Source organism: Pseudoalteromonas sp. JC28 (genome assembly GCF_013319255.1).
GTDB lineage: Bacteria > Pseudomonadota > Gammaproteobacteria > Enterobacterales > Alteromonadaceae > Pseudoalteromonas.
Map to the genome: position 1 here is coordinate 57,672 of NZ_QOKX01000012.1, position 47,693 is coordinate 105,364.

Here is a 47,693-nt window from a genome sequence, read left to right on the forward strand (position 1 = left end):
TACGCAAGCAACAACAGCTCATTCGCCTGAGCTAATTTACGATGCAAGAGATACCCAACTTTGGCCTTGATAACGCTTGTCTTACCCGTGCCTGCGCCAGCAAGCAGTAATTGCCTGTCATCTTGGATCACACAAGCCTTACGCTGAGCTAGCGTAAGGGGATTTGATTCAATGCTGTCAAAATAGTTGGCGTCTTTTGCCAAGTAGTGTTCGACAAAAGCAGACTGAAATTCCGCAACCTCACGCTCATTCCAAAGTGCAATTTCTCGCACTGTTGCTACTTGAGGCTTTAACGAACTTGGCACGATATTGTCATCTAGGTGCTGCCAGCTGGACCATAAGGCACCGCAAACATGACGCACTGAACTTTGATTATGATGGCTAAGATATCGACGCGTTAATAATTGCTCAATTTTACGAACTTTGACTTGCAAGTGCTTGCCATGGTGTAAAATCCAAAGTCGTTGCAATTGTTGCACTAACTCATCTGCACCTTGATTTTTAACACTTAACACATAGGTCTCGTGACCCTGTTTGATCAGGACTTTTTGAGCAAGCCAACCACGCTGAGGTGCTGGTGGAACTGTCATAGCGCTAAAGGGGATGAAACTGTCAGCAGATTTCGACTTAAGGTGGAGGCCTTCTTTCGTACATTTGGCACCACGTACCCCATAAAACAGCCGACTAAAGAGATGTAATGCTATCAATTGGTCAATCAGACAAAGTAATTCCGTTGCAGCCATGCTAGCACGAAACCCAAAAACGCGCTTAATGAAATTTTGTCATCGCTATTTATTTTTTATTAATTTCAATGAACTAATCTAATACCTAGCTAACAGATTGTGCGACTCAATATTTGAGAAGGCAGGCGAATAAGGCCTGCACATCAACATATCAAGCAGCTGTTATTGTAGTTAGCTTTGTTTTAGCCGCTAACGTTGCTTTACCAACCAGTACGAGTACCACTGCACCAATAATCACAGGCGTAAATAAAAAGCTCCATCCCTCCAGTGCCAACATGATCAGTATTGGATTTGCGCCAGCCGGTGGGTGGGTGGTTTTTGTTACTAACATACTAAATACGCCAAGCCCCGTTGCTAATGCCAAAGTGAATTCGTTAACACCGATATACTGCGCAAAAATAATCCCGATTGTTGCGGTAATGATATGTCCAAAGATGACGTTTTTAGGCTGCGCTAGTGGACTTTCGGGCACACCAAATACCAGCACTGCCGTTGCGCCCAAAGGTGCCATTAAAAAAATATGCTCAGCACTTATCGTTTGACTAAACGCCAATATTGCAATTGCGATAAACGCCCCCGCTCCAGCAATTAAAGCAAGTTGTATTTCTCTCATTGTATTCTTTCCCTTTCCAAAAAGTAGACCAACTTGTCTACTCCGCAAATGGTAGACAAGTTGGTCTACTTCTGTCAACCTATAATCACGGTAATAAACATGACTGACTGATGAGTACAAAAAGACAACAACTGATCGATTGCGCAATGGACCTGTTCTATCAACATGGCATTCATGCCATTGGCATTAACGAAGTATTAAAGTCATCTGGCATTGCTAAAAAAACCCTGTACAACCATTTTGAGAGTAAAGAGGCACTGGTGCTTGCAACACTTGAGCAGCGGCATCACCTATTTATATCTTGGTTATCTCGTTGCCTCGAAAATGCTCGAACGAATGAACAGCTCACAGAGCAGCTATTTTCAGCGCTAGATCAGTGGATTAATAACAAAGTGGCAGTGCTGGGCGATTTTCGTGGTTGTTACTTTATCAACACGGCGGCAGAATTTGGTGAGCTTACCAATCCAATAAATCAACTATGCCAGCGGCACAAACTTGCGGTAAAAGCGTTACTTAAACAAGCGCTCAACGACGCTGATGATGCCGCTGTCGAGCGTCTGTTTCTATTGAGCGAAGGGATTATTTCAACGGCCTATACCTGTCACGATACGGATGTGGCCAAGCGGGCACTCAAGAATTAAGGTATTTCTCCACTTCTGTAAAGCAAGATGCAAACTTGCTTGGCACAAACTCGATAATGTCATACCGAGCCACTTCGGCGACATAAAAGGGATCTTGACGAACAATATCAAGTAGTTCAGCTTCACTACTCGCCTTTGCCAAAATAACCCCACCAGTTCGTGGGATTTTTCTGCCAGAGGCGATAAAAGTACCATTGGCATAGAAGCGATCTAAAAACGCAATATGAGGGGCGAGCAGCGGCTCTACCTGTTCAATTTCGGTAACATAAGTAAGGTTAACAATAAATATCGAAGCTGACATTAAGCTATTTTCCTGTGTAATTATGGTTCTGATTTGGGTGCTTTTTTACGTTGTTCTTGTTTGGCTTTCGCGACATTTTTAAAAACGGGTGGTGGAATAGGAAAAAGAGAGATGAGCGGCATTAAAGCCAAAAATAGATAGGCGCCTTTTGGCATTTTTTTGGCCCATAGCACGACCTTAAAAAGTAAAAAGGACGCGATAAAAATCGCCGTAAATAACAACAATACTTCTGTGATCCCTATATCCATTATTATCTTCTCATCTATTCAATAAGCTGGATATGGAGATAAAATGGGTAAAAAGCAAGCGACGTAAAACAAACTAAGATAAGAACGAAAAAAGGCCCTGTGGGCCTTTGGATTTTAGTTACTTTGGGATAATCTGCGATCAGTACAGCATCGCAGAAACTGTGCTGTGATTATCAATCGCCATCGCGATACTTAGGACTGTGATATTGACTATTGAGAATGCAAATACTTGCCTCGCCCAACCATGTAAATCTAAGTCTCTTTGGTATCCTTTTAGCGCCATCAATAACCACCAAAAACTGGTTGTACAGGCCACCGCCATAAATGCTATGCCGGTATAACCGCTAAGCGGCAGTAACATCACCACCAGTGCATAAATGGCGATATACAAAACAATGTGATGCTTAGCCTTTTCAATACCTTGCGCGACTGGCAACACCGGAATATTCGCGGCCCGGTAATCTTCAAAACGGAAAATCGCAATGGCATAAGAGTGCGGCATTTGCCAAAGACAAAACATCAATAATAAAATGGCAGCGCCAGAGTCAAACACCCCGCTTACTGCGCAGTAACCAACCACAGGAGGCACTGCCCCTGACAGGCTACCAACCACCGTGCCATACACTGAGTTTCGTTTCATGTATAAGCTGTAAACACCGACATAAATAAAAAAACCAAATGCGGCAAAACTCAGCGCAATCCAATTGGTGAAATAGGCTAAGAGCCCAAAGCCAGATAATCCGAGTACCAGACTATGTGACAGTGCAGCAACTGAGGAAATTTCCCCAGTTACTGTCACGCGAGTTTTAGTACGGGCCATTGCCGCATCGATATCCCTGTCGATGACATTATTAACTACACAACCTGACGCAACGACTAAAGATAGCCCTAGCAGAGTCAAGGCAAATAGCAGCCAATCAACTTCACCTCGAGAGGCCAATAAAAAGCCTCCTGCGACTGAAATCAAGTTTCCCATAATGATCCCAGGTTTTGTCACCTGAAAATAACGACGCAGCATGACTACTCTCCTGTTAATACATCATCATGGCGTTCGATTCGTAGATGATCCAGACCGACAGCCCCACTACCATCACAATAATCAACGCACTAAAGATAAAGGAAAGCGTGCTTGCCTTGCCTTCTTCCGTAACAAAATTCAGGTGTAAAAAGTACTTTAGGTGCACCCAAATTTGCACTAACGCCGTTGTCACTAACGTCCAAAATGTCGTGCTAGATGACAAGCTGCCACTCATCACGGCAGCAAAAGGAATGGCTGTCAAAATAACGGATAGCACAAAACCAATTAGATACGACTTCACACTTCCGTGGCTGTCGTGTTCATGCTCATGAACATCCATCTGTGCTAACGCTTGAGATTCACTATGGCTCATTACATTGCCCCCATTAAATAAACAACGGTAAATACACAGATCCACACGATATCTAAAAAGTGCCAGAACAAGCTTAAGCAGCTCAAACGCGTTACCGTTTGTGGCTTAAGACCACGACGTGTCACTTCAATCATCATCACAGTCATCCAAATCAAGCCTGCCGTCACGTGCATGCCGTGCAGACCCACCAATGAGAAGAAAGAAGTCAGAAAAGCACTATGCTGCGGCCCATGACCATGTACTATCAAGTGATGGAATTCATACACTTCCATGCCAATAAACACCGCACCAAAGGCAAATGTCACCGCAAGCCAAGATAAGGTTTGCGACTTTTTCTGTTTGTTTGCCGCTATCATGGCAAACCCAAAGGTAATACTACTTAACAGTAGGGCCGCGGTTTCAACCGCAACAAAACCCAGCTCGAATATGTCTTTGCCAGACACCCCGCCTGCCGTGTTCATGTACAACACGGCATAAGTGGCAAAGAACGAAGCAAACAACAAACAGTCCGTCATCAGATATAGCCAAAAACCGAATACGGTGTTTGAACCTGTGTCATGATCTGCATGCTCGTGAGCATCTTCTAACGCATGCAGCGTAGCGGGAGTAATCGCACTCATGAATTAACCCTCCTGTAATGCGCGAGAAAGGTGGGCAGACTCAATCTGCTCAATCTCGTCAACCTGAACATAATAATCAACGTCGCTGGTGTAACAACGCTTAATAAATACCGCGATAGCACTGACAAAACCCACCGCCGCTAACCACCAAATATGCCAAATCATGGCAAAGCAAAACACGGTCAATGACGCGCTGATAAGCACTCCAGTCGGGGTATTTTTTGGCATGTGAATAGGCTGATAATGTGCAGGCTTTTGATATGCCTGTCCCTGCTCTTTCATTTCTGTCCAAGCGTCAATATCGTCAACCACAGGGGTTTTCGCGAAGTTGTAGTACTGCGGGGGAGAGTCCGTTGACCATTCCAGCGTATGCCCATTCCACGGATCGCCTGTGGTGTCTTGCAATTGCTCGCGGTTTTTGTAACTCACCACTAACTGTACCACTTGGAAAATTATCCCAAACATAATGATAAAGGCACCAATACACGCGATGTATAGCCAAATGTTCCACTCTGGCGTGTTGGTATGATTAAGACGACGTGTCATGCCCAAGAAGCCGAGCACATAAAGCGGCATAAAGGCCACAAAAAAGCCAACCAGCCAGCACCAGAATGAGGCTTTCCCCCAACGCTCATCAAGCTTGTAACCCATTACTTTAGGGAACCAGTAAGCAAAACCCGCTAGATAACCAAACACCGCCCCACCGATAATGGTGTTATGAAAATGTGCGATCAGAAAAAGACTGTTGTGCAGCACATAGTCCGCGCCTGGAATTGCAAGCAGTACGCCAGTCATCCCACCTACGGTAAAGGTCACCATAAACCCTAACGTCCAAAGGACCGGCACCGTGATCCGCAAACGACCGCGATACATCGTAAATAACCAGTTAAAGAGTTTTACCCCCGTCGGGACCGCAATGACCATCGTCATGACCCCAAAGAAAGCATTAACATTGGCGCTTGAACCCATAGTAAAGAAGTGATGTAGCCAAACAATGAAGCCCAAAATAGAAATCGCACCGCTGGCATACACCATCGACTTATAGCCAAACAGGCGTTTACCTGTAAAGGTTGAAATAATTTCTGAGAAAATCCCAAACGCAGGCAAGATCAAAATATAAACTTCAGGGTGACCCCATGCCCAGAACAGATTGATATACATCATGGCATTACCACCGGCTTCATTGGTGAAGAAGTGGAAGTCCATATAACGGTCAAGCGTTAGCATCGCCAGCACCGCAGTAAGAATTGGGAAAGACGCCGCAACTAGGATATTTGCCCAAGTACAAGTCCAAGTAAAAATAGGCATTTTCATTAGCGTCATGCCAGGTGCACGCATCTTAAATACGGTAACCAAGAAATTCACGGCAGTGAGCAATGTCCCAAGTCCGGATATTTGCAATGCCCAAATATAATAATCAACCCCGACACCCGGACTAAACGACAACTCCGACAATGGCGGATACGCCACCCAACCGGTTTTTGCAAACTCACCAAATGCCAAGGACAAGTTGATCAGAATTGCCCCGCCCGCCGTCAACCAAAAACTGAGGTTATTCAAAAACGGAAAAGCAACATCTCTAGCACCAATTTGCAGTGGCAAGATGATATTCATCAAACCAATCATAAATGGCATCGCCATAAAGATGATCATGATCACCCCATGTGCGGTAAAGATCTGGTCATAGTGCTCAGGAGGTAAGTAACCGGCAGCGCCGCTTGTAGCCATCGCCAACTGTGTACGCATCATGATGGCGTCGGCAAAACCACGCATTAACATAATTAATGCCAAGATAATGTACATCACGCCTAGGCGTTTATGATCGATTGAAGTGATCCAATCGTGCCACAGCACGCCCCATTTTTTGTGTTTTGTGACCATTGCCGCCACAATTAGACCAACAATCGCCACTACAGCCAACGTCACCATAATGATGGGTTCGTGATAAGGGATTGCCTCAATGGATAATTTACCAAACAACGACATAATTACTCCTCAGCCTTGCCGTGATGTGGATGCGCAGCATGCTCTGGTTTGGCGTAATAATTCATTTCGCCATGGCCCTGCATGTACTTCATAACTATGGTGTGGAATAAACCCTGCTCTACCGAGCCAAAATATTCAACGGGGTGATATTCCGAAGGCTTAGCCAGCTTCGCATAACGACCAGCGGTTAACGCTTCACCGTTAGCTTTGACATCGGCAACCCAGTTATCAAAATCCGCTTTGTCTTTGGTCGCAATGGCATCGAACTTCATCCCTGTAAAACCCGCTCCACTGTAATTGGCAGAAAAGCCTTTGAACGTACCCGGTTCGTTGGCAATCAGGTGAAGCTGTGTTTCCATTCCTGCCATCGAGTAGATTTGGCTACCAAGCTGTGGAATAAAGAAAGAGTTCATGGTGCTTTCGGAAGTGATTTTGTACTCCACTGGTACATTCGCTGGAAACACCAACTCATTCACTGTAGCAATGCCTTGCTCAGGATAGATAAATAACCACTTCCAGTTTAGCGATACCACCTGAACAGTGAGGTGTTCACCCTTACCTTCCAACGGCTTGTACGGATCAAGTGATTGTGTAGAGCGCCAGGTGATCACCCCAAGCACGATAATAATCACAATCGGAATGGTCCAAACCACGGCTTCTATTTTGTTAGAGTGAGCCCATTTGGGTGCATAGATCTCGTGGTCACGACCGTCTCGGTACTTCCACGCAAAATATAAGGTAAGAATAATAACTGGTACTACAACGAGTAACATCAGTACAGTGGCAATGATGATCAAGGACTTCTCATCCATGCCAATTTGCCCCTTGGGATCTAAAATGCCACCACTACAGCCGGTGAGCATAAGCCCCAATGAAGCGAACGCATAATTCACAACACTACGTTTATTCAATTGATTACCCTTCAACGATAAGCTGCGGCTTATTTATCAAGCACGCTGAGTATCTATTTGTGCAAGCTATGCTGCACAAGTTCGAATTGCACTGTACCCATTAGGGAAAATGCATTAGTGAAGGGAAACGCTCCTTTGATACCAGTCACTAACCATTTACCAAATAATCGATACAGTAAACGGACAATCACATTTGCTAAGCTTACAATTCGCCCAAAAAGGACAGTAAATAGCCGATTAATGTAATTGAAACTGAATTGCTGACTGCTGATCCAAATCGCTTAAATCAAACACATTGGACTCAAATATTGCGATTACGCAAACAGGCAGCGGTATCAAAAAGGAGGAGCACGACAACCATGTGCACTAGGCACCGGTTGAGGATGAATAGCCTCAGTAGAGGCGAATGCCGTTTTACGCAGGACAACGCCAGCGCGTGTAGGCAAAATAGTATGGAAAACTAACCAATAAAGACCTATCAATAATTGTAATGACAAGATAGGCTGAGCCCAAAACTCTCCGAGCATCACCAAAACAGAGTCAGGTAGTGAATTATCTGCAAAAAGTGCTTCTAATTCAGCTACATCACCTAGCATGCCAGTGAATAATAATGCCGCGTTAAACATCATCAATGCGCTTAGCACACTGAAAATACGACCGAATAACTGCGCACGCGTCATCGCACAACTTTGATAGGTTGTGTCGTTAGTAGTAGCAGTTTGTCGAGCATAGCTTAACAGTGGCACAGATTATCCTGATGTTTTTATCTTGATAGAATTGATTAGTTCAGAACTTTCAGTCTAAACTGAAAATTCGCAGCGAGTATAACAAAGTCGCTATTCGATTCAAGCGATATCTGCAATGATCTATATCAAATTTCCTTAATCTACCTCTAACCTTCATCCTTCTCTAAGACAAAATACTTAAACACACTTATTAGAAATAGTTCTCATTCACAATCATTTACAAAACGTGAATATTAACATTTTTATTAACTATCAATTAGATAGCCGTCTGCACGGCTTAACACCTTATTCATCTTTTGTTCATGCTATTTATTTTTGGTTCGTTCTAAGTATGATCCACGCCAACTGACATCGCTGTCATTTTAACTAATTCTTTGTTACTAGAGGAACTCATGAAGCAGCTGAATAAACTCTTAGGTTTAATGAAAGTGCCCAATAAACTCAGACTCAGTCTGCTTTTGTCTGTCGTGATCATTACCCTTGTGCAACTCTCATCAGCACTCGTTTTACGAGACAGCTTAACGCAAGAAAGACACATTAATGCAAAAAACCTAATGGAAACCACAATTGCGCAACTTAATATGGTTGCCACCGAGGCCTCGCTCACCCCACAACAAAGACAAGAAAAAATAAAAAAGCTCATTGATGCCGCACGCTATGGTGATGCAGGTTACTTCTTCTTATTTGACCTAGATGGGAATATGGTAACACACCCCATTAAGCCACTGCTCAATGGCACCTCAATGACTCACCATCATGAACGCTTTATTCGCGAAGCATTCAGCCAGTTCGTCGTCATTGCGAATCAAAATCAACAAGGCTTTGCCCAATATCAATGGCCAAAACCGGGGACAAAGGAGCTTGAGGGCAAGCTCTCTTATATTGCTAACTTAGGGCACTATAACTGGGCAATTGGAACAGGCATTTACCTTCAAGACGTTGAAGAGCAATTTTATGACCGCCTCATGTTGATGACTGCTGAAACGCTCGGCTATGCGATATTACTTATTTTTCTCTCTAGCTTGATCAGCAAAAATATTACCAAGCCACTGGATAAGCTCACCCGTACAATGGGACTTATTTCAGCGCAAAAAGACCTCACCATCGCACTGAAAAGCCACGGAAAAGACGAGCTTGCCCAAATGGCTATCGCATTTAATAAAATGAACTCGCATTTTCGTGATGTACTGCATGATATCAACGAAAGCACCCATTCTTTGGCCTCCCAAGCAGAGGAATTATCCTGTATTACCGAGCAGATCCAAGCTGGTATTGGACAACAAAACAGTGAAACAGAATCGCTGCAAAACCGCATGCAATCGCTTAATCAAGTGGCACAAGCTGTCAATAATGAGTCAAAGCGTGCGCTTGATAAAGTGACAGAGACAACCACACTGACGACCCAAGGGCTGACGCATGTAGACGAAAATGTGGCTGTCATAGCGCATGCCTCTCGTAGCGTCGACTCAGCGCAACAAGCTGTGCTCGAACTACAACGGTCATCAACCGAGATTGGTGCAGTACTTGATGTCATTAAAAAAGTGGCAGATCAAACTAACTTATTAGCATTGAATGCGGCCATCGAGGCTGCGAGAGCAGGAGAACAAGGTCGTGGTTTTGCCGTGGTGGCCGATGAGGTAAGAACACTGGCCCAGCGTACGCAACAATCTACCGATGACATTCAAGCGATCATTGATAAACTGCACAATGGCGTCGCCACAACCGTTGAAGAAATGGAGAGCTGCCGTGCAGCATCCGAACAAAGCCTCAAAGTGAGCCAAGAATGTAAGCACGCACTAGAACAAATCAACCTCTCCATCGCAACCGTGCATGATATTAACGTTAATATCGCCACTTGGAGTGAAAAGCAATCCGAAGATCTTAATGACATGACTGACAACATCAGTGGTATCGCAACAGTGGCAAACCAAACCGCCCTTGGCGCTGAACACACTAAAGCGTCGAGCCAGCAATTAAGCGAAATGTCACAACGACTCTCGCAAATGGTCAATGAATTCAAGGTGTGACCTTGCACCTATTCGCATAGGCGGAAGTGCGTACTTCCGCTGAGAAATGTTGGGTAGCAAGGGGGGGGTTAGCGCGCCAGTCACAAAGTGCTCGGCGGGTAAACCATCTCCTACCAGACTGATGTTACTTCGGAGTAGGAGCTGCTTTACGCAACGATCTTTAAAAGCCTTCACCCTCCTCTAAATAAACACCAGTCACAAACCGCCTTATACCAGACTGGATTTACTTCAGAGTAGGAGCTGCTTCACGCAGCGATCTTTAAAAGCCATCGCTACACAACCCCACCTAACAAAATCCACAGCGATTAATCAGCATAAGGGTAATGAACATGACGCTGCTCTTGTAATTTCATACCCAAATATTCAAAGGTCCCCACCAGCATCTCAGTAAATGGTGCCGGTGCTTTTTCTTGGCATGAGGTCGACAAGATAGAAAACTGCTTTTCACGTAGCGTTCTAAGCTCAGGCTTTAACGCTTCTATGTCCATAAAGTCAGTTATTCTGTCGATAAATGCCTTCATTCTTGGTGTCACTGCATACCAATAAACGGGGGAAGCAAAAATGATGTGCTCAAAACCAAGTATCCATCTAAAAAGGTTAACAAAGTCATCATCACTGTGAGAGTGTTTATAGCAATACTCACCAATTTTGTAGCGGTCTAAATAGATGAGTTCAGCTCTTTTTTCTGCTGCTAGTGCCTTTGCAGATTGGTAGGTATTTCCATTGGGGTTTGAGCTTGAGTAAATAACGACTGTTTTCATAATGTTCAATTCCAGTTGCACTAATAATAAATTGGGTGCTACCTTAAAACCTCACCTTAAGTTAAGGTAAAGTACTAATTTATGAAAACTGAAAAATTATTAAGAGACGAGCCCAACCTCAGTGTCGGTAAGGTTGCTCAAAGAGCTGACGTTGCGGTGTCTGCTCTGCATTTCTATGAGAACAAAGGGCTTATTCGTAGTTGGCGTAATAACGGTAATCAACGCCGTTACAAAAAGGATGTGTTGCGCCGTATTGCCATTATTAAAGCTGGCCAAAAGATGGGGATAACCCTAGGAGAGATAAAAGAAACCCTTGATACTCTGCCCGACTCAAGAACACCAACTAAAGCGGACTGGGCCAAACTTTCTACAGCCTGGCAAGCAAAGCTGGACGAAAAAATCGCTTACATGCAACGTTTAAGAGACTATGTCGATGGTTGCATTGGCTGTGGCTGTTTGTCGATGAAATCATGCCCTATCTACAACCCCGATGACATCGTTGCCAAAGAGGCTAACGGTGCGGTGTGGTTGGATGAGCCAGACAAAGCAAATAAAGCAAAATCTTGTTATGATAGCGAAAACCATTAAATAGGACACAATAATGAAAAAGACTGCCTTGTGCATGGCGCTAGCCATGGCAATGGGCCTGACTGGCTGCTCACTTTCTCCTTCGTCTGTCGAGACGACGCCTTCAGCTTCACAGCAAACAGTAGCAACAAATGCACAATTCGCTGACTTTTCTCAGCAATTTATCAATGACTTATGGAAACAGTACCCAGAAGCGTCGCTCTGGGCAGGCTTTGGCAAGTACGACGATATTATCACTGTACCAACCCAAGCGACTCGTGATGCAAGTGTTGCCTTCTCTCAGGCGCAACTGGCTAAGTTACAACAGTTCGACCTTGCTAACTTAAGCAATAGTCAAAAAATCGATTATCACTTGATTGAAAATCGCCTAAAACGCGATATCTGGCATATTGAAACCTTCAAAAGCTGGCAGTGGAATCCGTCAAACTACAATGTTTCTTATGGCTTTGCGACGATACTCAATAGCCGCTTTAAAACGGATGACGAAAAGCTCAAGCTCGTTTTAGCACGTCTTCAATATGTGCCAGCGTATTATGAAGCCGCGCAAAACAATATTAACAATCCAACGCTTGAATATACTCAGCTTGCGATTGCACAAAACCAAGGCGCATTTAGTGTATTAAACGATGAGTTGCTTGATAAACTCGCGACTTCATTATTAACAGCCGAGGAAAAAGCCCTATTCAAACAGCGCTTCGCTGCCGCGAAATCTGCCATCAATGGATATGTATCTTACCTTAGCAACCTTGAAATTGAGTTAAGCGAAAGCGGTAACGCGCGCTCATTTAGAATTGGTGAGAAGCTGTACGAAGAAAAATTTGCCTTTGATATTCAGTCTGGCTACACCGCCAAGCAAATGTATGAAAAGGCAATGGCCGACAAAGCCCGTGTTACTAATGAAATGGTTAAGATTGTTGATCAACTCTGGCCAACGTATTTTGCTGACAAGCCACGCCCAAAATCTGACATTGATGCGATTGCCACCCTTATCAAGCACCTTTCGGTCAAACACGTAAAGCGTGAAAACTTTGTGAGCGAAATCAAAGCGCAAATTCCAGAGCTTGAAAAGTTTGTGATGGAAAAGGATCTCATCACGCTAGACCCTGAAAAGCCGCTAGTTGTTCGCGAAACGCCTGAATATATGCGCGGCTTTGCTGGCGCTTCAATCAGTGCTCCGGGCCCATACGACAAAAAGGAGAACACCTATTATAACGTGTCTCCGCTGGACTCAATGAGCGACGAGCAAGCTGAATCGTATCTACGTGAATACAACCATTGGATCCTGCAGATCCTAAATATTCATGAAGCCGTGCCAGGCCATTACACTCAGTTGGTTTACTCTAACGAATCTCCGTCTTTGGTGAAGAGTATCTTAAGCAATGGCGCGATGATTGAAGGATGGGCAGTATACACTGAGCGCATGATGCTAGAAGAAGGCTATGGTAACTTTGAGCCTGAAATGTGGTTAATGTACTACAAGTGGAATCTACGTGTGATCTGTAACACTATCCTAGATTACGGTATCCAAGTAAAAGGAATAAGCAAAGAAGAAGGCTTAGATCTGCTGATGAATGGGGCTTTCCAAGAGCGTGCAGAAGCCGAAGGTAAATGGCGCCGTGCAACCTTGAGCCAAGTACAATTAACCAGCTATTACTCTGGTTATCGCGAAATTTACGACTTCCGTGAAACGCAAAAACAAAAGCTTGGAAAGGAATTTGACTTAAAGACATTCCACGAAGAGTTCTTAAGCTTTGGTAGTGCTCCGGTGAAGTATATCCGCCAGTTAATGGCAAAGTAACATAATAATGCCGGCCTCATGGCCGGCATTATTTTTCGAAAAATTGATATCACCCGTTAGTCGGCCTTTAGGCCGACTAACGTTTAAACCTAAAGGGTACCCTTTAAACCCAAAGACTACCCTTTAAACGTTGGGGGGATTGTCGACCTAAAGGTCGACCTACTTTACTATCTTCATTTCATCTAACAGGTTTTGTGCATTATCAACCTTGTCCATTACCCATAACATGTAACGCGAATCAACATGAATTGAGCGGTTTAGGTTTTTATCGTAATCCCAGTCACCAATAATGCTTTCATATACACCGTCAAACAGTAAACCTACTAACTCCGCTTTCCCGTTTAAGGTCGGCGAACCTGAGTTACCACCTGTGGTATCCACGTTAGAAAGGAAATTCACCGGTACGGTATTCATGCCACCTGTATATTGACCATATACTTTTTCGCGGATCAACTGCTGTTGCTTTTTCGGCGCGTTAAATGGTTCAACATCGGTATTTTTAGCCAGTAACCCTTCAAGCGAAGTAAATGGCATTGCCACTAAGCCATCTTGCGGTGAGTAGCCACCTACCGTACCGTAAGTGACACGGAGTGTGCTGTTAGCATCTGCGTAAACTGGCTTATTTTGCGACTTGTTGTAAGCAATAATGGCTTCCATCAAAGCTGGACGTGCAGATTGCTGCTTACCAGCCAATTCTTTTTCTTCATCTTCGATTTGCTTCATCACTGCAAAAATCGCTTTTGCATATTGAATGAATGGATCAGAGCTTTGATTTAACTGCTCAAGCTCTAAATCTAACATCCAAAGACGGGCTTTTTCATCAGCAAGCTTAGAGTTAGCATACATCTCATCTAGCAGCGCTTGGTGTTTTGCTTTATTGAAGCCGCTTTCGAGTTGAAGCTGCTTATCGACTTCAGTTAAACGCGCTTCTTTTGGCAAGGCTGCATAAAGCTCCATGAAGTAAAGCATAATCGCTTTATCAACTGTTTCATCATAGCGGCGCGTCATACGCTGAAGCCCCGCTTTGATTTTTGGCATATCACGTTCTTGATAACCACTCTCACGCTCAGCATCAGGCTTTTGTTTTTCAACCGCCAAGCGATAAAGCTTACGCGCAGTAGACATCATTTGCGAACGGTGGATATAGCCAACCATCATATCACGCTCATAATGAGCTTGAGATTGAGCAACCAACTCGCTCAATTCGTTTAGCACGGCGCCATACTTTGCTTTACGGTCTGCATCGGCATTGATCCAAGTGCTAAGATCGCGCTCAAATTGCTGCTTGCGGCTATACATACTGCCTTTTTTGAAGCTCTCAATCATTGAACCAAAGTTTTTGATGTAGTTGTTGTAACCTGCAATGGTGCTTTCATAGGCGATACGAGCTTGCGACCCTTCTGGTGCATTTTCTTCAATTAGTGCCACATACTTTGAGTTATGTTTACGTACCATGGGGTAAACCGTGTTAAACACATAATCTACTTCAGAAGCAATGCGATAACGGTTGGTACGACCCGGATAACCCGTCACCATTACAAAGTCGCCCTCTTGCACGCCTTTTGCACTCACACTCAAGAATGACTCTGGGTTGTAGGGTACGTTATCTTTAGAAAACTCAGCGGGTTTACCATCTTTACCCACATATGCACGGTAAAAAGCAAAGTCGCCAGTGTGACGAGGCCACATCCAGTTATCTATATCGCCGCCATATTTGCCCACGCCCATCGCTGGCGTGTATGCCAGACGGACGTCTTTTATCTCTAGCGATTTAATGAGGTAATATTCCAATCCACCATGAAAGGTATAAACATTACAGCGATAGCTTTCATCTTGCTCACACTCGGCAACAAGCTGTTTGCGCTTACTGTCAATGGCGTCAAAACGTGCTTTACCGGTCAGTGAGTCCGTCCCAGCATTAACTTTATCCGTTACGTTCGACACTTCTTTTGTCACATAAACGCGTGAGCCCGGTGCCGCCGGCAAGTCTTCACTTGGCTGTTTTGCTAAAAAGCCATTCTCAAGAATATTGTTATCTGTTGTTGAATTGTATTGAATAGAGCCGTATGCACAGTGATGGTTTGTCACAACCAGACCTTTAGGAGAGACAAATGACGCCGTACAGCCACCTAAGCTAATCACCGCATTCATCGGGAACTCAGTGAGTTTTGAAATTGACTTAGCATCTATCTCTAGTCCTTTAGACTTTAAAATAGATTCAAGTTCAGGTAGTTGATGTGGTTGCCACATGCCTTCATCGGCAGCAACGTACTGAGAAAAGGCCAACACCATGGCCGCGGAGATAGCTTTAACACGCATATTCCAATCCTAAATGTTATATTATTTTAATTGCGGTCAGTAATGTGACCCAAGATAGCGCCAAATAGCAATTTATTTCGGTGGAATTCGATAAACCGATGTAAACAACCATGCAGAAAGTACCAAGATAAAACGCCTAGTTTTCACTTTTTTAGCGAAACATTTCATCGGTTAATTCAAAGGGTTCCCAAGCCGCTTGCGCCGAGCCAATTTCTTCTAAAATGCGTCCATCCACGCCATCAAACGGTGCATTAGAAATCCACATTTTTACTTCACCCTTTTCACCAAACCCAAAGATAATATAGGGATCAAGATCGGTTTCTGTTTCGCCTGTGTAATGGGTAATGCTCGGTAAATTACCCGCGATTTTGTACGCCTTGTCTCGCTGTACTATAAACACAGCACGATAATGCCTGCCTTGCTTATAATCCCACCATTCTGCTTGAACTTTATGTGGGATCTCAGCTCCCCAAAACACACCTTTCTTTTGAGCGTTCCCCCAGCAACAGCCTATAGCACCAGCGGGAGGGGAAAATCTATCATCAAATATCAATTTCACCATCAAATCGCTTTTTTCGTACGAAGAAATACCTATATGTAATTTTTCTAGCTCGGTATGTGAAGAGCAACTGCAAAGCAACATTACTGCCAGTAAAACGGTATAGAACTTATTGAACATCCTTTTCTCCAAGTCGAACATCCCTAGTCTCATTTGTTTTTTATCTTAACTTTGGATTGTGGGCGCTTATCTAATTAAACATCTCATCGGTTAATTCAAAGGGTTCCCAAGCCGCTTGCGCCGAGCCAATTTCCTCTAAAATGCGCCCTTTAACTCCTGCAAATGCTGAATTAGAAATCCACATTTTTACCTCACCTCCTTCACCAAACCCAAAAATGATGAATGGATTCACATCATCATCAACACGTCCTGATGCAAATGTAACAGGAGTCAATTCGTCAATTATATGGTAGGCTTTCTTCCGCTGAACTTTGAATGAAGCTCTGTAAAGTTTTGCTTGCTTGTAGTCTCGCCATTCAACATCCACTTTATGTGGGATCTCAGCTCCCCAAAACACACCTTTCTTTTGAGCGTTCCCCCAGCAACAGCCTATAGCACCAGCGGGAGGGGAAAATCTATCGTCAAATATCAGCTTTACCATCAGGTCACTTTTTTCATAAGCGGAAATGCCTATATGTAATTTTTCGAGCTCGGAATGTGAAGAGCAACTGCAAAGCAGTATTACTGCCAGTAAAACGGTATAGAGCTTATTGAACATCCTTTTCTCCAAGTCGAACATCCCTAGTCTCATTTGTTTTTTATCTTAACTTTGGATTGTGGGCGCTTATCTAATTAAACATCTCATCGGTTAATTCAAAATGTTCCCAAGTCGCTTGTGCCGATCCGATTTCCTCTAAAATTCGTCCTTCGACGCCATCAAACGGTGCATTAGAAATCCACATTTTTACTTCACCCTTTTCACCAAAGCCGAAGATAATATAGGGCTCAACATCGGTTTCTGTTTCGCCTGTGTAATGGGTAATGCTAGGTAAATTACCCGCGATTTTGTACGCCTTGTCACGCTGTACAGTTAACGCTGCACGATAGTGTTTTCCCTGCTTATAATCCCACCACTGCGCTTTTACTTTATGTGGTATTTCGGCTCCCCAAAACGATCCATTTTTTTGCGCATTCCCCCAACAGCAACCTATTGCGCCCGCTGGGGGGGAAAATCTATCGTCAAATATCAGCTTTACCATCAGGTCACTTTTTTCATAAGCGGAAATACCTATATTTAATTTTTCGAGCTCGGTATGTGAAGAGCAACTGCAAAGCAGTATTACTGCCAGTAAAATGGTATAGAGCTTATTAATCATCCTTTTCTCCAAATTGATTTATTTCCATTTTTATACGCTTTCCAAACTTGTACCTGCGGTAGCGCTTTTGCATTATTGTAAAACATTTCCCTTTGTCCATTTTCAGTGGCGTATTTTGCCTTTCTTTCAGCTCCATGAGCCATTTTATCCACAGCTCCCGTAAACCGAGAACTAATATGAATATAATGCTCGTATAACTTCTGCCAAGCTTGGCTTGCTGGCCCAGCTTTAAGAGCTTTAGGTACCAAAGTTGCGACCTCGTTGCTAAGTTCATAAGGGTAGATACTTTGAAGACGCGCCATATCTTTTAGCGGAACGCCATGTTGAATTGCCTCGTTATACATGTGGTGCAGTCCATAATGGGCAAGGGTATTATCTATTTTACGTCTCCAAACGGGCCGGTATGTGGTGTAAAAATCCTTATCTCTTCCCGAGCGACTAGCACCATATCTTAGCCTTTTAAAGCGATAGACCATATCCACGTTAATACCAGGCCACTGATATTTATGTTCAATTGCCAATTTCGCCTGTTGTACTTTTGCTTCATGCTCTGGATTTCCGGGAATGCCACGAATGCGCTTTAAAGGATACTCAATATCAAAACTGATAGGGGCATACCCGCCCCCAATATCAGAATGAACGCCTGGCAAGTGGACTTCCTTGTGATTAGCAAACAAACTGCCATCTTTATTTTTTAATGAGCTTAGTGGGAATTTATCACGCCGCTCATCCCAAGCCGTTAAGTGATATACAGCCCCAGCACTGGCTTGATTAAGATCGAGTCTAGCCGCCTTCTCTAACTCATCTCTAGCATACAGCTCACCATGATCATTATCTCCATCCCCTCCAATAGACGCGACGGTATCGAAAATACCAACAAAGCGAAATACCACCTCTTTACCAACCAATCTAATATCTTGCGCTTCTCTCATTTCATTAACCAGATTAACAAATGCCCTTGCTGCCGCTGCACCACGACTAAAACCGAAACAATCTACCAATACATTTTGACAAAGCCGTATATTGTTACCCTTAAGAAATAGACGTAACTTAGATATCGCGCTCGTTAACCTTTCATCGAAACTATAGGCTATAGCTAAATCTACGATCGAGTCTTTCTTTCCTGCCGCTGTGCCGACTCCTTCTATGTATTCTGAAAAAACAAACTTTTTTCCAGTGTCATACAACTCATGGAGCTTAGCGATATTCGTCGGCTCTTTATCATCAAATGGGTCCAAAATATCGTTGTACTTGTTGTTGCCTGTACCATCAAAGAAGATCCCGATACTCGGAGGCTCGCTAATAAAATATAGGTGTATATTACCCTCACCTGACACTCTGTGTTTAATCAGCTGCACTCCGCCCTCAGCGCCAATCTTAAGTGCTTTTACTTTTTCTATATCAAGTAGGTCTGCATATGGCACATTGTTAAAAAGCACCTGCTCCGGCACACCTAAGATTTTTGCTTTTAGGCTATAGCGACCATCTTCACTCAACTTGCCGAATATCAGAGGCGTTTGTGTTGCCCCTTCAGAGGCTCTGGACAATGTGGGAGTATTAGCACCTTTGATCACAAAACTCCCCGCCAACTCCCCTTCCAGCGACACCAATATGCGCTTTTCAGCCACCTCAGGTGATTTATCGACGTTAATCGAGGCCAATACCTGTTCAACCGGTGTTAACGGGTCTAATTGGCTTGCGCCAATGGGCTGATTAGGATCAACCCCACCACTCCTTGTAAAGGCATTGTTTCTAATCTCTGCTTTGAAATAAGACTTGCGTTTAACGATGATTAGCTGCTCTCTAAAACCGGCAGCACTGCCAGACCTTACACTTTGTAAGCCCTTTTTGGTCTTTATAAAAACACGAGTAAATTCGTCACGCTTAACATGGCGCCAATTATGTCTTTGTTGCAATACTATCCAATCACTGGCATGAGGCTTTAGTTGCGTTCTAATTTCTGACGGTAAATGAGCGGTTGTGGTATGGGGTGGTAAGACTTCAAGCTCATCGATTTGTTGGTCAATCAACCAATTATGTTTTTCTTCAACTATTTTCATCCTTGTTCACCAGAGTTAGTTTTTATATCATCCTTTCGCATTAAAACAGGCTAACATTTAACCGCCCAATTGGTAAATAAAATTTAATAAAATCGTAAATAAAACGTCTTATGACGATAAGTTTTCAACGTCTAGGTCTTTGCTATATCAGCCGCAAAAGTAATGTGTGAGTTAGCCAAACTTTTTACATCATTTGTCACCCATAAATGATAGGATCGCCGCAATTGTCAGTAATGAGTCAAATTTATGCTTTCGTGTAACAACATCACTATGCAGTTTGGTGCAAAACCACTGTTTGAGAATATTTCCGTTAAGTTTGGTGACGGTAACCGCTACGGCCTAATAGGCGCTAACGGCTGCGGTAAATCCACCTTTATGAAAATCCTAAGCAAAGAGCTAGAGCCAAGTGCAGGTAACGTAAACTACGATCCAAACGAGCGCATCGCTAAGCTAAATCAGGATCAATTTGCCTACGAGCAATATACGGTTGTAGACACAGTGATCATGGGTCATAAAGAGCTGTGGGAAATCAAGCAAGAGCGCGATCGCATTTACTCATTACCTGAAATGAGCGAAGAAGACGGCATGCGTGTTGCCGACCTTGAAACGCAATTTGCTGAAATGGATGGCTATTCCGCAGAAGCAAAAGCGGGTGAATTACTCCTCGGTGTGGGTATTCCAACCGAGCAACATTATGGCTTAATGTCAGAAGTTGCTCCTGGCTGGAAACTGCGTGTACTACTTGCACAGGTATTATTTGCAGAGCCAGATATCATGCTCTTAGACGAACCAACCAACAACTTGGATATCTATACTATCAAGTGGTTGGAAGACGTATTGAATCAGCGTGATTGTACTATGATCATCATCTCGCACGACCGCCACTTCTTAAACTCAGTGTGTACACACATGGCGGATATCGACTATGGCGATCTGCGTATTTACTCAGGTAATTATGATGAATACATGTTTGCTGCGACGCAAGCTCGCGAGCGCCTGTTGTCAGACAATGCTAAGAAAAAGGCGCAAATCGCTGAGCTACAGCAGTTCGTTTCGCGCTTCTCTGCAAACGCCTCAAAAGCGAAGCAAGCGACATCTCGTGCTAAGCAAATTGACAAGATCCAACTGGAAGAAGTTAAAGCATCAAGTCGTCAAAATCCATTTATTCGCTTTGAGCAGGAAAAGCCGCTATTCCGTAACGCACTTGAGCTTATCTCGCTATCACAAGGTTATGACGACACCCTATTCTCTGACCTAAATGGCCTTGTTGAAGTTGGCGAGAAAGTTGCCATCATCGGTGAAAATGGTGCCGGTAAAACGACACTACTCAACACCTTAGCAGGCCGTAAAGCGCCGCAAGCAGGTGAGTATAAATGGTCAGAAAACGCCAATATTGGTTACTATGCGCAAGACCATGCTGACGAATTTGAAAAAGATCTGGATCTTTTCCAATGGATGGAACAGTGGCAACAGCCAGGCGATGACGAGCAAGTCGTACGCGGCTTCCTTGGCCGTATGCTGTTCTCTCAAAACGACATCAAAAAGTCAGTTAAGGTGATCTCAGGTGGTGAACAAGGCCGTATGCTATTTGGTAAAATCATGATGCATAAGCCAAATATCCTACTAATGGACGAACCAACGAACCACATGGATATGGAATCAATCGAGTCTCTCAACTTGGCACTTGAACAATACGAAGGTACGTTATTCTTCGTATCGCACGACCGCCAATTTGTCTCATCACTTGCAACGCGCATTTGGGAAATAAAAGACGGTAAGATCATCGACTTCCATGGTACGTACGACGAATACCTCGCGAAGAAAGCGGCTGAAGCCGTATAAGATTAGACAGTAAAGGGCCAAATTGGCCCTTTTTATTTTCTCAAGCACAGCGGATCTTTGCCCCCTCACAAACCAGCACAAAAAATAGACAAACACACAATTTTGCTGTTAGGATTGTTCTCGCAAAAATTGGAATAATAAAAGGGTCGGCTATGGAACGTTTACAGAATATGTATTCGATAATGTTGCTGTCTAAGCTGAAAGCAAGCTTTCCAGAATCGTGCGATATCAATCACCATACTTTTTCACTCCCATACGTAGATCAACAACTACTCGAAGATGTTGTAACCACTCACCTCAATGAAGGGCTTATCCAAGTGGATGGCCGTGACCAGTATAGTTTGACGACAAAAGCGATTGCACTGTTTGGCGAAGACGAATAACTTAATAATAAAGAAATAAGCGCACCGAAGTGCGCTTCCAAGTTATTAACCTGAGATCAGGTTAACTAGGGACTGTGATGCTATCGTTAGCATCTGCAACCAAAGTAACTTGGTTACCTATGAAATCTACGTCTAAATCCGAAAATACCAGCCAGCAACATAAGGCCGGCAAACATTGAACCGCCAGATGAATCAGAGTCAGTTGAAGGCTTATCAGGCACTTGATCAATCAAGGTATTTGCTTTTGGGCTTAAGCCTTGAGCTGATTTGGGATCATCATCCAGCACAGTAATTGCGTTTATGGTTACAAAGTTAGCTGCCCCCGGCTCACTATTGCTATCTTTACACTGTTCATCAGTGAAGTTAACTAATGGCACATTACCACAACGAGGAATTTTTGCTATCGCTTCTAATATTTCCATGCCATCACCAGTCACTTGACCAAAAACTGTGAAGCCACCGTTGTCAACGTCCAAATTTTTACTGTTGTCTACCAAATTAAAGAACCATTGGCTTGTCGCACTATCAGGTCTATTTGCTACCTTTGCCATTGCAATAGTGCCTTTTACGTTAGACCATTTAGGTTCATTTTTTACAGCATCGTAAGTAGCGATGGCATCAAGAGGCACGTCTCCTTCATATTTGAAGCCACCACCTTGCACAACAAAATCTGGAATAACGCGGTGAATTACCGTATCAGAATAACGCCCGTTATCTACGTATTTCAAAAAGTTTTCCACGGTTTTAGGCGTACTTTCATCAAATAAATTGACCTGAAAGCTACCATGAGAAGTTTGAAATTCGACAATCGTTGCATTAGCAGCGAAGCTTCCCAACAAAGTTGAAGCGAGCAATAGAGAGTTTAGCTTGAACATACTTTTCCACTTGGTTATTTTAATTCTCTTTGCAAACTAGAATAAAAATTTATTTATAAGTCGGCTAGCAATTCATTGCCAGTGGTAACAATTAAGAACATTTGCAGACTTAGATTTACAATAACCGGTGAAGAACCCACCACACCTTGAGCAAGTTTTAGTCAAACAAACGTATTTCACCGCATAACTCCTCGGAGTAGACGGTTTATACATGCAACACTTCGTCATTTTTTATATGATGCGCCCGATTATAATTCTAAATCCAGGACAACAAGTATATGAGTAATTCCTCTGAAGCGATGATGGAGATGAATACCATCAGCGACGGGCGCTGGACCCAACACGACACACATTGGGTATTAAGTTTATTTGGCACTGCGGTCGGCGCAGGTATCTTATTCTTGCCAATTAACATAGGTATTGGTGGTTTTTGGCCACTCGTTATCATGACAGTGCTTGCCTTCCCTATGACCTATTTAGCACACCGAGGATTGGCCCGGTTCGTCCTTTCATCAAAGCAAAAAAATGCCGATTTTACGGATGTAGTAGAAGAGCACTTTGGCGCAGGTGCTGGCCGTTTAATTTCCTTACTTTACTTTTTCTCTATTTTTCCTATTTTGCTTATCTATGGTGTTGGCCTAACCAATACCGTCGACAGCTTTATTGTCAATCAACTTGGCTTTGAATCGCCATCTCGTATTTTACTCTCCGGTTTGCTCGTTGCCGGGATGATTGCCATTATGCTAGGCGGCGAAAAGCTGCTACTGCGTGCTTTTGCTATTTTGGTTTACCCGCTGGTTGGGGTATTACTGTTTTTGTCACTCTATTTAGTGCCTAACTGGCAAATGCCAGTGATAAGCACGCCTGACGTTGCGAGCTTAACCGAGTTGCTTTGGCTATCCGTTCCTATCGTAGTATTTTCATTTAGCCATGCAGCCGCTATATCTAGCTTTGCTAACGTGCAGCGTCGTCACTACAAAAGTGAGGCAGTTCAAAAATCAGAAGCCATTCTTCGTACGACCTCCATTATGTTGATCGTGTTTGTTTTGCTATTCGTGTTCTCCTGCGTATTCTCTCTAACACCAGAGCAAATGGAAGAAGCAAAATCGGCGAACGTCTCTGTTTTATCCTATTTAGCTAACGTGTATAACAATCCATTTATTGAAATGCTTGGCCCTCTTGTGGCATTTATCGCGATTACTTCGTCTTTCCTAGGCCACTTCCTTGGTGCACGCGAAAGCTTTAACGGCCTTGCAACCAAGCAAACGAGTATGAGCTACAAGCTTGCTGACAAGCTAGGCGTGGTATTTATGTTTGTTGCTATTTGGGTGTGCGCCGTATTAAACCCAAGTATTTTGGATATGATGGGGGCTATCTCAGGCCCGATTATTGCGATGATCTTGTTTATCATGCCAACCATTGCCGTGTTTAAAGTACCGGCACTACAAAAATACAAAAGCCACATTGGCACTTACTTTGTACTATTCGTCGGCTTGCTGGCGGTTTCTGCATTACTGTATAACATGCTAGGCTAACCAAAAGGGAGGCATCGCCTCCCTCACCCCCCTTTCTTTCTTGTTGCTTATCCTCATGGCAGTTCAGACTAAATATAGTACTAGTTTTCAGTGTATTGAATGAACCACCATAACCGAAAAATGAACTTTGACTTTGTTTATCTTCATGGCAGTTCAGACTAAATTATGGTAGTTTTCAGTGTCTTAAATTGAATACTATAACCAAACGATGAATTTTGACTTTCCACCAGCAATTAACAAGGAAATCACAGCGCTAATCAATCAAGTGCATAACCTACCTGTGCACGAGCAAACGCTGTTGAGTGTGCTGGCGGTCGTCTATAAACCAGTTTCAGCAATCAAACTCAAACGCCTAGTTCAAGCACTCGTGGCAAAAGATATCATCCCCGAAAATGACTTTGAACAAGGTGTAAGTCATAGCCAAATTATGAAGTGGCGCTCAGACGGGTTAGTGACTTTTAACGAAGATGGAGTGCAAATAAATCTAAAACTCGCGACCAGTTTAAGCCATCGAGTCATGGCTGACGGCCAGTTTTTAGCAATCCTTAACGCTGCTGAAGAGTTTATCCCTGTATTGAATGCTTATGAATGGGAACGCCAATTTGCCGATGAACAGCGACTCATTCGAGACTTTTTATTTATCAACCAACTACCAAAAGCCCGCAATCATTTAGAACTGGCGAAAGACCCACAGGCGGTGTGTCATAAGACCAATCAAGTGCTATTACCACTGTATTTTTATCCTTTTTCAGTTGAAGGATTTTCGGCGCTTGCTGATGACTTGCAATATCAAGCTTTTGCAACTTTGCTCTATACCTTACTACAAGGTGGTCACAGCATTAGCTATGCACTTGATGTACTCACACAGGTTCAAGCCAATACACAGAGCCCACTACTGACCTGCTTATTAGCAGAGTATCAAATCTATACCCTGCAATTGGATAAGGCTCAGGCGTTGGTAGCCAATATCCAAACCGCTTATAGTGCACAAATTATGGCAAGCATTGCTTTTTTACAACAACACGACGATATTATCGTTTGTTTTGAACAAGCACTAAAAGCCAAAGACAAAATCACCAAACGTAAAAAGCAGTACCTAGGTAGAACACTGGGTTTGTTTCATAAGTTGGCGTTATTGCAGCAAGCCAATAGCCATGATGCCGCATTATTTGACACCCTCTCTCAACAGCTTGAGTTTGAAAGCCAAGACAGCAAAGCGCCTTATAATAACTTCTTTGCCAATAACGTGCTGTTATACTGCGCAGAGAGCTTGTCGCAAAACAGTACCTACAGCAGCGCCCATTTAAATTATTCAAGTCTGAAGAAATCTCATGTTTTTGACTATTCCTTAGGTCGCTTGCTCGACTGCTTTGCACACTTCTGGTGTAATCAGAGCTTAGATGCCAAAGCGCTTGCCAGTCTCGACGACTGCATCGCAATTTTTGAGCGCCTCTCTTTACCTCTTTTTGCTGGGCTTGCAAAGCAGTTGATGCTGGCAATGCACGGTGAGCAATATCCGCTTGCGTTTAATCCCGAGCTTAATGTTAGTCACCTTGTTGCCAAAAAGACGGCGTGGGATCTGGCACTGGACAAGCTTATTGCGCTCAACCCGAACGCAAATACCAGCCAAGAAGTTGACGAACAATTTCGCCTGATTTGGCAAATTAGGCAAGGTCGCTTTGATATTGAGTTTTTAGCACGCGAGCAAAAGCGGGGTAAAACAGGCTGGGGAAAAGGTAAGCCAATTTCCTGCAAACAACTGAAACAACACCCTGAGCAATTTAGTTATATCAGCCAATCTGATAAAAAGCTGATCGACGCCATCGCACCACAGTCAGGTTATGGCTACAATGGTCGTGCGGACTACACCCTTGCTGGAATTCCAGCGTTAAAAGCCGCAGTCGGCGCCACCAACCTATACCATGAAGAAGACTTAAAACAAGCCATTACCATTGCCGAGAAATCTCCCGAGTTACACATCCGTCAACATGGCGACGATCTGCTACTCTCTATTCCTAATTTACCCAGCTATTTTGGTCAACCGCAAACCTACTCATTTACTCAACAAGCTGAGCATCACTACGAGTTTATTGTGTTTAACCAGTCACATATACAGGTCGCTGAGATTATCGGCGAGTCTGGATTAACCGTGCCTACCAGTGCAAAACAAAAGGTGCTATCGAGTATTAAAGCCATCGCACCTTATCTTAATGTACAGTCTGATTTAGCTGATATAGATACTGGGCTGGATAGTATCGAAGCGCAATCGGCGCTTGTTATTAACATTCAACCTTATCATCAAGGCCTCGATTTTCACTGTGTGGTCATGCCCTTTGGCGAAAAAGGGCCGATTTTTCATCCAGGACACGGTATTGCCACTGTCAGCGCCGAAATTGATGGTAAGCGCTTATCCACCACCCGAAACTTGTTACTTGAGCAGCAAAGATTGGATGAGTTAGATACGCACTGTCCGCTATTTTTGGAGATGACGGATAATCGCTTAAGTTTAGCCGAAATGGATGCAGCGCTAGAGGTGCTGCAAGAACTTGAGCTGGTGATTAATCAAGAGCCTTGCCCTATGGCACTCAAGCTCAGATGGCCTAAAGGCAAAAAGGTTAAGCTCAGTAGCAAGCTCGAAAGCCAACATTTGCAACTTGCCATGAGCAAGAAAAATGAATGGTTCGACATGACCGGCGAGCTACAAGTAAATAATGACCAAGTTATCGAACTTAAACAGCTTCTAAAAATGGTTGCCACCAGCAATGGCCGCTTTATTGCGCTGGATGGTGAGCAAGTACTCGCGCTTTCAAGTGACTTAAAAGCGCAACTTGACCAGCTCAATAACGCGACCGAGGGCGGAAAGTTTCACCCGTTAGCCGCGCCTTTAATTGCTGAAGCCACCACAGGAATGCGGATGAAAACCTTGCCGGCTTGGGAAGAACAAAACGAAAAAATGCAGCAAGCCGTTGCATTAACTCCAACGCTTCCTTCAACATTACAAGCCGAGCTGCGCGACTACCAGCAGGCGGGCTTTGACTGGGCAATGCGACTTGCCCATTGGGGTGCAGGTGCGTGCCTTGCCGATGATATGGGATTGGGTAAAACCATCCAAGCGCTGGCGATGATATTGGCCCGTGCCAATGTCGGCCCGACACTTGTCATCGCGCCAACATCGGTCTGCTTCAACTGGCAACAGGAAATCCAAAAATTCGCTCCAACCTTGTCGGTGAAACTCTTTTCTGACTATCCACATTCTGATGCTAGAGCTGAGATGCTGAGCAACTTGCAACCACTGGATTGTGTGATATTAAGTTATGGTCTACTCCAGCGCGAAGTTGATATCTTAAAGCCTATCGCTTTTGAAACCATTGTCGCCGATGAAGCCCAAGCGCTAAAAAATCCTTTAGCAAAACGTACTCAAGCCGCGTGCGCGCTCAGAGGCAAATTTAAGCTGATCACCACAGGGACCCCAATAGAAAATAACCTCACCGAGCTTTGGTCACTCTTTCGTTTTGTAAACCCAGGGTTGCTCGGTAACCTCAAACGCTTTAGCGAAAAGTTTTCCGCTCCCATTGAAAACGCCAATGAAGATAAGCTCGCAGCACACCGTGCCCGTAAAGGCCTCAAACACCTGATCCAGCCTTTTATTCTGCGCCGTATGAAGCATCAGGTATTAACTGAATTGCCACCACGCACTGAGATCAATGTACCAATTCAATTGAGCCAAGAAGAACAAACCTTTTACGAAGCGCTGCGCCAAAATGCCATTGACGAAATTTCACAGTCAACACAGCAAGACAGTGCCAATGAACAACGCTTTAAAATGCTGGCAGCGCTAACCCGCTTGCGCCAAGCCTGTTGTCATCCAAAACTGTTAATGGCAGAAAGTCAGATAACCAGCTCGAAATTAGCGGCATTGGATGAGCTTCTAACCGAGCTGCAAGAGAACAATCACAAGGCACTTATATTCAGTCAGTTTGTAGGCCATTTGCAACTTATCAAAGCTCGCTTGGAAAAACGCGGGATCAGGTTTCAATATTTAGATGGCAGCACCCCAAGCAAAGCACGTCAGCAGGCCGTGAATGCCTTTCAAAAAGGTGAAGGCGAGGTATTTTTAATAAGCCTCAAAGCCGGAGGCTCTGGTTTGAACCTTACCGCTGCAGATTATGTTATTCACATGGATCCTTGGTGGAATCCTGCGGTTGAAGAGCAAGCGTCAGACCGCGCACATAGAATGGGACAAACACGCCCCGTTACTATTTATCGCTTAATTGCCAAAGGCACGATTGAAGAGCAAATTGTCGAGCTCCATCACCATAAAAAAGACCTCGCGGATCAATTGCTCGCAAACACCGACAAAGTGATGAAGCTAGACGTAAACGATGTGCTATCCATGCTCAAGGAGACGCTGTAATACAAATCTCTGGCGCGCGATAAGGTAAATCTAATAGCGAAAAGTAGTTTTGACCTAAGGCGATCTGGCGAAAAGCATTGTCATCAAGTTCGGCGAGAATTCGGCTATTGATATCGACTTCTTCTAAATAATCGAAAAAGCGTTTATTTTTACTAGCGACGAAGTCACTGCCTGGCAAAAAACGCTCAGCATGGGCATTAATAAATTCAACATACTGTCCCTGAATTTTCGGGTCGCTAAAATAATATTCGTACAAAATTCGCCATGACAGATCGGCCTTTAGGTTTTTATATTGGGAGAATAACCGCTCCATGGTGTTTATGTGTAGCTCCGGATCAATTTGGCTTAGCTCTTTTGATACTCCCATGTGCATCCAAATAATATCGTTTTCTGGGTAGCGCTTTAGCACTTCCTCAAGCAAAGGTAAGTATTTAAGTGGCGTGTTGTTATCGCCTAAGTCAGCGTGCAGAGCAAGCGGAATACGCTTTTCTTTTAGCACAGCCATAAATGGCTGCCACTTGGCGATAGTCTCTTTTTCTACCGCTTGATGCCCATTACCAAAATGCGCTGCTTTAACTAAATTCACTTCTCCCATCCAACGAAATAAGTCACCAAACTCGCCTTCAAGTAGTGCCATTTTTGGCAAAATAGTCTCTGGTTTGTGTAAGTCAGCAAAGGTCATAGACAAGGTAATATGCACGTTATCTGCGCCATATTTAAGATAATTGCTCGCATTTTTAAAGTCATTTTGAATGCTGGGTGAAATCAACTGACTGTAGCACCCACGCTCACCAAAGCAATCAGGCTTTCGCTCGTAGGTTTGACCAATGCCATAAACGTTGACAAACACCACTCCCGCACGCTCTGCCCAAGTAACGAGCTTATCAAATGGGACCGCATCTCCCCGAAATGGCTGAAAATGGTGATGAGAATCAACGACAAAATAACTAGATTGCGCCTTGCGGTCGTAGCACTGAGTATTATCTACACTAAAAGTTGCTAGCGTGCGTGTGCCAGTGGCTGACACACTTTGGCAACCAGCCAGTAAAACGGCACAGCTCATAGCAATAACACTTTGTTTTACATTCATTTTTATTATCTACTGAGTCTCCTTTACCAAGGTACTTTACCACGGATAATGTCCTTGTACATGACCCAGTCACCCATCAAGCTATATAGCGGATATTGAAATGTCGCAGGCTTATTTTTTTCAAAAAAGAAATGCCCTACCCAAGCAAAACCATAACCCGCGATTGGCAACAACCATAGTAAAGACCAATATGCAAAAACCAGCGCAAAGAGCAAAATCAACAGCACTAAGGTTGAGCCAATAAAATGCAAGCGACGACAGGTTTTGTTTTTGTGCTCCGCGAGATAATAAGGGTAAAACGATGCAAAAGAATTGAACTCTTTGTTATTATTTTTGGTCATGAGAGTATGCGATTCGTTATTCGACTGTAATACTCAGCATAGTGCAAAGTATTTACGTTGAAAATAAAAAAGGAATGAGCGTGGCAACAGGCTCAAAAACAGTATGTTGAAACCCCTAATGATGATCACCGCTGCTATGCTGCTCCAAGCTTGCAACGACACCGCCCCAACTACAAAATCAGAGGCAACGATGAATGCACAAAGTAACATTCAATGCAGTGTGAGTAAGGGTTCCGACTCAGGTATGACCTACCCCATTAATTTCACTTTTACCAACGCAGGCCATAATGATGAAAAGTTTCTAATTTGGCATACCCCTTTTGAAGGCTGGTGGAGCCAATTTTTAGAGGTAACACAAAATGGTAAGTCGCTTAATTATCAAGGACCCATGGCGAAACGACTCGCGCCGACAGCCAATGAATTTATGACCCTAAATGCTGGGCAAAGTAAAAGCGTAGAATTAGATTTAGCACTGGCTTATGAGATAAACACCGCACAGCCCATTACCATCACCTATCACAATCAGCTAAGCCATGCCAATGCATTAAAAGCGTCATGTAGTACGGTATTAGAATAAAACCGATATCAGCACCGTGTCTCGGCTTGTAGGTCGGCTTTTAAGCCGACAACCCAACTAACCAACAACCCACTACAAAACCAAAACCCCAACATCAAGGTCTTGAAATTTGGATCACGACTCGACGGTTCTTACCGCGACCAATAGCATTGTCGTTGGTATCAATATGGCGTTTTTCGCCAAAGCCGTCAGTCATAATCTTATTCTCTTCAACCCCTAAGCTCGCCATATATGATTTAATCGCCTCGGCACGTTTCTTTGACAACCTCAGGTTGGTATCACGGCCGCCATAACTATCGCTATAGGCCGAAATATAAATTTGCTCAATTTTCGAGTCATTTTTAAGATATTCGCCGATCATATCCAAGCGTTTGCGTGACGACTTTGTCAGTTCGCTGGAATTTTTCTTGTAATTCATCACCGTAAAAGCGATGTCTTCAAAGCTGTATGGCAACAAGTTATCGCGACATTGTAAGAACGCCCAATATGCCTGTTTAAAGTTTACTGACGACAAAGAAACTGAGATTTTATCTACGTCGTTGTGCCAATCTTTATAATAAAAAGTGGGAAAGTAGCCCTTTTCAAGCTCAGTCAGCAACTGCCACGCGACGTCATTTTCAAGTTCACCGTCAAATTTTTTCAGTAATTTCATTTGCCCGATGCTTCTTGCCGGTTTGCCGGCTCGCCAAAGCGGTGGCACCGATTCAAGTCCTGCAAAATCGTAACTTTCAGGACGTACCATCATATCAAGGTTAAAGGTTAAGTCTTTATTTTTACTGGCATTACTTGAAAATATAGCTTCACCGTAATACGGAACTTCATGATTAAGCGCACAACTCAAGCGATTGTTTTGGTCAACATTCCAATGTGATGAATCAGCTTCGGCAGCGTATTGCCGCATTGCAGCCTCACTATTAAAGGTAATGGCGCATAACGATATACCAACCCAACCTACTGATTTATATAACTTGATCACCCCACACCTCACAACATCAACCATTAATCTACATGCGCTCAACACGCCAAAAACTAGAGCTTATCTCTACCAATTCGCGCTATTTAGAGTTAAGCAATAAATGTACCATACTAAGCGTTCTCAAGCTGCTCGCTTCTTGTCGAGGTATCAGTATAATAGGCCGCTAAATTTCACAAACCAAGAAGATTATGTCTGATACCGAGCAAACGCTATTTTCAAAACGCTTTCGCGGCTTCTTTCCTGTAGTTATCGACGTGGAAACCGCTGGCTTTAATAAAGATACTGACGCCCTACTAGAAATTGCCGTCAGTATGTTAAAAATGGACGATGACGGGGTATTAAGCTTAGATCAGACAGTACACTTTCATGTTGTGCCTTTTGAAGGCGCAAATATTGAGCAAGCTGCGATTGACTTTAATGGCATTGATCCATTTTCACCACTCAGAGGCGCAGTTGCAGAAGATGAAGTGCTGAAAGAAATTTGCAAAGCCGTGCGTAAAGCCCAAAAAGCCGCGGGCTGTCAGCGCTCCGTTGTCGTCGCCCATAATGCCGCTTTTGATCACGGCTTTTTAAATGCAGCGATTGAGCGTAACAAGATAAAGCGTACGCCTTTTCACCCATTTGTCAGCTTTGACACCACTTCACTTGCCGGGCTTGCTCTAGGGCAAACGGTGCTTGCAAAGGCATGTCGTGCAGCAGGTATCGAGTTCGATAACAGTCAAGCACACAGTGCACTTTACGACACAGAGCGCACCGCAGAGCTCTTTTGCTACATAGTCAACAAGTGGCAAGCATTAGGTGGCTGGCCATTACCAGAGCCTGAAGCCGAGTCAGAACCTGAGTCAACAACCGACACCGAATAATAAAAATGCCAGCAAATCCAGCTGGCATTTTTATAAGTGCTCGTTTTTAAGCTATTTCTGCGGTTTTGGCAGTCGTAAACTGCTGCATGATCTTACCTTCATGCAATTTAACGAAATTAGGCGGGTAAATTCGTGAAAACAGTTTCGTGTCTTTCGCTATTTTCACTTCAGTTCCGGGGTGCATCAGCTCATTAACAGTGACTCGACTCAAGCGTGCTAATCGATGTATTTTTTGCTGTATTAAACCGATGTTACGCTGATTGCGGCCGTAGTGTTTGTTGATTTGCATTTCGCTGTGCTGCAACTTGGCAAGATATGCATCTCGTTTTTGCGATTGCGGCGACGCCTGTGCTTTATTCATGGCTTGTTTAATATCGATGACTTTGGACGCCAGCACCTTTTCCAGCTCCACTAATTCGCGGTGCTTATCGTGCAAACTATCCCAATCTTGGGCTAATGAAATACGCGTTCTTGTGCCTGATGGTGCTCCAAGTTCACCCGTTTCAATACGCATGGCATCCAATACATTTCCGCCAATCAGCTTGCCTCTGGGGGTTTCACCTTTACCGATTTTGATTAAACGCTTGGAAGCCAAGTCACAATGCAAGGCTTGACGTTCAATGAGAATATCTTGTTCGCTTTCAATTCGGCAGTACTGCGCATAGCCTAACGAAACACTGCGCTTTGCTTTAATCGAGCACGAAAAAGGTTCGCCTTCGGTGCGCTTACGACCAATGGTGCCAAGCATTATCGTGACCGCGCTACCACTTTCAAGAATGGCCGATTCCACAAACCCAATAACAGTAATATCGCCCGAAGCCTTAACACGCATTCCATCTTTAATATCACCGCTCACAATCACGCTGCCATCAAACTCAACATGCCCAGTCGTCACATCAATGTTTTCATAACACAGCACATCGTCAACACGCATGCCACGAGGAACGGCTACAGGCACGCCTTTTGAATCGGCAATAAGCAGGTTCTTATCGTTGGGATCGAGCTTGGTGCCTTCTGACACCTCAAGTGGCGCGTCTTTGCCTGGTTTAGGGTCAATCACGTCACCAAACACGGTATAGCCCGGCTCGCCTTCAGTTGGCGGGACTTTTTTCATTAATGGGCTGCCCGGCTTTACGGTGATGATAGCACCTAAGTTGCGCATATCGACTTTACCGCCGCTCGATTCTTGCGGGCTGAGCACTCTGTCCTGCGCTGTCATACACAGGCGCACAAACCGTGCGTCATTGCCATCTTTGGCTCGTTGACCATGCGCAACAATACCATTGTAAGTGTGTCCAGGAGGGAGTTCTAACTGCTGACCGAGAAGATTATCGAGGGCTTTGCCACTGACACCTTTTTTAATACCAGCTTGCTTTAATGCTTGTTTGGCTTTGTTCATACAAACCAACTTACCGCCTCGGGCTGTGGTTACTCTCGCTTCAGCAAGCATGTTGCCTTCTTCAATACGCACAGAAATAGACGCATCGATAGCGCGAGCCACAATCAGCGAGTCCTGCTCGGGCGTCTCACTAGCAGCAAATAATTGACCTATATTGGCATGAATGATTTCAAAATCCGCATATGGCGACTCCTCAATCATCTCTATCAATTGAGACGAGCTCGCCGGAAATCCGGATTCCACTGGATGAGAGAGCAAGTAGACATAGCCCTCATCCTCATCAAAACGAAATAATGACATTCATCAACCCTGAAAAGTATGCACGATCTTATTGTTATGTTGTTATTTTTAATGCAGCGAACTCATTTGAGCATAACTTCGCCAAATTGTTAAGCTTAACATTGCCTGAACTGCTACAAATTATAAATGAATGTAAATCATTCCGTGCATTAAAAGTACAACTTATTATTTTCCTTAGATTTATCGACTTTACAGTGCAGAACTTTAGACAAACTTTGGGATTTCACGCCAAATGGCGGCAAATTAATAACTAAGTATTACTCTGTTTTACACTTGCCGTTTTATAGGGTAATTTCATCTTTCATGAAGGACATAACTTTTACGGACAGTCATGACAAAGCACGTACACCTTAGTTTTATCGACACTAACTTTATTAACACGCTTACACCTGTACTCGACCACAATATCGACTCGGATGAAATACTCTATTTAATAGAATCTCAACAACAACAAAACCTTGAAGATATTAAAAGAGTGTTGGGGCCAAGAGGGGTAAAAGTACATCACGCCTTTATTCCCACCAGCCGAGATAGTGACACCTTAATCGACAGCTTCCACCAGCTCATTGATACCCTAATTAGTGAACAACCAGATACCCAATTTGTGTTTAATGCCAGTTGCGGCGACCGCCAACACTTACTTGCGATGTATGAGGTGATCCGCGCCTATCCAATAGAATGTTTTATCATTGAACCCGAGCGCGACGAACTTCACTGGCTTGTACCAACAGAGCGAGTCAACACCATCCTTGCCGATAAATTAAAGATACGCGATTTTTTTAACCTCATCGACGGCGATATCACCGAAATTGCAAATGAGGGTATCGTTGATATTCGCTATCGCCAGCTCGGTGCCAAATGGGCAACCAGTCAAACAGATTTTAGCCATGCTCTCGCCCAGCTCAACTACCTCGCTGCCAGCAGCGAAGATAATGCACTTATTAGTGAGCCTTTGAGTCGCAGCCAAATGAATAGCCCAAGTTTGCAAACACTCATTGACGATTTAGAAGATGCTAACGTCGCCACAAGGCAAGACGACAAATTAAAGTTTGCTAATGAAGGCGCTCGTTTTTTTGCCAACGGTGGCTGGCTAGAAGAATATGTTTACGCCACCCTCCTCAGCCTAAAAAAAGAACTCACGATTTTACAAGATGTCGCCCAAGGCGTTGCGATTAAACGTCGCGTGGGGCAAGGCTATGTCAATAACGAGCTAGACATTGTGGCGCTCGCCAACAATAAGCTTCACCTCATTGAATGCAAAACCAAAAAGTTTAGTAAAGGGGAAGGCAACCAAGTGATATACAAACTTGATTCCCTCAGCGAGCTATTTGGCGGCGTACAAGCAAGAGGCCTACTGGTGAGCTATCAAGGCATTAGAACTTCGGAAAGACTGCGCGCCAAAGCGCTAGAAATTGGCCTGATCTGCGAAGACGACCTTGGCCAACTTAAAGATAGACTACGCAACTGGTTGCGCGGAGCGTAAACACAAAAGGCAACATATCCAGCGTTTGTTGGCGCTGCGTTTATCACCCCTACAAACACACAAAAGCGGTGGCGAGTGCGCCGCTTTTGTGTGGTACAAACCGCAACTACTCGCCGTGCACTAAATAGACTTGTTGTTGCTCACGGGTACGCTCATAATTAATGTAAATCCCTGTGCCCGAGTCAAGCAGCAATGGCCCTACTCCTTGTGCGCTTTCTTCTAACATGGATTTATATTCACTTTGCGGTGCAATAAAATTAAGATGCGCACCCAATCCAACACTTAGTTTTAATAGCCAATTCCCTGCGTTATCAAGCTGTACATGTGCATCATCGTTTAAGTTGTAAAACCCAACTTTTTCCTGCCAATACCACGTATTTGAGTCGGGATAGTATTGTCCAACAATGGAAGTGGTATCATAACCTTCGGTGGCAACCGCTAATACGCCGGCAGGGTTGTAGTCAAGGCTCAAGTAATTGGCTTGGCGATAGGTATAGTTACCAAACTGCGGCTCAAGTAAAAATGGTGCCTGCCAGGTGTCGCTGTTTTTGTCATAAAAGCGGCATAACGTTCTCTCGTTATAATCAAAACACCAGGTTTGATTTCCCTTGTTGTCTTTCGCTGTGGCTCTGAGCGTCATGTTTTTCATCGGATAGTCGCCTTGCACAACTACTTTGGCACCTGCTTCCGAGAGCGCATACCAATCAAGATCTTCACTCTGGTCATTTGGCAAGCCAATAATTATATGACCTTCAGCTTCCATGCGATTGATATACTCATAAAACTGCCCTTCATTTAAGCCGGTGTTAGCAACAAGCGACTCTTCAACAATGCGCATAAGTACGTAACCACCAATATAAATACCATTACCATCACTATCGTGAGCAACATGCACTAACGCCCAAGGTGATTCAAGCCAAGGTTGTATCACCTCAATAGACTGAATGATCCCTTCGACCCCTTTATAATTGAGCGCTTGATCAAACTGATATTGCTTTTCAATATGTTGATAATTAGGTGCCTCACCATCAAGCTCAATGGTTTTTACATGGGTTTTTACGGTCACTATCCCACCAGCTCGGTTTGACTCACTTCGGTGTACCCGCAAACGTTCACCTAACTGTGTACTCTCTTTAAACTGGTTAAGATGCTCAGTTAAGGCATCACTTTTTACCAACGCATTTTCGCCAAGCGCTGGGTCAAAAGTGTAGGCCAATGGCGCTTCCGTGACTGCTGCACTGGCTAATATAACAAAGGTGTCTTTGCTGTCGTTTTTCCATACGTATGTTGGCCTATTGCCATCCACCGGTTTTGGTAGCTCGCCCCAATGGCTTAGCTTATCTGCGGCAATATCGCCAGGATTGGTCGGTGCGATTTGCCATTGTTCGTTTTGATATACCACTTCAAGAGCATTCCAATCGAGCGGGTTTTGTGCGTCTTTCCATGCCTTAATAAGCGCAGCCACTTGCTTGGCGGCGAGTGGTTTTTCAGTCTCTGCAAGGTCGCTAAAATACACCTTTTGAAATGCCGTTGAGATAGCCATTAGCGCCTCGTCTGACTGAGCGATATAATCTTTAGCGATATCTAATTGGCTCAACCCAATATCACTCGCCGCAGCCGCGACGGCATCAGCCAACTCCCCACCGCTCTTAAGCTTATCTGCAACATAATGAGACAAGGGCGAAATCACACTGGCCAGTGGCGGCGCGATAAGTTGCTGAGCAGATTGAACCGCAGGCTGACCATCAGCCCGCTTAGTGACCCCCGGTACAAAGTTAGCGACGAGCAGATAGTTTTGTTCGTCGTCTATATCTTTAACATCTAGCGTGACTTTACCGTTTTCTGCCGTTAAACCACTCGGCTCATCAGCCTGCATCGCTAAGTCGCCATTTACATCCATAAATACGCGTACACTTTGGTAACCAGGTACTGTCACGGTGTGACTGTCTAGTGCCGTGGGTGTATCTGTGTTATCTCCGTTATTGCTGTTGTCACCATTGCTACTGTCACCGTTATTTACCGGTGTTGTAGAACTTGAACCGCCACCGCATGCATTCAGTGCGGTAGTGATAGCTAAAACTAAAGTCAATTTACTAAAAGAAGTCTTTAACATGCTAAATCCTTTATATTCACCTGTTGATAAATTTAAACTTTTCAATCACGTCACATTCGCTATAAAGTAATACCAAATGTAACGCCAAGAGAAAGACCGCATTAATTTGCTGGGCGACATGGGCGCAACTGGTAAAACGCGACACCTTAATCTCTCAATACCAATTTGCTTAATTAAGTGGTCTACTTTGAGGCGAGAAAATCTTGTCGATAACCAGGCAAAAATTTTGCTATTTAGTTACTCTAAATAAGAAATTTTTAACGCCGTTAGCGTCAGATTTACTCCTTCAAATTGAGCAAGTATTAAGGCCAATTGGTATCACACAGCATAAAAGATGAAAATGCAGAGAGGGATTTCACAAACTTGTGAAACCTAATTTCAGCACAAAATGGAGTTAACTAACTTAGTCAAATTGAGTAGCAGGAGGCGATATAATGAAACAAACAAGTTATGTAATCTTGGCGCTAGTAGCGCTAATAAGCGGCTGTGAAAGCACCAGTTACCCATACCAAAAAAGCAAAGCGTATTGGCCAAACCAAGTTGACTTAGCAAGAGTATGCAGTGCTCAAATCGCGCCTTGCCACCAAGTCTTTTTAAGTCATTGGGATGCATTAAAACGTGCGCTGTTTCCACGTAAATCTTGGTTTGTGGATAACAAATCGCACCAGCCTAGTAATTATGTTACCCAAGCTGCACTCACGTATTGGGGCAGTTTACAGCAAGTAGAAAAGCAAGATTGCCCAGCCAACTACAACACCTGCCCAACCTACAAGCTGAGCGACCTGCAAAGCCCTGTTGCCTATCATCAATATCGTCATGGCCTGCTTAGTCAATTTGGCATACCAGAAAAGCACCGCGACTTTTCTTATACGACTAAAAACGTGCAACATATTACCTTTACCAATCAAGGGCACTGCCCCAACTCTCCGCTTGGTACAGCGCAAAGCGTGTGTGCTTACTTAAATGCGCCCAGCATGGCAGAGCAAACAGGAATCATTAATAACCACAAACCCAACCCCTACAATAACGACCAAAAACTCAGCGGCAGCTACGCATTATTTGAAATACATATCACTAACAATGAATTAAAACAGCAAGGCGTGTTCAACCACAGCATCGTGCTTCACATCGCCGTGCCCGGTGATAAAAATACGTGGCAACAGCAAAGCTGGGCACAAATACAAGATGCTCTAAAACGTGCCGTTGTGGTATTTGAACAAACAGAGGAAGAATAGCAATGAAACACACACTGCTTGCCGTTACAGGCATGTCACCTCAGGTGATCACTGAATCCATTTATGCCTTTTACAAAAAAGGACAACCCATAGACGAAGTCAAAGTCATCACCACAACAAGAGGTAAAAAAGAAATTTGGCTTAACCTGATGCTCGGCCAAGACGGGCAACCACCGATGCTACAGCAACTCATCAATGACTATAATTTGCCCTCGATTACCTTTACCCAAGACAATATTTTTGTGATTGAAGATAACCAAGGAAATCAGCTAGAAGACGCAAGAACCGAGCTTGAACATCAAGCCTTAGCCGACTTTATTACTCAAAAGGTTCAACAAGAAACCGAAAAGCCAGAGCAAACCGTGCATGCCTCTATTGCTGGCGGTAGAAAAACCATGACCTTTTTATTGGGATACGCCATGAGTTTATATGGCCGACATCAAGATACTTTAAGCCATGTATTAGTAGACGAACCATTTGAAAGTAGCGAGTTTTATTACCCAACCCCCTACTCAAAAGCGATCCACACCCGACTTGGTCGCACCGAAGACGCTAAAGATGCCAACGTTAGCTTAGCGCTTATCCCATTTGTTAGATTACGTCAAGAGTTGCCAGAGAGTCTGCTCAGCGGCCAAGCAAGCTACACGCAAGCCGTAGAGATTTTAAATTTGGCCCATGAGAAATATACATTGGTTATTGATGTTTTTAACAGGCAACTACAAATTGAAAACCACATAGTAGAACTTCCTCCTTCTGTATTAACTTTTTACTGGTGGTTTTTAACCATGCAAGAACAACAAGGTGGAAGTGTTGTTTCCCCAAAACAAAGAAGTAAAGAGTATGGTGACTCTTTTGCCGAGCTAAACAGTATTATCAAAGACGAATTTAGTATGGATGACTTAAAAGCGTCAGCATTTAAAAAAGACAGTTTAGGGCAAGGAATGTCGAGCGCCTTTTTTACAGAGAAAGTCTCACTACTAAACAAAGCCATAGCAAAGCAGCTAGGACAATCTTTTCTACACCAGCTAGGCATTAATAAAGTCAACTACAACAGAAGAGATAGCTTGTACTACAAAGTCGCACTACCACTTGAACGAATAGAGGTGATCTCATCATGAATTATTTTATCAGCCGCCATAGTGGTGCAATTCAATGGGCTAAGCAACATCTTCACATAGACCGTTTTATCACCCATTTAAATATTAACGAGATCCAAGCGGGAGATGAAGTATATGGCACCCTGCCCGTTAACCTAGCGGCGCAGTGCTGCAAAAAAGGAGCACTTTATTTTCATTTAAACCTAACTCTACCAGAAGAGCTCAGAGGCAAAGAATTAACGCACACGCAAATGGAAACACTCGATGCAAATGTAACCCAGTATGATATTAAGGAAATGCCATGATCCGTAATAGACTCAAGTTTTTCCAACAAAAGATCTCAAGCAAAAACGCGGGGGTCTTTTTGTCTGGTACCTTATCCCTTGTCAGCCTAGCCTGGATTGGCGATCAGAGCTTTTTTTATTTTTACAACAAAGAGCAGTTTATTCTCTCTGCGCTGGTTTATGCCATTGTCGCTTTTTTTGCATTTAGTACCTTAACCGCGTTTTTAGCCTTTGATTATATCCGCGTGCGTGACTTGTCTAGCACCAATGACCTACCCAAAGCCGAGATCCTAATTATGGCAGTGTCGCCCATCTCGTTTGGCTATCAAATACGTGAGCATGGCGGTGTGTTTACGTTATACCAAAGGCAAGTTGATGAGCAGCAACAAGTACATTGGATTGAAAAAGCCCAATTTAGTGGCACATTGCAAAAAGATATTACCATGCTCGATAATTATCGCCTGAACTGGCAACAAACCCTGCGCGCACTCAAAGCAAATATAGGTGGATTACAACAAGCCGTGCTCGTTCCAAGTGAGCAACTAAGAGAGCACATGTATGACGAGGTGAAGCAAATTCATATTTATCAACGCTGGCTCGCCCAATACGGACAAGATCCTCATGCCCCCGAAAACAATTTTATTGTTACCATCCATAAAGAAGCCGTTAACAAAGACAATATGCGCCAATACTATGATGCCTTTGACTATGAGATTGATCTAGCGCGATTGCAGTGCCATGACGAAAAGAAAATTCGGGTGGATGTAACCGGTGGTCAAGTTACCGCCAGCATTGGTGGTAGCCTTGCGACCCTACACAACAATTGCGCTATGCAGTACATAAACAATGACAAGGTCGTAAACAACTACAGTGCAGGTATCAAGCAAGTGCAAGCCAATCCATAACCACCTACCTTAGCATCACGCTCAACACATTCCGGCGCAAGCCGGAACCCCTAAAAAAAATAGCTAATCTCACTACACAAGCTACCAATCAATCGCTACACTTTGCCAAGCTAATAACGGCGCAAGTACTTAACTAGCACGTGCATTTTAGTTAGTATAGTAGTTGGCCGCTAACCCGAGCCTACTGACATAACAATAAAAAATGAGATTTCAGCAAGTTAGCAAGATTGTATACACGTCCCTATTTTATACTGTGTACAAGTATTTAGTTAGTCTAAAAGCATACACAATGAGCTATATTTGAGTTATTAAAAACCAATCAACATAACCAAAAAGAATAAAAGGTTTACACGCTTTTTACCTTCTAATGCACTACACTTGCGGTTATCCACAAAATTCGACCGCATAAAACTTGCTAACGTTATAAGCTGTGGACTGTAATCGATTTTGCTCTTTAAAAACATCACATTATCACTGTACCCATGACGTAATATGACAAACTCATCGGAACAGACAAAAACGCTAAAAACCGCAAGTTCTGAAGTTATTGAACTTTATCGGTTTTATGCAATAGCCCGTAAGCTAAATCGCACAAATGTCAGTAGCTATTGACTATTTTAATAACTCTGGTAAAACTATGTGTTATCCACCGCTGCAGGCCACGCCACACAAGGCGTCAACACTGCAAGGGTTCGGAGATACCCCGTTTAATAGGGGATTAAGACGTCAATAAAGACGACTCCCATGATGATTGTTACTGTTCGGAGATACCCCGTTTAATAGGGGATTAAGACACGCTTTCTTCAGATTTAGAAATAATCTCTGAATGTTCGGAGATACCCCGTTTAATAGGGGATTAAGACAGGACGTTACTCCCCTCTCGTAAGTACGATTGCGTGTTTGGAGATACCCCGTTTAATAGGGGATTAAGACTAAGAAACCCATGCTTCTATTAATTCGTCAGTTGCGGGTTTGGAGATACCCCGTTTAATAGGGGATTAAGACTTACCCAGAAAAGCCTGATCTCTTCCAGTTTCTAGTTTGGAGATACCCCGTTTAATAGGGGATTAAGACAAACTAAGCCTAAAAATAAAATAGGGAAGATGATAGTTCGGAGATACCCCGTTTAACAGGGGATTAAGACCATCCACATGTGCAGATGTTATTACAATTGCTTCTGCGTTCGGAGATACCCCGTTTAACAGGGGATTAAGGCTCTACCTGAGTGTACCCTGTGCTTCGAAAAGTTGTTCGGAGATACCCCGTTTAATAGGGGATTAAGACCAGTACTTACCGTCGACGAAGCCAGAGGCTCCGAAGGTTCGGAGATACCCCGTTTAATAGGCTGAAACCCGTCTCGAGACAAGCGAGTTGAGACATTCGCGACGTAAAGTCGCTGCTACGAGTTATGCCCCCTCCCCCTCAACAATGCGTGTATGATCCAGCCTTTGATCTTATTATCGCTAGCCTTAGGTTCTCATCAAAACTCCACACAGCTAGCGGCAAGTTAACTTGATGAATACCTTATAGTTTACAAAATGACCCGTGGCACAAGATCAAAAATAGCAGTACAATGACCATATCTAGCGGAAAATCGCTGATTTGCTCTTTAAAAATAGTCGCTTTGTGTTTAATTTAAACATAACACGCTACACCCCGCACACATAGGGGATTGAGACCATGTTTTCGCATTTCGCTAAAACCTGCCTGACGTGCTACACCCCGCACACATAGGGGATTGAGACCAGAAGGGCGAGATTATCAATAACGGAGGACGCAGTTTGGAGATACCCCGTTTAACAGGGGATTAAGACATAAGTTGACAGCACCAGCTGGCACCATGTTCTTAGTTTGGAGACACCCCGCTTAATAGGTTGAAACCCGTCTCGAGACAAGCGAGTTAAGAGATTCGCGACGTAAAGTCGCTGCTACGACTTGGACGGCCGAAGCGGTTAGCGCTTCATGGACGAATCAATGTGCACGGCCTAAAACTGGAAAGCTTTATAGTTTATACAGCGATTTAAAGCTGAGCCGTAGTACATCCCTGTAGCTTGGCTCCATCAGGCATCCATGCCTTCACCTCCTCAAGCTGCGAAACTGCGTTTCGGTCTTTCGTCGTCCATCTCGAGGCAAGCTAGTTAAAAGAGTCGCGACGTAAAGTCGCTGCTACGACTTGGACGGCCGAAGCGGTTATCGCTTCATGGACGAATCAATGTGCACGGCCTAAAACTGGAAAGCTTTATAGTTTATACCGCGATTTAAAGCTGAGCCGTAATACATCCCTGTAGCTGGTTCCATCAGGCATCGCCCTCACCTCCTCAAAACAAGCAAGTTAAAAGAGTCGCGACGTAAAGTCATAGCAACACCAGCCCCGTAGCAGCGGGTTTATCCCGCGATAGGTACTGTAGAACCAATTAAAGATATCTAATCTAAAAGATTCGCGACGTAAAGTCGCTGCTACGAGTTATGCCCCCTCCCCCTCAACAATGCGTGTATGATCCAGCCTTTGATCTTATTATCGCTAGCCTTAGGTTCTCATCAAAACTCCACACAGCTAGCGGCAAGTTAACTTGATGAATACCTTATAGTTTACAAAATGACCCGTGGCACAAGATCAAAAATAGCAGTACAATGACCATATCTAGCGGAAAATCGCTGATTTGCTCTTTAAAAATAGTCGCTTTGGGAATTCGTTAATCCCCTTATCACCAGGAATTACGTTACACCCCGCACACATAGGGGATTGAGACACTACCGTTTTCGTAATATCTAACCTTTGTAGGTGTTACACCCCGCACACATAGGGGATTGATACAGTGACTACAGCTTTGAACTATTAAGTAACCCGAACCTACTGACATAACAATAAGCAATGAAATTTCAGCAAGTTAGCAAGATTGTATACAAGTCCCTATTTTACACTGTGTACAAGTATTTAGTTGGTCTATAAGCATACACAATGAGCTATATTTAAGTTATTAAAAACCAATCAAAATAACCAAAAAGAATAAAAGGTTTACACGCTTTTTACCTTCTAATGCACTACACTTGCGGTTATCCACAAAATGCGATCACATAAAACTTGCTCACGTTATAAGCTGTGGACTGTAATCGATTTTGCTCTTTAAAAACATCACGTTATCACTGTACCCATGACGTAATATGACAAACTCATCGGAACAGACAAAAACGCTAAAAACCGCACGTTCTGAAGTTATTGAACTTTATCGGTTTTATGCAATAGCCCGTAAGCTAAATCGCACAAATGTCAGTAGCTATTGACTATTTTAATAACTCTGGTAAAGCTATGTGTTATCCACCGCTGCAGGCCACGCCACACAAGGCGTCAACACTGCAAGGTTTGGAGATACCCCGTTTAATAGGGGATTAAGACCTCTATAGAAATAGGGGTAGATGGTGATATTGGGTTTGGAGATACCCCGTTTAATAGGGGATTAAGACTGATAGTGGTGTTTTCATCCACCTCAGTCATTTGTTTGGAGATACCCCGTTTAATAGGGGATTAAGACCGTTTGTTCGCCGTCCGCTCAAAATTATTTAAAGGTTTGGAGATACCCCGTTTAATAGGGGATTAAGACCAATAGTCAAGCCCTCCCAAATCACGGATAATGGGTTTGGAGATACCCCGTTTAATAGGGGATTAAGACGTATCCCCGGTGTTGTAACGAATAGAATCGTTTAAGTTTGGAGATACCCCGTTTAATAGGGGATTAAGACCCATCGCTGATCAACGTGTTTTTTTCAATACGAGTGTTTGGAGATACCCCGTTTAATAGGGGATTAAGACAACCAGTCCGAATTCGGCTTTACACTTACAACTTGTGTTTGGAGATACCCCGTTTAATAGGGGATTAAGACACATTTATATTTAGCTCTCTGGCTGTGATTTGGGTTCGGAAATACCCCGTTTAACAGGGGATTAAGACTTGGCGTGCCCATCCACTGTGTGAAAATCACGAGTTTGGAGATACCCCGTTTAATAGGTTGAAACCCGTCTCGAGACAAGCGAGTGCTCGCAGCTTGGCTAGGGTTGAAACTGAGGCCTTGGACGGCCGAAGCGGTTAGCGCTTCATGGACGAATCAATGTGCACGGCCTAAAACTGGAAAGCTTTTTAGTTTATACAGCGATTTAAAGCTGAGCCGTAATACATCCCTGTAGCTGGTTCCATCAGGCATCGCCCTCACCTCCTCAAAACAAGCAAGTTAAAAGAGTCGCGACGTAAAGTCGCTGCTACGACTTGGACGGCCGAAGCGGTTAGCGCTTCATGGATGAATCAATGTGCACGGCCTAGAACTGGAAAGCTTTTTAGTTTATACCGCGATTTAAAGCTGAGCCGTAATACATCCCTGTAGCTGGTTCCATCAGGCATCGCCCTCACCTCCTCAAAACAAGCAAGTTAAAAGAGTCGCGACGTAAAGTCATAGCTACGCCAGCCCCGTAGCAGCGGGTTTATCCCGCGATAGGTACTGTAAAACCAATTAAAGATATCTAATCTAGAAGAGTCGCGACGTAAAGTCATAGCAACACCAGCCCCGTAGCAGCGGGTTTATCCCGCGATTAGGTACTGTAAAACCAATTAAAGATATCTAATCTAAAAGAGTCGCGACGTAAAGTCGCTGCTACGAGTTATGCCCCCTCCCCCCTCAACAATGCGTGTATGATCCAGCCTTTGATCTTATTATCGCTAGCCTTAGGTTCTCATCAAAACTCCACACAGCTAGCGGCAAGTTAACTTGATGAATACTTTGTAGTTTACAAAATGACCCGTGGCACAAGATCAAAAATAGCAGTACAATGACCATATCTAGCGGAAAACCGCTGATTCGCTCTTTAAAAATCGTCGCTTTGGCGCTGGCTGTTACACCCCGCACACATAGGGGATTGAGACTTACCTACTAAAATGGTAGAAGCTTTAGGAACAGTTACACCCCGCACACATAGGGGATTGAGACAGGGGAGCCTATGAGTGATGTAACGGTAGTGATGTTACACCCCGCACACATAGGGGATTGAGACCTTGATAGTGGAGTGGTAGATAAAACATTAGCTCGTTACACCCCGCACACATAGGGGATTGAGACTCTTGCCTTAGCTTCATAATCCAAAAGGTTCTATAGTTACACCCCGCACACATAGGGGATTGAGACTCGCAAACTTGGTTGATGGCAAACTAAACTGTAGGGTTACCCCCGCACACATGAGTTGAAACGTCAGCTTTACTCAAGATCATGCAGAACATAACGCAATGCAGTCATGAGTGAAATTCAAAATAAAATACATTACAAGGAGTAACCAAGATGATGGAAAAAGAAGATAACCAAGTTAGTGCTAACACAACTCCTCTTACACTTACAGTTTATGCATTATCTATTCTGCTGTTACTATTAACCGGTGCTGCTGGTAATATCCTATTGCAGTTATTTCCTCATTCACAGGGGCTACTCACAAGTGTCTTATGCATATGTGTTGTTGTGGTAGCAATTTCGCTTTATAAGCTCTTTTCACTGCGCTGGGAGTTTAATAAAAGAATGGGTTATGACGATACCCATACAAACCAAAGTAAGGTTTTAGAGTGCTTTTACGTACTCACAGCAATTACGTTACTCGCAACAATTGTTGCTTGGTTTAGTAATTTACTTACAGTGTTTACTGCAGATTTAGCTAACGCTAAAATCGTGATCGTTTCCTTGGTTGCGGTTTGTGCAATCTTACTTATATACACACATTCGAACAAAGTCTTAACCGCAACAAGAAAGTACCAGTGGAGTGTATTTGCAGTGTTAAGCATAGGCTTTGTCATCAATAGTTGGTTTGAAATCAACCAAATGATTTATTACTTATCTATCTTTGGTTATTTTATTTTAATGGCAACACTTATTGCCATCATTACGGTTGTTTACAGCAGGCGAATTATTGACCTCATCAATAGAAAATCTGACGATGATGCTAGAAAAGTTTTAGTTATTCCACTCTCTGCCACCGACGAAGACTTCCCTGAATTGACTTACAATGATTTTGCCCATGCAACTAAACAGTTAGGTAAACATAAATCTGTTGTAGCCCTTGCAGCAATTCAAAAAAACGTAAGCGTACGGCTAACTACACCTAGAGGCTAACATGCCAGGGCAGTAAACTGTCGATATCGCACTGTGGCTGGGCTAATTCATTTAAGCAATGCATCACATAATCGAATGGGGTGTGGCCGTTTGCTCTGGCTGTTTCGATCACGCTGTAGAGGATTGCGCTACTCTCAGCGCCACTTGTGGTGAAGCTAAACAGCCAGTTCTTTCGCCCTATGACGAACGGTTTGATAGCGCGCTCTGCCCGGTTG

General features: G+C 43.7%; 39 protein-coding genes and 3 CRISPR repeat arrays (1 of these 42 only partly in view). Of the genes, 16 read left to right on the forward strand and 23 right to left on the reverse strand.

Annotated elements, in window-relative coordinates:
• A protein-coding gene (locus DS891_RS22345) for a UvrD-helicase domain-containing protein (RefSeq protein ID WP_174170957.1) crosses the window boundary here: on the reverse strand, positions 1-743 show its start. Its footprint begins 1,231 nt before the window's first position; 743 of the gene's 1,974 nt are visible here — the first part of the coding sequence; the start codon lies at positions 741-743; its stop codon lies beyond the left edge, outside the window.
• 151 nt (positions 744-894) lie between these two features.
• The gene (locus tag DS891_RS22350; protein ID WP_010375489.1) at positions 895-1,356 is read right to left on the reverse strand and encodes an HPP family protein; all 462 of its coding nucleotides are present in this window, start codon (positions 1,354-1,356) and stop codon (positions 895-897) included.
• Between the two features lie 110 nt (positions 1,357-1,466).
• Here DS891_RS22350 and DS891_RS22355 point away from each other — a divergent pair, with 110 nt between their 5' ends.
• Positions 1,467-1,997, forward strand: a complete 531-nt coding sequence (locus tag DS891_RS22355; protein ID WP_174170958.1) for a TetR/AcrR family transcriptional regulator — start codon at positions 1,467-1,469, stop codon at positions 1,995-1,997.
• Here DS891_RS22355 and DS891_RS22360 read toward each other — a convergent pair.
• From DS891_RS22360 to DS891_RS22395, 8 genes are all read right to left on the reverse strand, one after another.
• Positions 1,987-2,298, reverse strand: coding sequence for a YciI family protein (locus DS891_RS22360; protein ID WP_045989089.1), 312 nt, complete (start codon positions 2,296-2,298; stop codon positions 1,987-1,989). The genes DS891_RS22355 and DS891_RS22360 overlap by 11 nt on opposite strands.
• A 20-nt stretch (positions 2,299-2,318) precedes the next feature.
• The gene (locus DS891_RS22365; RefSeq protein ID WP_017218863.1) at positions 2,319-2,546 is read right to left on the reverse strand and encodes a hypothetical protein; all 228 of its coding nucleotides are present in this window, start codon (positions 2,544-2,546) and stop codon (positions 2,319-2,321) included.
• 139 nt (positions 2,547-2,685) lie between these two features.
• A complete protein-coding gene (cyoE, locus tag DS891_RS22370) occupies positions 2,686-3,564 on the reverse strand; it encodes a heme o synthase (RefSeq protein ID WP_095729938.1) in 879 nt (292 codons plus the stop codon).
• 13 nt (positions 3,565-3,577) lie between these two features.
• Positions 3,578-3,937: a cytochrome o ubiquinol oxidase subunit IV gene (cyoD, locus tag DS891_RS22375; RefSeq protein ID WP_017218861.1), complete on the reverse strand. Its 360-nt coding sequence runs from the start codon at positions 3,935-3,937 to the stop codon at positions 3,578-3,580.
• Positions 3,937-4,557 carry a cytochrome o ubiquinol oxidase subunit III gene (gene cyoC / locus DS891_RS22380; protein ID WP_010606488.1) on the reverse strand — a complete coding sequence of 207 codons (621 nt, stop codon included), beginning with the start codon at positions 4,555-4,557 and terminating at the stop codon, positions 3,937-3,939. The genes cyoD and cyoC overlap by 1 nt, the downstream gene beginning before the upstream one ends.
• Positions 4,558-4,560: 3 nt before the next feature.
• Positions 4,561-6,543, reverse strand: a complete 1,983-nt coding sequence (gene cyoB, locus DS891_RS22385; protein WP_174170959.1) for a cytochrome o ubiquinol oxidase subunit I — start codon at positions 6,541-6,543, stop codon at positions 4,561-4,563.
• Positions 6,544-6,545: 2 nt separating this feature from the next.
• Positions 6,546-7,454, reverse strand: a complete 909-nt coding sequence (gene cyoA / locus DS891_RS22390) for a ubiquinol oxidase subunit II (protein ID WP_174170960.1) — start codon at positions 7,452-7,454, stop codon at positions 6,546-6,548.
• 335 nt (positions 7,455-7,789) lie between these two features.
• Positions 7,790-8,200, reverse strand: coding sequence for a hypothetical protein (locus DS891_RS22395; protein WP_174170961.1), 411 nt, complete (start codon positions 8,198-8,200; stop codon positions 7,790-7,792).
• Positions 8,201-8,592: 392 nt separating this feature from the next.
• On the opposite strand from DS891_RS22395, the gene DS891_RS22400 reads away from it, so the two are divergent.
• A complete protein-coding gene (locus tag DS891_RS22400; protein WP_174170962.1) occupies positions 8,593-10,227 on the forward strand; it encodes a methyl-accepting chemotaxis protein in 1,635 nt (544 codons plus the stop codon).
• A 305-nt stretch (positions 10,228-10,532) separates the two neighbouring features.
• Here the strand turns inward: DS891_RS22400 and DS891_RS22405 are convergent, their stop codons facing one another.
• Positions 10,533-10,988, reverse strand: a complete 456-nt coding sequence (locus DS891_RS22405; protein WP_010606483.1) for a flavodoxin family protein — start codon at positions 10,986-10,988, stop codon at positions 10,533-10,535.
• A gap of 81 nt (positions 10,989-11,069) precedes the next feature.
• Between DS891_RS22405 and soxR the strand changes: the two genes are divergently transcribed.
• Positions 11,070-11,576 carry a redox-sensitive transcriptional activator SoxR gene (gene soxR / locus DS891_RS22410; protein WP_010375466.1) on the forward strand — a complete coding sequence of 169 codons (507 nt, stop codon included), beginning with the start codon at positions 11,070-11,072 and terminating at the stop codon, positions 11,574-11,576.
• Between the two features lie 13 nt (positions 11,577-11,589).
• Positions 11,590-13,374, forward strand: coding sequence for a DUF885 domain-containing protein (locus tag DS891_RS22415; protein ID WP_174170963.1), 1,785 nt, complete (start codon positions 11,590-11,592; stop codon positions 13,372-13,374).
• 159 nt (positions 13,375-13,533) lie between these two features.
• Here DS891_RS22415 and DS891_RS22420 read toward each other — a convergent pair whose 3' ends face one another.
• The 5 genes from DS891_RS22420 to DS891_RS22440 all read right to left on the reverse strand — a co-directional run bounded on the left by DS891_RS22420 (position 13,534) and on the right by DS891_RS22440 (position 19,628).
• Positions 13,534-15,693 carry a S46 family peptidase gene (locus tag DS891_RS22420; RefSeq protein WP_174170964.1) on the reverse strand — a complete coding sequence of 720 codons (2,160 nt, stop codon included), beginning with the start codon at positions 15,691-15,693 and terminating at the stop codon, positions 13,534-13,536.
• Positions 15,694-15,844: 151 nt separating this feature from the next.
• Complete coding sequence (locus DS891_RS22425; protein ID WP_174170965.1) at positions 15,845-16,372, reverse strand: hypothetical protein; 528 nt, start codon at positions 16,370-16,372, stop codon at positions 15,845-15,847.
• 70 nt (positions 16,373-16,442) lie between these two features.
• A complete protein-coding gene (locus DS891_RS22430) occupies positions 16,443-16,970 on the reverse strand; it encodes a hypothetical protein (RefSeq protein WP_174170966.1) in 528 nt (175 codons plus the stop codon).
• Positions 16,971-17,040: 70 nt separating this feature from the next.
• Positions 17,041-17,568, reverse strand: a complete 528-nt coding sequence (locus DS891_RS22435) for a hypothetical protein (protein ID WP_174170967.1) — start codon at positions 17,566-17,568, stop codon at positions 17,041-17,043.
• Positions 17,565-19,628 carry a DUF2235 domain-containing protein gene (locus tag DS891_RS22440; RefSeq protein WP_174170968.1) on the reverse strand — a complete coding sequence of 688 codons (2,064 nt, stop codon included), beginning with the start codon at positions 19,626-19,628 and terminating at the stop codon, positions 17,565-17,567. The genes DS891_RS22435 and DS891_RS22440 overlap by 4 nt, the downstream gene beginning before the upstream one ends.
• Before the next feature lie 246 nt (positions 19,629-19,874).
• On the opposite strand from DS891_RS22440, the gene DS891_RS22445 reads away from it, so the two are divergent.
• Positions 19,875-21,470, forward strand: coding sequence for an ABC-F family ATPase (locus DS891_RS22445; protein WP_174170969.1), 1,596 nt, complete (start codon positions 19,875-19,877; stop codon positions 21,468-21,470).
• A gap of 152 nt (positions 21,471-21,622) precedes the next feature.
• Entirely contained in the window at positions 21,623-21,853 is a 231-nt protein-coding gene (locus DS891_RS22450; protein ID WP_045965390.1) for a hypothetical protein, read from the forward strand.
• A gap of 113 nt (positions 21,854-21,966) precedes the next feature.
• Here DS891_RS22450 and DS891_RS22455 read toward each other — a convergent pair whose 3' ends face one another.
• Complete coding sequence (locus DS891_RS22455; RefSeq protein ID WP_174170970.1) at positions 21,967-22,728, reverse strand: peptidylprolyl isomerase; 762 nt, start codon at positions 22,726-22,728, stop codon at positions 21,967-21,969.
• A 278-nt stretch (positions 22,729-23,006) separates the two neighbouring features.
• Between DS891_RS22455 and DS891_RS22460 the strand changes: the two genes are divergently transcribed.
• The gene (locus DS891_RS22460; RefSeq protein ID WP_010606473.1) at positions 23,007-24,263 is read left to right on the forward strand and encodes an aromatic amino acid transport family protein; all 1,257 of its coding nucleotides are present in this window, start codon (positions 23,007-23,009) and stop codon (positions 24,261-24,263) included.
• A 208-nt stretch (positions 24,264-24,471) separates the two neighbouring features.
• Positions 24,472-28,677, forward strand: coding sequence for a DEAD/DEAH box helicase (locus DS891_RS22465; protein WP_174170971.1), 4,206 nt, complete (start codon positions 24,472-24,474; stop codon positions 28,675-28,677).
• Here DS891_RS22465 and DS891_RS22470 read toward each other — a convergent pair.
• Both DS891_RS22470 and DS891_RS22475 read right to left on the reverse strand, forming a co-directional pair.
• A complete protein-coding gene (locus tag DS891_RS22470) occupies positions 28,661-29,767 on the reverse strand; it encodes an amidohydrolase family protein (protein ID WP_174170972.1) in 1,107 nt (368 codons plus the stop codon). The genes DS891_RS22465 and DS891_RS22470 overlap by 17 nt on opposite strands.
• Positions 29,768-29,790: 23 nt before the next feature.
• Positions 29,791-30,108: a DUF962 domain-containing protein gene (locus tag DS891_RS22475; RefSeq protein ID WP_174170973.1), complete on the reverse strand. Its 318-nt coding sequence runs from the start codon at positions 30,106-30,108 to the stop codon at positions 29,791-29,793.
• Between the two features lie 103 nt (positions 30,109-30,211).
• On the opposite strand from DS891_RS22475, the gene DS891_RS22480 reads away from it, so the two are divergent.
• On the forward strand, positions 30,212-30,685 hold the full coding sequence (locus tag DS891_RS22480) for a hypothetical protein (RefSeq protein ID WP_029215860.1): 474 nt from the start codon (positions 30,212-30,214) through the stop codon (positions 30,683-30,685).
• Between the two features lie 94 nt (positions 30,686-30,779).
• On the opposite strand, the gene DS891_RS22485 is transcribed toward DS891_RS22480, so the two are convergent.
• A complete protein-coding gene (locus DS891_RS22485) occupies positions 30,780-31,685 on the reverse strand; it encodes an OmpA family protein (protein WP_010606468.1) in 906 nt (301 codons plus the stop codon).
• A 164-nt stretch (positions 31,686-31,849) separates the two neighbouring features.
• Between DS891_RS22485 and rnt the strand changes: the two genes are divergently transcribed.
• On the forward strand, positions 31,850-32,524 hold the full coding sequence (rnt, locus tag DS891_RS22490; protein ID WP_174170974.1) for a ribonuclease T: 675 nt from the start codon (positions 31,850-31,852) through the stop codon (positions 32,522-32,524).
• 46 nt (positions 32,525-32,570) lie between these two features.
• Here rnt and DS891_RS22495 read toward each other — a convergent pair whose 3' ends face one another.
• Positions 32,571-34,223 (reverse strand): DUF342 domain-containing protein, encoded by a 1,653-nt coding sequence (locus tag DS891_RS22495; protein WP_010606466.1) that lies wholly within the window; start codon positions 34,221-34,223, stop codon positions 32,571-32,573.
• A gap of 331 nt (positions 34,224-34,554) precedes the next feature.
• Between DS891_RS22495 and DS891_RS22500 the strand changes: the two genes are divergently transcribed.
• Positions 34,555-35,706, forward strand: coding sequence for a DUF1887 family CARF protein (locus DS891_RS22500; protein WP_174170975.1), 1,152 nt, complete (start codon positions 34,555-34,557; stop codon positions 35,704-35,706).
• Positions 35,707-35,812: 106 nt separating this feature from the next.
• Here the strand turns inward: DS891_RS22500 and DS891_RS22505 are convergent, their stop codons facing one another.
• A complete protein-coding gene (locus DS891_RS22505; RefSeq protein WP_174170976.1) occupies positions 35,813-37,819 on the reverse strand; it encodes a hypothetical protein in 2,007 nt (668 codons plus the stop codon).
• Between the two features lie 434 nt (positions 37,820-38,253).
• Here DS891_RS22505 and DS891_RS22510 point away from each other — a divergent pair, with 434 nt between their 5' ends.
• The 5 genes from DS891_RS22510 (at position 38,254) to DS891_RS22530 (ending at position 47,478) form a co-directional block, all read left to right on the forward strand.
• A complete protein-coding gene (locus tag DS891_RS22510; protein ID WP_174170977.1) occupies positions 38,254-39,054 on the forward strand; it encodes a hypothetical protein in 801 nt (266 codons plus the stop codon).
• Positions 39,055-39,056: 2 nt separating this feature from the next.
• On the forward strand, positions 39,057-40,172 hold the full coding sequence (gene csm6, locus DS891_RS22515; RefSeq protein ID WP_174170978.1) for a CRISPR-associated ring nuclease Csm6: 1,116 nt from the start codon (positions 39,057-39,059) through the stop codon (positions 40,170-40,172).
• Positions 40,169-40,456, forward strand: a complete 288-nt coding sequence (gene csx16 / locus DS891_RS22520; protein WP_211868595.1) for a CRISPR-associated protein Csx16 — start codon at positions 40,169-40,171, stop codon at positions 40,454-40,456. Before csm6 ends, csx16 begins: the two co-directional genes overlap by 4 nt.
• A complete protein-coding gene (locus DS891_RS22525; protein WP_174170979.1) occupies positions 40,453-41,340 on the forward strand; it encodes a hypothetical protein in 888 nt (295 codons plus the stop codon). Before csx16 ends, DS891_RS22525 begins: the two co-directional genes overlap by 4 nt.
• A 690-nt stretch (positions 41,341-42,030) precedes the next feature.
• Positions 42,031-42,695: direct repeats of the CRISPR family, unit length 35 nt; unit sequence GTTCGGAGATACCCCGTTTAATAGGGGATTAAGAC.
• Between the two features lie 2,004 nt (positions 42,696-44,699).
• Positions 44,700-45,355: direct repeats of the CRISPR family, unit length 35 nt; unit sequence GTTTGGAGATACCCCGTTTAATAGGGGATTAAGAC.
• 864 nt (positions 45,356-46,219) lie between these two features.
• A CRISPR array of direct repeats spans positions 46,220-46,509; the repeat unit is 31 nt; unit sequence GTTACACCCCGCACACATAGGGGATTGAGAC.
• 150 nt (positions 46,510-46,659) lie between these two features.
• Complete coding sequence (locus DS891_RS22530) at positions 46,660-47,478, forward strand: hypothetical protein (protein WP_174170980.1); 819 nt, start codon at positions 46,660-46,662, stop codon at positions 47,476-47,478.
• Here the strand turns inward: DS891_RS22530 and DS891_RS22535 are convergent.
• A partial coding sequence (locus DS891_RS22535) for a transposase domain-containing protein (RefSeq protein WP_174170737.1) occupies positions 47,468-47,693 on the reverse strand: 226 nt, incomplete at its 5' end. The genes DS891_RS22530 and DS891_RS22535 overlap by 11 nt on opposite strands.

Coding starts and splice junctions, on each gene's coding strand:
- cyoE (WP_095729938.1), bottom strand. CDS start 3,564: ATGCTGCGTCGTTATTTTCAGGTGACAAAACCTGGGATCATTATGGGA.
- DS891_RS22470 (WP_174170972.1), bottom strand. CDS start 29,767: ATGAATGTAAAACAAAGTGTTATTGCTATGAGCTGTGCCGTTTTACTG.
- DS891_RS22505 (WP_174170976.1), bottom strand. CDS start 37,819: ATGTTAAAGACTTCTTTTAGTAAATTGACTTTAGTTTTAGCTATCACT.
- DS891_RS22530 (WP_174170980.1), top strand. CDS start 46,660: ATGATGGAAAAAGAAGATAACCAAGTTAGTGCTAACACAACTCCTCTT.
- DS891_RS22465 (WP_174170971.1), top strand. CDS start 24,472: ATGAATTTTGACTTTCCACCAGCAATTAACAAGGAAATCACAGCGCTA.
- DS891_RS22445 (WP_174170969.1), top strand. CDS start 19,875: ATGCTTTCGTGTAACAACATCACTATGCAGTTTGGTGCAAAACCACTG.
- DS891_RS22475 (WP_174170973.1), bottom strand. CDS start 30,108: ATGACCAAAAATAATAACAAAGAGTTCAATTCTTTTGCATCGTTTTAC.
- DS891_RS22440 (WP_174170968.1), bottom strand. CDS start 19,628: ATGAAAATAGTTGAAGAAAAACATAATTGGTTGATTGACCAACAAATC.
- cyoD (WP_017218861.1), bottom strand. CDS start 3,937: ATGAGCCATAGTGAATCTCAAGCGTTAGCACAGATGGATGTTCATGAG.
- DS891_RS22360 (WP_045989089.1), bottom strand. CDS start 2,298: ATGTCAGCTTCGATATTTATTGTTAACCTTACTTATGTTACCGAAATT.
- DS891_RS22400 (WP_174170962.1), top strand. CDS start 8,593: ATGAAGCAGCTGAATAAACTCTTAGGTTTAATGAAAGTGCCCAATAAA.
- cyoB (WP_174170959.1), bottom strand. CDS start 6,543: ATGTCGTTGTTTGGTAAATTATCCATTGAGGCAATCCCTTATCACGAA.
- DS891_RS22420 (WP_174170964.1), bottom strand. CDS start 15,693: ATGCGTGTTAAAGCTATCTCCGCGGCCATGGTGTTGGCCTTTTCTCAG.
- DS891_RS22485 (WP_010606468.1), bottom strand. CDS start 31,685: ATGGTTGATGTTGTGAGGTGTGGGGTGATCAAGTTATATAAATCAGTA.
- DS891_RS22500 (WP_174170975.1), top strand. CDS start 34,555: ATGACAAAGCACGTACACCTTAGTTTTATCGACACTAACTTTATTAAC.
- DS891_RS22355 (WP_174170958.1), top strand. CDS start 1,467: ATGAGTACAAAAAGACAACAACTGATCGATTGCGCAATGGACCTGTTC.
- cyoC (WP_010606488.1), bottom strand. CDS start 4,557: ATGAGTGCGATTACTCCCGCTACGCTGCATGCGTTAGAAGATGCTCAC.
- DS891_RS22430 (WP_174170966.1), bottom strand. CDS start 16,970: ATGTTCAATAAGCTCTATACCGTTTTACTGGCAGTAATACTGCTTTGC.
- csm6 (WP_174170978.1), top strand. CDS start 39,057: ATGAAACACACACTGCTTGCCGTTACAGGCATGTCACCTCAGGTGATC.
- rnt (WP_174170974.1), top strand. CDS start 31,850: ATGTCTGATACCGAGCAAACGCTATTTTCAAAACGCTTTCGCGGCTTC.
- DS891_RS22350 (WP_010375489.1), bottom strand. CDS start 1,356: ATGAGAGAAATACAACTTGCTTTAATTGCTGGAGCGGGGGCGTTTATC.
- csx16 (WP_211868595.1), top strand. CDS start 40,169: ATGAATTATTTTATCAGCCGCCATAGTGGTGCAATTCAATGGGCTAAG.
- DS891_RS22365 (WP_017218863.1), bottom strand. CDS start 2,546: ATGGATATAGGGATCACAGAAGTATTGTTGTTATTTACGGCGATTTTT.
- DS891_RS22510 (WP_174170977.1), top strand. CDS start 38,254: ATGAAACAAACAAGTTATGTAATCTTGGCGCTAGTAGCGCTAATAAGC.
- DS891_RS22480 (WP_029215860.1), top strand. CDS start 30,212: ATGTTGAAACCCCTAATGATGATCACCGCTGCTATGCTGCTCCAAGCT.
- DS891_RS22425 (WP_174170965.1), bottom strand. CDS start 16,372: ATGTTCAATAAGTTCTATACCGTTTTACTGGCAGTAATGTTGCTTTGC.
- DS891_RS22460 (WP_010606473.1), top strand. CDS start 23,007: ATGAGTAATTCCTCTGAAGCGATGATGGAGATGAATACCATCAGCGAC.
- DS891_RS22415 (WP_174170963.1), top strand. CDS start 11,590: ATGAAAAAGACTGCCTTGTGCATGGCGCTAGCCATGGCAATGGGCCTG.
- DS891_RS22435 (WP_174170967.1), bottom strand. CDS start 17,568: ATGATTAATAAGCTCTATACCATTTTACTGGCAGTAATACTGCTTTGC.
- DS891_RS22405 (WP_010606483.1), bottom strand. CDS start 10,988: ATGAAAACAGTCGTTATTTACTCAAGCTCAAACCCCAATGGAAATACC.
- DS891_RS22525 (WP_174170979.1), top strand. CDS start 40,453: ATGATCCGTAATAGACTCAAGTTTTTCCAACAAAAGATCTCAAGCAAA.
- DS891_RS22495 (WP_010606466.1), bottom strand. CDS start 34,223: ATGTCATTATTTCGTTTTGATGAGGATGAGGGCTATGTCTACTTGCTC.
- soxR (WP_010375466.1), top strand. CDS start 11,070: ATGAAAACTGAAAAATTATTAAGAGACGAGCCCAACCTCAGTGTCGGT.
- DS891_RS22450 (WP_045965390.1), top strand. CDS start 21,623: ATGGAACGTTTACAGAATATGTATTCGATAATGTTGCTGTCTAAGCTG.
- DS891_RS22455 (WP_174170970.1), bottom strand. CDS start 22,728: ATGTTCAAGCTAAACTCTCTATTGCTCGCTTCAACTTTGTTGGGAAGC.